This window comes from Armatimonadota bacterium, assembly GCA_013314775.1.
In the GTDB taxonomy this organism is placed as follows: domain Bacteria; phylum Armatimonadota; class Zipacnadia; order Zipacnadales; family JABUFB01; genus JABUFB01.
Genome location: JABUFB010000008.1, coordinates 519,042 through 576,712, shown reverse-complemented (window position 1 = coordinate 576,712; position 57,671 = coordinate 519,042). Strand labels below are relative to the sequence as shown.

The window sequence follows — 57,671 nt, the reverse complement described above, 5'->3', positions numbered from 1 at the left end:
ACACCGCCGGCGAGTGATAGCCAGGTCATTGCCCTCAACTCCTCGGGCGTCGGGTACCGCCAGTGGCTGTCCCCCGGCACCCCGAAAGCCTGGAGCACAACCCAGCGCGGGTTATCGCCGGATGCCTGGGTGAAGGTGCGCATCCCGCTCTCGAACCCGCCCAGGGTGTTGAGGGGCGTCCCTTTGTGGTGCGGGTAGATGTCAAAGACGGCTTCACTGAGCACGGTCTCCCGCGAGACCCGGGCCAAGGAGTCGGGGTGGCAGAAACACGAGAATGCCGGACGTTTCGGGTCAAGAGCCGCCAGGGCGCGCTGGACCAAGATCCAGTTGCCGATCAGTTCCCGGGGTGGCTCATCCCGGATCTGGTAGCGCAGGAGCGAGTCATACTTGCCGATCTTGCCGACGACTGCTGATACCGCGTCAAATACCTCGGCTTCACTCACCGGCGTGGTCTGGCTGACCAGGCGCACCAGCGGCCCGACCTCGAGGACGATTCGTATCCCAGCCTGATCGGCAGCTTGCAGGAGCGTTTCCCAGAGCGCCTCCGGACAGTTGGGGACAGCCGCGCAGTTGAAGCCGTGAGTGGCCATATCCCTGAAGCAGCGTAGGAAGTAGGCGTGTGCACCGGCGGGGTCATCCGGATACCCGGCCATCGCTGGTGAACCCTCGAACCATACTCCCACCGGGAAGAATGGCTCCACTTGGTAGCTGACAGGCGGCCACCGGTACTCAGTGTTCACCGCCACCGCCGCGGTGAATTCGCGCTCGTGGTCGCCGCTGAAACGGACGCGTACCGTGTAGTCGCCGTCCGGCGCAATCTTCCCCTGGACTTTGCCGCTCCAGGTGAGGTCAACTTCGTGCTTCTCAGTGGGCCAGGCATTGGTGAGAACCGCCAGCACATTGCCCTTCGCGTCGAGGATATCCACGGTCATCTCGCTGTCCCGCAGGGCGCCGACGTTGATCATCACCTCGTCGTTCACTCCGTCGCCATTGGGGCTGATCACCGCCGGGCTCACACTCAGCCACGCTTCGGCGTCGCCGGTTCCACGCAGGTTGTCGATCCATACTGTTCCCTTGCGCTTGCCGACCTGGTTGAGCATGAAGCCGATGCGGCGGATTCTGGACAGGTCCGCGCCGCCGCCCTGCACGGATGAGTCAGTCCGGAATGCCATACTGACCGTAGTCCACTCCGGGTGCCCGGTGTGAAAGTCCAGGTTCGTGCCGTGGGGGCCGTAGTTCACAAATCGGCCATCGGCGTCCCACAGGAACAGGAAGACACTCACCGGGTCTCCGGTCCCGCGCAGGTCGAAGCACAGGCCGCGGGTCCACGAGAGGTCGAGTTCCACCGGGCGAGCGTAGATGATGTGATTTGTGCCCGAATCGGCGAAGACGTAGTCGATCTGCAGGCTCTGTCCGCCGCCGTTGCCTGGCCCCGGCTTTACTGCGCAGCCGCTGACCTCACCATACTGCATTTCCGGTTGCCACGCGCTTACATCGCCCGAGAAGTCGTCGAGAAGCTGCGCGTGAAGATTCGCCGCGGCCACCAGGGCCATTCCGATGATAATGAGTCTGCGCACGTTGTGGACCTCCTGACGACTGTCGGATCAGATTTCGGCTGTCACGCAGGTCAAGCTCTCTGCGCCGCTTCGAACATCGCCACGACGTTCTCCGGCGGCACGTCATTCAGTACATTATGCACCTGGTTGAACACGTAGCCGCCACCTTCTCCGAAGACGCGCACGCGCTGGGTTACTTCCCTCTCCACTGCGTCGGGCGATCCGTAGATGAGGGTGCTTTGCGTCTCGGCGCCGCCGCCCCAAAAAGTGAGGTCTTTGCCAAACTCCCGCTTCAGGCGTTCGGGCTCCATGCCCCGCGCTGCCGTCTGGACAGGGTTGATGATCTCCACACCCGCCTCGATGAGAGAAGGTAGCAACTCATACAGCCCGCCGCAACTGTGCAGAAAGACCTTCATGCCGGAACGCTCCCGCACCCTCCGGTAGATGGCCTGGTGCCTGGGCAGGAAGAACTCGCGGTACATGGCCGGCGAAATCTGCGGCCCGTGCTGGGTGCCGAGATCGTCTCCGAGCTGGATGATGTCGATAACGTCGCCCACTGCCTCGATGAACTTGTCCAGGTTGCGCAAGTGATGCTCGGTGATGGCGTCCAGCAGCATGTGCACGTCCGAGGGGCGTTCGGCGAGATCCTGCAGAAAGCGCCCGAATCCCCGCAGGAACTGAGACCATTCCAGCAGATTCCCTCCGAAAGCGCACATGATGGCGCGATCTGTCTGCGCCCGGAAGGCCAATGCGGTCTTGCGGATCTCCGCCCAGCGGCTCTCATCGAACCCAGGATGCCACGGCGCACAGCCCAGACAGCTCCAGGTTACCTGCCGCATGTGGGTAGGCAGCTCGGCCAGGGATGCCGCGCTCAGCCCGGCGCAGTCGTCGGCCATGGGCCAGTAGCACTGGCTGATGTACGGTTGCCCGGCAGGCATGACGCCCACGACCTGCTCGAAGTCGCCCCTCCAGAGCCAGCCGCCCGCACCGTCGGGTTCAGGCTGGAACCACGCGGGGACCTTCGCCAACGAACCGTCCACGAGGGTCCAGTCATGCCAGTCATCGGGGCGGGTGAACCAGGCGCGGGTGAGGTCCACCACGTCCACACCGAACAGGTCGAGTATCGTCTCATGGGGCAGGGCAAGCCCCTGCACCACGTCATATTGAAGGGTGTCGTGCTCCAGCCCGAGGTGGTCCTTGAGGCGGTTGTAGGCTACGGACATGATCCCCGTAGACCTCATTCCACCGAAGTCGATGGGCACGCGGTCGGTGGGCTGGTGGGCAATAGCAGCAAGCACGCGCTCACGGGATGTCATGGCTGCTCCTCCTGGGCGCCGACGCGCACCGGGGTATCGTCGCTCGCGTTGACTTCCGGGTACTTCGTCGAAACGATGCGCAGGCGCAGTATGCGTGTTCCCTGCTCAGCATCGCGCGGGATGGCCAGATGCACGCCTACCCAGGCGGTTTCGCCGGGTCGGATCGTGACCGTCTCGGCAACGGGCTTCGCCCACTCTGCCGCCGGGCCCTCAAGGTGCACGCGGAAAGTGTGGGGGGCATTTCCGTGGTTGGTGATCTTGAAGGGGTGGATGCGGAACCCTCCGGGCGGCGTGACGAGGCTCTGAGCCGGCGTCCACTTGCCCACCTGCTTGCCCTCAGCATCCGCCTGGATTGGCCACTGGGCGGCCATGCTGATGTCCACCGACTCGCCCTCGTTGATCAGATCGAGGGTGAAGGGCATGAGACACGCAGGGCCCCGCGGTGCTCGGGCCACCATAACGCAGGGCATTTTGCGTGCCACGGCGTAGACCGGCGGCTCTGTGTGCAGTTCGAGAGTGGTCTCGGCTCCCGGCCGGAGCGTCTCGTCGGCCACGTGCACCGATGCCCAGGGCGCCGGCGCATAGAAGAAGCCCTCGATCGCCAGCGGCTGATCCGACTGGTTCCTCACAAGGAACTGGGCGATGTTCGGCTGCCCGGCCTTGACGGAGACACTCTCAGGCCCGCGGATGGTGAGCCGGTTGTCCTGCGCTGCGCCGGAGCCCTCGCGGAACCGGTGGAAGGCCTCGTTGAGCACGATACCCCCATCTTTCGGACGGATGAGACCGTACATGTCGCCGGCTTCGCTGTCCACGTACCAGCAGGTGACTTCGGCCAGGGGTTCGAGGCGCGGGTAGATTTCGGCGAGATATGCGGCCTTCGTGGCCTCGCTGTCAACCACGCCCGGGCCGCCCTTCCAGCCGCCCGATTGCCACCCAACTTCGGTGATCCAGATGGGCTTGCGGACGCCGAAATGGTTGAGCACCCGCCAGGCCGCACGCACGCGATCTTCGGCCAGTCTTGGGTTGCCTGCATAAGGGTGGAAGCCCACCAGGTCGCAGAACTCGAAGGCTCCGGTACGCGCCATTTCCATCAGGTAGCGCTCGCCGTGACCGTCCAGCCCCGCTGTCATCACTAAACAGTCAGGATTGCCCCGTTTCGCTCCCCGGTAAGCGGCGGCCAGCAGGGCTGTATAGTCTTCCACGGTGCCCGTCCAGAACTGGCTGATGTCCGGCTCGTTCCAGATCTCCCAGACATGCACCCGGCCGGCGTAGCGCCGGGCCACGGTCTCAACATACCGCTCCCAGGCGGCAAGGTCTTTCGGAGGCGATATGGTTGCGCCGTCCACCGTGGCCCAGGGAGGATTGCTGAGAAACAAGCCGATCAACTGGATGCCGGCCTGCTCGGCCGCTACTACGGTGGCGTCCATGGCGCTGAAATCATACGTGTTCTGCTCGCGCTCCCCAGCGGCCCAGCCGAAGCCTTTGCGTGCCCACCTGACCCCAGCAGCCTGCCACAGAGGCATATACTCCGGCCCTGCATGGCCGCAGATGCCCCAGGGAGTCGTGGTTTCGAGAACCGGGGTCTTGGGCAGGTCATCTGGAGGCGTGTCTCGCACCATCAGAGGGCTCACAGCGGTCCATTCGCTGAGGGACGCCCAGTCGGGTTGCACTTGTTCCGGCGGCTCCGTACCCGCAGGAAGCAGCCACCACAGTCCCTGCGCTGTGCCTGACTGCCCCGGCGCAATGTCGCCAATCCGAAGGTTGTGGGTGACCCGGAACATGTAGCTTTCGCCGATGATGGCGAACTCACCGGGGCCGAAGCGAGGAATGACCTCGGTGTCGCCGACCGCAAGATGCACGGCGGGGAAGGTGACGCGAGTTGCCGTGTCCACAAGCCCTGGGGCATCCAGCGACTTGTCACCACGCAGGACGTTCTCCGGCCGGTTGTAAAAGTGTGGAGCAATGGTATATCCCGCGCCAGGCAGGACGCGGTCACCCTCGTTGTGAACCGTCACTCTCAGAAAAACGGCGGGCAAGCCGCGAGCAACCGCAAGCTCCCTGGTGACCCGAACCGGCAGGCCCTTGATCTGCGCGGAGTGCTCCCATCGGATTGCCGCCGTCTGGTCTGCAGCCGTAGCCGTCCACGCCTGCGCCTGGCCTCCAGATAGTCCCGCGGAGCCTTCGGAACTCCAGACGCTCTCCTTCGTCTGGCGCCAGTCGGCTTCGAAGGTGATGACCGGCTGTCCCTGAGACCGTTGCAGGCGCATGAGCCGGCCCCCGAGCTGGGGCGCGACTGCCGCCTGAACGAGGCCATTGTCGATGACCACTACCCGGCCGTCCAGTGGGCAGTCCTCGAAGCGGATCTCGACATGTTGGGCCGAGACCGCAGCTGTGATTGCGACCATCATTGCCACGGCGGTCTTCACACGCGCTTCCTCCAGACGCGGCGGGGTACGTCAGGCTCCATCTTGCAGGTCACGCCAGGCTCCGAGCGACTCGCGGAAGGGTGGCCGAGCGATCCCAGCTTCCGTGATAATTCCTGTGATGAGCTCCGCGGGAGTCACGTCGAATGCAGGACTATAAATGTGAACATCTTCGGGCGTTGCCGATCTGCAGGCCAGCCCGGCGAGATGCGACACTTCTTTAGGATCGCGCTCTTCGATGGGTATCCCGGCACCATCCGGCAGGTCGTAATCCACCGTCGACAGCGGGGCGGCCACGTAGAAGGGAATGCCGTGGTAATGCGCCAGAACCGCCACGGAGTAAGTGCCTATCTTGTTTGCGGCGTCCCCGTTGGCCGCGATCCGGTCGGCCCCCACAACGCAAACGTCAACCCGCCCCTGCTGCATGACATAGCCTGCCATGTTGTCGCAAATGACCGTGCAGGGGATGCCATCCTGGTGCAGTTCCCAGCTCGTCAGGCGTGCGCCCTGCAGCAGCGGCCGGGTCTCATCGGCCCAGACATGGAGGTCTCCGTGGGCCTCCCATGCCGCGCGGATGACCCCCAGCGCGGTTCCGTAACCCGCCGTGGCGAGGGCACCCGCATTGCAGTGGGTGAGCACGTTCGCGCTCGGTGGGATTACCTCGGCGCCATTGCGCCCGATGGCCTTGCAGCGCTCCAGGTCATCGCGGGCAATGCGCACGGCCTCAGCGGGCAGGACTTCGCGCATCTCAGCTACGGTGCTCGCGCCTGCACTGGCCTGAGCCATGCGCTCCAGCGCCCAGAAGAGATTGACCGCCGTGGGGCGAGTAGCTGCCAGGGCCGTGCGCGCAGCACCCAGTTCCGCCCGGAGTTCCTCAATGCAGGAAGCGGTTGAGCGGCAGGCGACAAGCGCCATGCCCATCGCCGCCGCGCAGCCGATTGCCGGCGCGCCTCGCACTCGCAGGTTCCGGATTGCCTCGCAGACCTGGCCCAGTTCCGTGCAATCGATGATCTTCTCTTCGCCGGGCAGCAAGGTCTGGTCGATCATGCGCACGGCCGGGCCGCCGGGTAATTCCACCCACTCAATGGTTGGGATCATCGCGGATCACCGGCCCCGTTCGGCAAGCAGTTCGTCCCGCAACGGGGGCTCGAGATTCCGCAGGGCCTTGTCTACGATGTCGAACCCCGCGATCTCGCTCCAGCCGTCCAGAAGCGCCTTCGCGATCGGCCCGACCTTGCCATCGCCCACTGGCAGACCATTGAACCGGGTGGCGGGCATGATGCAATATGGCGTGCTGGTGAAGAACGCTTCATCAGCCACGTACACATCATAAGGCTGCAAAGGGCAGACTTCGACGGGAATGCCTTTGCTGCGGGCGATGTCGATAGTGGTGCGCCGGGTGATGCCGTCCAGGGCGTTCCACGGCGGCGGAGTGCGCACAATACCGTCCTTGGCGACGAAGAAGTTCCCCCCCTTGTTCTCGCAGAGGAACCCGTCCACGTCCAGAATGATGCCCTGAGCTCTTGGGTCCACCAGTTTGACTTCGAGTTCGGCCAGAGTATACGGCAGGCGGCTGCGGTTCTTGATCTTGGGGTCCAGAGACTGGGCGGGGGTCATGCGAGACATCGGCGTGACTGCGTGGCACCCCCGCACGAAGAACTCGGCCCAGTAGTCCAAGTTCATGGGAGCGGTGTGTATGATGATAGTCGCCGTGCGCCTGGCAGATGGGTCACCCGATGGGAAGTACCCGCCCCGCGAGACGTTATGGACAATCCAGATGTCCTCGTCGGGACCGTATGCGGGGAAATTCCGCTCGGCGACCTCAAGGGTAACCCGGACCATTTCGTCCGCTGTCATGCCCGGGTCGATTCGCATGATCTTCAGTGAATCATAGAGCCGCGTCACGTGCTCCTCGAGCTTGAAAGGCTTCTGCAGGAAGGTGCGCGTTGACTCGGTGGCGGTGTCGCCCAATTGCACGGCGGAGTCGAAGATAGAGATCTTCGCGTCGGGCTCGGCGAAGTATTCGCCGTTGATGTAGACCAGGCGCTCAGACATGGTTCCTCACCCTGCGGAGTGGCGAATGAGTGTGCGGACAGAGCAATTCGCCGGGGATGGGACGGAGACCTTGCATGGGCCGCCCCGCGCTTGCGCGTAGGTCGAGCGTCCCGCTCGATGCCGTCCTCGCCCCCGGTCTCTCGGCAGGTGCTCTTCCCTTTGACGTCGAACAGAGCGCCCAATCATTGCGTTGGAGGTAGTCGCCATGTCCGCGCGGTCCCTGGTCATCCTGCTGGTCAGCCTCTGGTGTGCAGCGGCCCTTGCTGAGCCCGTCTCGCGCTGGGACGGTGAAAGCTGGGTCCTCGAGAACGGTGCCCTGCAGGTTCGCGTCGATGCGGACGCCGGTCGATTCTCGGTGCTGGACAAGGTCTCCGGCTATCTCTGGCGCGGGCCGGATGCGGGTGCGGTGCAGACCGTGGCGCCGAGCATACCCAGGCTGCCCTCCGCGCCCGTCATCGATGGTGATCCCTCGGACTGGGGCGATCGCGGGGCCGCTATTCCTTTCACTCCGGACATGCTTGCCGATGCCCGCACTGTGGACGGCCCGGCGGACTTGTCCGGCACGTGGAGAATTGGCTGGACGCCGCAGGGGCTCTTCCTGTGCGGCACGATGCGTGACGACCGGCTCATGCCCCCATCGGCGGATGAGAACGAATGGTGGTACCGCGACAGCGTGGAGTTCTGGATCGGTGCGGAGCAGTACGCCGTGCGCTTCGGCTCATGGGGATCCAACTTCTGGTCCCGGGGAGCCATGCCGCACGGCCAAAGAGCGGCCTTCAAAGCGTCGCCGACCGGGTACACTCTGGAGTTCGTACTTCCAGCAGAGCTGCTTGGAGACGCCATCGCGAAGGGCCCTGGAGCCGCATTCCGATTCGCCATTGGCGTCAACGACTGCGACGGCGAGGACGGCCGGCAGGGCCAGTTGTACTACCCCCGTGGTTGGGCGCACTCGAACCCCGACACTTTCGCGCGGTTCACCCTGGCCGACGAGAGCGGGAAAGAGCCGGTGGCCGCTCCGAGCCGTGAGCCCGTGCTGACCTACCGAGACGACTCGCCTACGCAGGGCAACCGCCTCGTCTTTCAGGGCACGGCGGGTGAGGGCAGCAGTCGATTCCCGGTAAGCATCACCTTCCGGCTGGAGGGTGATGCTCCCAACCTGTGGATCGACCTTGACACTGACGACCGTTCACGCACAGTGGGACGCTTCTCGGTGTTGCACCCGCTGGTTCTCGACAAGCCCGGCGGCCGTATTCTGGCGGCCGCCTACTGCAACGGTATAGGCGTGCCCACGGATGACATGTCCTGGCGCGGCAGGCAGTGGTACACCTGGAGCATCGATATGCCCTGGGTCGGGGTTACTGACGGCGACATCGGTTACATGCTTCTCTGGGAGCTTCCGGTATCCTGCGATAACGGATCGGCAATCCTGGAACGCGCTCCGGTTGGCGGGAAAGACTTGCTCGCGCCCTCCGCTAATCACTACCCCATCAAGGGCATCTTCGCGGAGCCCCGCAGTATCCGGTATTCCTTCTGCTCCGCCGGCGGGCACGTGGCAATCTGCAAGCGGTATCGAGATTACGCAAGGGAGAACGGGTTCTTGGTCACCCAGTATGAGAAGATGAAGGCCAAGCCCCATCTGGAACGCCTCCTCGGGGCGCCGGATATCTGGGGACGCAGCGATCTGAAGTTTTGCCGCGAGGCGAAAGCTGCCGGAATCGACCGGATGCTGGTGAACTCGCCCCAGCCATGGGATGACATGAAGAAAACTGAGGCCCTCGGCTATCTCATGGGCGTCTACGATAACTACGAGGATGCCTTCGAAGGCGACCCCGGCAAGTACGGAGATTTCGTGGAAGCGGACGACGTGGTGATCAACGCAGACGGGTCACGCATGAAGGCCTGGCTGACCAAGGGCGACAAGCCAAAGCAGTTCATGAAGCGTTGCTCGGCGTTACACGAGGCGGTGTCGCGTCGCTGGGTTCCCAAGGAGCTTGAGCAGTATCCGTATAACGCGCGGTTCATCGACGTCACCACCGCAACCGGCCTGCGCGAATGCTTCCATGAAAAGCATCCGCTCACCCGCAGTGATGACCGCCGGGTGAAGCGCGCGCTGGCTGCCTACCAAGGAAACGAGTTGAACCTGGTGCTCGGAGGCGAGCATGGACGATGGTGGGGGGCCGACATCTACAACTACTGGGAGGGCATGCAGAGCGGCGGCTTTTACTCTTGGCCCGCTGGATACGTGGGACTGGACATTCCGCAGACAAGAGAAGAGATCGGTCGCCAGTATCTCGAGTGGGGGCTGGGAGAGGCCAACCGCTATCCCCTGTGGGAGCTTGTGTTTCACGACTGCGTCGTATCTACGTGGTACTGGGGTGACAGCACCGGGCACCTGCGCCGTGCCGCGCCGGAGTTGGGCTACAAGAAAGACGCCTTCAACATTCTCTACGGTACCGTACCGCTTTACTGGGTCGCCCAGGACTACAGCTATAGGTGGGATGTGCCCGAGACCCGCGAACGCCTTCTGGAGAGCTACCGCAACACCTGCAAGCTCCATGAAGTCATCGGGTTCGAGGAACTGGTGAGCCACGAGTTCGTCACCAAAGACCGTGCAGTGCAGCACACTGTCTTCGGGGACGGCACCAATGTGTGGGTGAACTTCGGTGAGAAGCCCTGGACTTTGGAGTCAGGCGGCCAGAGCTGGGAGATTCCGCAGTTCGGCTTCTATGTAAAGGGCCCGAAGATCGAGCAGTATCGGGTCAACCGCGTCTGGGCGGCTGCGGACTACAAAGGACTGGATGAAGAAGCTGGGCACATTGGCGGAGTTGCAACTGCCAATCGAGTGACCTGTATCCGAAAGGATGGATATCTCTTTGTGGAGGGCGACGTGCCCGGGCTGGTGGAGTCCTTCCTCGGGTCTCCGGTGACTGCCCGGCGCGATGGTCCAGCGCGAATCAGGATCAGCGCGCCGATGTCGAAGTGGGTCCGGGTGAACTGGCGGGCGCTCTGTCCGGATGCGGGAGAAGGAGCCTGGCGCATCGTTGCGCTGGATGACGCCGGGGACCCGGTGAAAATCGGCGATACCGTGAAGACCCAGAATGACATGCTCATGCTGCCCACCGGGATGCTGGTCGGATCGGTAATGCTCATCGGACCGGCGGAGCTCGCGCAGATGACCGAACTGTCCATCACGGGCACTCGCAAGTCGCCGGATGACCCGGAGCGTCCGAAGCAGGGCGATCCGCTCACGGTGGCGTTGACGGTGGAAAACCAGGGGGGAAAGGATTCCGGCGAAGTCTCGATTGCTGCTTATCTCGGCAGGATCGGCGAAACGACCCGGCTCGGTGCTAAGAGCGTTTCAGTGCCCGCGGGCCGCGCTGCCGTGGTGGAGTTCACCTTCCCGAGCGAGCGTTACGACGGCCCCACGACATTCTGGTTCCAGGTGGACGACGGCAATGCAGTGCCCGAGCTGTGCGAGCGGGATAACACCGCCGAGTGTGGATTCAAGATTGAGCCCGACCTCGCACTGTGGGACGGCAAACTGAGCGTGACCGTGGACATGGGCGACCTGCCCAGGTGGCTGCCCATCGCGAAAATGCCCTTCGACCTGGAAGCGGAATGGAAGGCCCTCGGCAAAGAGGGCAGAGCTGATCCGGGCGCGATACGGGTCATGAAGGAAGGCGAGGAGTCACCTTACCTGCGACTGTTCCCGTGCCAGTATGACGCGCAGGCGAAGGAACTGTCCTTCGAGATGCTGGGCCGTTTTGAGCCGGGCCAGAAGGTGCGTTGCGAGATCCTGCTCGACGATGCGGGCAAGGCTCGGCACCAGCCGCTCTCGGCGAGCTGGTGGAAGCCACAAGAAGATGTGTTCCATAGCCCGCGTATGGTGGTGCGGTTCAAGGAAGGCTACATCCGCGGCGTGGAGAGCCAGTACCCCTTCGTGAAAATCATCGGCAATCTCGGTGTCTCTTCGGCGGACACGGGCTGGGTAGATGAGGTGGGGGAGGTGGAGAGCTTCGAAGTGGTGCAGGACGGCCCGGTATTCACACAGATCCGCGTGAAGAAGAAACTGCGTGGGAACCACTCGTACGACAAGCTCTACACATTGTACCGAAGTCATTTCACGGTGACTATGCTGTCGGCGGAACGTTTCGGCATTCCGAGTCGGGCCTACTACGTGACCCGCTGTCTTTTCGAGGACGACAAGGGTAACAAGTCAATCATCGACGGCAAAGGGGACGCGGAGGACGTGGCCGGAAAGAATCCGAACCCGCGGTGGTACGCGACCTGGCCTGAGCCGGAACAGGGGAAGGAGGGTGAACCGGCGGAGTGGGCGCTGTCCTGCGTCGCGGTCACGCCGCACGAGAGCCTGACCTACTGGGATGCAGGCAGTTGGGCGGGAGTGGGGTTCAACCCGCGGCAGCAAGCGGGGGCAACGGTTGCGTACATCCTGCACAATGCTGAGGACAAGGTGACGGGGGTGCCGGGTTTTGCAGAACTTGATTACCAGCGTATGCAAAGGCCGGTAGTGGTGATGCGGAAATGAACGGCGGAGGGTAATGGCAAGAGCGATGCGAACGGACCGAGCATGCGCCGAGGTCGGGCTGTCGGGGGGCAAAAAGAACCCCCGGCTTCGGCGCCGGGGGGCCGTAACAGACGGCGGGGTCAATTGACGTACTTACGCGCCGATGACCCTGACCTTGTCGGCCCGCGGCCCCTTTGCGTCAGTCACAACCTCGAACTCCACAAGCGCGCCTTCCTCGAGGGACCTGTAGCCTTCGGCATCGATGCCGGAGTAATGGACGAAAACGTCCTCTCCACCAGCATCACGCTCAATGAATCCGTAACCCTTCTGATCATTGAACCACTTGACCTTGCCGGTTTCCACCCGTCTCTTACCTCCTTTCTTTTAGACCAGCGCCTGTCTCTTTCCGGCAAGACCAACGTGCCATTGCCATCAGAGCCCGTGGGGATCGTCCCGACATTTCAAGGCGCACGAATAAGCAATCCCGGCACCCCGAGCAGTTCTTACTGGGGATACTGTTCATGCTACATACACCATAACACCGACAGTCCCCGGCTGTCAAGTGCCCTCGAAACACTACCTATGGTAGTGAGAAGCGCACTGACGACCTTTTTCTTGCGTTCTGGTGTTATTCGATGAGCCACTCGGTCACGTCGGCCGAAGGCGTCAGCTCCACGTCGGCCTCATGTAGCGCGATTCCTGGTGTCTGATCTCCCTCTTCATCGCGAGTCCTCAAAGTGATACCTTCGGTCCTGTTCAAAAGACCCGGAAGGTTCAGTCGAAGCTGCTTCACACCCCGATCAACCGGCGGCCCGGCAAGAACTTGGTCGTTGAAGATCGGGTACTCCTCACTCTTCAGCGCCCTCCAACTGCCAAGATCGCCACAGGGGATGACCCGCAGGGGACGTCCTTTGCGGATGAGCACCGCACCGTCCACTGTGACGGGACCTTCGGTGACGGGACCGACGCCGGAATTGAGGTAGGTGTACTCCGGGCAGTCAACGTAGTCCACGCGACGTCCGTCCACCAGGGCGCTGTAGGCGAGGATCTCCCCGGGCTTGTGCATGACCCAGCCGAAGGGCGGCAGGACGTGTTCACGACCCCCGACGCTCAGTTTCCAGGGCTGCTCGCGATTATAGTTCACGTAGACCGTAAGGCCCCTTGAGTAGGTTACGCGCAATCTGCCCTGGTCGCGAACGCCGCTTCGTAGCGCCTCGCTGGTGCTGACGTACGAGGAGGCCGCCTCCGAGTACCACTGGATGCCGGCCACGGTGTCCGGCAGGTACTCTCGTTGCGGCCCGGACAGCAGGCTATAGTAGTGTATGGTTCGGGCTAACGATGGGAAGTACCCGTACCCGATCATCGCCGAATGTCCGTGGGCGATGGTCGCCGCAAGCCAGTGATAGAACGGCTGATGGTCCGTACCCTTTCCCGGGTCCTTGTTGAACTCGGCAAGGGCTTCCGTGCCGAAGAAGCAGGTGGGCAGGTAACCCATAGCCGTCCCGATCTGCTTTGGGTGGATGCGCAGGAGGTCGAAGTCAGGCAGCAGCGGCTTGACATCCGGTTTGGTGACACCAGCCCATTGCGCATAGTCCATGTCCGCAAGACCAGCGTACATCCAGCGGCAGATGCCCTCGCTGCACAGGGAGCCCTGCTGGACGTGGACTTCGCGGATGCATTCGGCGTTCCCGAGAACCGTGGCCCGTGCCGTCCCCGCACCCTCGACGCCTGCCTCGAAATCCTGGGCATCAGGGCCGATGTTGGTGTGGACATCCAGATATACGCAGTCTGTTGGGTAATGCTCTCTGATCCGCCGGCCGACTTCGCGGGCGATGCCGGCCATTGCGTTGTTCTTGGTCCAGTAGTGACCGAACCAGCCGTCCGCCAGGCTCCCGTCACTATTCAGGCAGACCTTGCCCTCGTCCCAGAACTCGTTGATCGGCAAGTAGCAGTCATAGTTGACGATCATCCCCCACTTGTATCCCAGACTCTTGATCTGCTCCCGATAGCGGGCGACCTGATCTATGCTGAGATCGGGTCTCGGCCGCCAGCGCATTGCAAAGCCTTCGCCAACGCGCTGCCACCAGATCTGGGCGAAGGTCACGCTGATGATATGGTCCAGCCCGTACCGTTTCAGGGTCTGGTAGTAGCCGGGAGTGAACACGGAACTCATCACGTACATGTCCGGCGCGAGTTCCTCAAGCTTTGGCGAGCGGGGCGTGGCTATTGAGGGGAGCACGTCATGGATGTCATCCGAAACCGTAACGAGTATGCGCTCGTGCAAGTCATTGAGCGTGCCGTCGGTCAGTTTCATGTACCGCGTGTGTCCGGCGATCCGCAATCCGTCGTCGTCCGGCTCGGTGCGGGCCCCGGTGCTGTCTAGCCTGCTGCTGGCGGAATGATACCAGTCCGGCAGTACCGACGTGAACGCTCCAGCGCCCATTGCGACACAGGGCCCGGGAGCGCTGCGGAACATGAGGTAGGGGATCTCTATGCCGCGAAGATCACCGGGCCCACGCACCTTGCCCAGGTCCAGAGCGGTCGCAACCCCGCCGGGGCAGTCGACCTCAACCATCAGGGCCCGTCCGCGCAGTTCGTGGCTCACCGTGTACCGGACCGTGGATTCGCCGGCCTCAATGCGCCAGCGCTGGGTCATTCCAGTCCCCTCAAGCTCCCAGCCCTCGCAGGTGAGTTGTGCGTGTTTCGCCGATACGGGGCCCTTTGGCGTGATCAACTCAATGGCCGCATCGGCCATGGGCTGGAACTCAGCGCCGTCGTTGAGCCTGGCCGTGATTCCACCGAAGCCACCTTCGACCGGTCGGACGATGTAGGTTACGTTCGAGGAACCGGTGCGCGACACGAAACGCACGCCGGAGCCGTCGTCCAGTCGTTGGACCGAGACCTCGCAGCCCGCCGGTGGCGGCGGGAGCATGTTGTCCTCGCTGGTCGGGAAAGGCGGATCGGTGAGCCTCCCCAGTGCGGCGTATGGCTTGCGTTCGCGCTTGTGGAAAGCCAGAGACTCCAGGTACATGGTGATCGGCTTGTCCACGCGGCTGCACGAGAGAGTGATGCTGTGGAAGCTCAGCGGAGGCTCCAGGTCGCTGCGCAGCTGCTCCTCGATCAGGCCCTGGCGAAGCTCCCAGTAGTCACCACGCAGCGACCCGCAGTCCAGTTCGGTCGAGTTGCCATTTTTGTCGGTGACTGCCACCGTGACTTGCACCGGCGCACCTGTCGCACTGTGGCCGTGGTTGCTGTGGAGCCAGAAATTGACGGCATTGGTGTCCGCGGGGACCTGGATAGGTTCGGGCGGGGTGATCACCACTGAAGTCCCGCGCCCTTGGCCGAACCGGACCCGCAGCGTCTGGTCCCGCCAGATGCGCTGAGCCCGGGATGCTGCGAGGGTTACCTCCGCATCCCCGCGAGCTTCGGCGGTCCAGCCATCGAGATGCTCGAAGGTCACCTGGGGTGTTGGCTTCTCGGGCCGTTTCGCCCATGCGATCTCGTATGGAGGCTCGCCCGGTTGCTCGTCAGAATCGGGCGCAGACTGGATCTGAATGATGCGTCGGTTTTTCACGTCTGCAATCGCGGCGTCACGCATGGCGGCGACTGTCTCCGGGGCCAGGAGCCCCACGCCCACATTGCGTACTGCCAGCGGCGCCTGCTGTTTCAGGGCCGCCGGCAGATTGGGCTGAGCGTAGGCGACTCGGAGCTGGAAAGTCTGGCCGGGTCGGACGAAGCTGCTGAGGTCCAGCAGGTAGCGGGAATCTTGCCCCGTGCCCGCGGTATTGAAATCGTAGCTGTCGGCGAACATGACCATCCAGGCGTCGTGGTCGCGATTGTACCAGGTGAAATGGTACTGGCCGCCGGAGAAGTCAAAGGAGGCAGGCTTGTTCAGCAGCCTGGGACGTGCCTGAGAGTCACGGACCACGCGATCGTTCACCCAGAGCCTCAGCACCCAGTTGCACCCGCCGCCTTTGCTGCCCGGAACGTGCAGGCGAGCATCAAGGCCAAGCACAACCACCCCTTCGCCTTCGGGGGCAGTGACGGTTGTGACCCAGTCCTGGGCGGGGAGAGCCAGGACCTCTTCCACCTGCACAGGCTGGAGCTGCAGTTGGTCGCTCTGTGCGAGGGCGAAGCCACAGACCAGGATGATAGCTGCGAGTACGGTCGCTCTTGGCATGCCGACACCTCACGCGAGAAGGATTCCGCGTCACTCCCGTGGCAATAGGCGCCGGAAGGAGTGTGTGTATGATTACTGACCTCAACATTCCCCGCGCGGTGCAGCTTGTCCTTGATGATGTCGGCTGGCGTGAAGGCTGGTCCCTGGATGCGGAGGGAGGGCCATGGCGCGCCGGGGTGGATCGCCTGATGGAGCCCGGCGACTACGCTGCCATCGCCAACATCGGGGCGGAGCTGAACATGCGTCCTCAGGCGGTCATGGTGCTCTGCGAGTGGGACCGGGAGAACCTGTGCGCGCGGTGCCCATCCTGCACCCAGTCCGGCGCGAACTGGGATAACCGGGGTACGATCGGGCCCTGGGCCGACGAAGCGGCGGACATATTTCGAACACGCGCGGCCCATCTCGAGCTGGCGATGCACGGCGTGGGTCACGAGTACTGGCTGAACGGACGGCGGGTGCGCGCCGAATGGTACGGAGCGCAGGAGGGCCTCCGCTGGCCCTGGGAAGACTTGCTGGAACATCTGCACGTGTTCCGGGAGATCCTGGATCAGCATGGCCTGGGCCCGGCAGACGGACATAGCCTGCCGCTGAGCGGGGTCCCGTGCGCCTTCAACTACTACCTCGACGACGCTGACCCGCATTCCACCGGAGCCCTGTTCCGGGAAGCACAGGTTCGGTACTGCTCCACGCCTTTCGGGGGCGGCTTCCACGCCCACAGCCCACTCATCGCAGTTGACGGCGCGCTGGACCACGGCCTGCTGGTGATTGATCGAATGGGCAATGGGGTCCCGTACAATGTCTTCGACACGGTGCCCGTGGAACTCACGCGCAACAGCATCTGTGGTATTCACTGGCCCAACATCCTGTCGCCTGATCCGGATGAGAACGCGGCCGCGGTCAGTCGCTGGGTTGAGTTCCTGCGCGCGGTGGGCACCCAGTCCGACATGATGCTCGCGGCCAGCTCGGCGGAGTGCTTCTCGCAATGGGTCTGGCATACATTCGCGCGGGTTGATCAATCAGACGGGGAAGTCGTGCTGGATACCAGCGGTGTTCCGAGTGAGTTGCTGCACATTGCCTGCGACGGGCCGCTTTGGCTCAAGCTCAGACTGAAGCCCGGCGAGCACGTGTCGCGGGTGATCACCGACGGGCCCGTTCCAGCCCAGTACGGGGCAACAGGTCACCACGCACTGCTGGGCCTTTGCGGCGTAACCCCGGGCACTCACCGGCTGCGCATCGAGACCGGTCCGCAACCGCTTTCCCCTGTGGTTGTCCGGGATGGGACCTGCGGCGTGCTGGGCCTCACAATGCACCGGGACTGCATGCTGGTGAACATGCGGGTGTATGGAGCGCAACCGGTGCGGATCAGGCTTGCCTCCGAACCGGTCGCTGTAGAGACGGACAACCCCGGTGTGCGTGCGGAGGCCACCGACTGGCAGCCAGAGGCTGGGCTGCTCACAATCAGACTGGACGCTCACGACATACAGGGCGAGATCGTGGCGCTGAGGCTGCGGAACTGGACGCGAGTTGAGGAGGCGGGCCCGGGTTATCTGATGGGGCCACTGTAGATTACATCGTCCCAGTCCTTTATGCCCACCACGCTCTTGTATTGCTCGAAGACCTCGTCTTCGCGCGGCGTGCCCATCGCCTCGAAAACATACCAGATCGGCTTGCGTCCCCAGGGGTCGCCGGGTTCGTCCCTGAATTTCCGCAGGCCGATGCGCAGTCCGAACTCCTGCCGGTTGTCCAGCCACGCGTGGTACTGGAATGCCTCGATGCTGTCCAGCCGCTTCAACTTCTTCCAGGTGTATGCCAGGCCTGCCGCCTGGTCGCGCAGAGACTTCTCCGAGTAGTCCGGGGAATTGAGCCCCTGTTCCGTGCAATGCACGGTGCGCTGGGTTTCGCCACGGAACCAGTTGGACTTCAGCTTCGCCCAGGCTTCGAGTACCTCGAGATTGCGGAAGGTGATCTTCGGCGTATCCAGGGAGAATGTGACGTGTTTGTCCTCCCACGTGCGCGGGTTGAAGAGCGAATCGGGGTACGGGTGAAATGCCAGCGCCCAGTCGAAATCGCCCTCGGCAGCGCAGTACTGATTGAGCAGGTCCAGCAGGCCCGCTCCTGTGTAGAAGTGCGGGTCTCCCTTCATGTTCCAGTGGTGTTCCAGGGAGATGAAGGCCTTCCCGTTGGCATCGCGCTGTCGCAGGATGAGATGGGCCAGGCGCATGGACCGATGGTATAGATCCATATACAAGACATCGGTCTTCTCGCCCGCATTGGTCCACACCCAGCCCGCGTTGATCTCGTTGTGAAGTATGAAGTGGTGGATGCGGCCGTACTTGTTATCCTCCCGGCTGTAGCGCTTGACCAGGTAATCAAGGGCAGCCGCGTAAGCGAGCACGCCCTCCTCGCTGTCCATGTTGGGCATCACGAAAATGCCTGCCGGGTCCGCGTCCGGGTGTGCGACGATGCGGGACCAGTCGCCTTCCGGGGCATTGTGGCCCTGCGCCAGGAGGATGATGGCCGAGACGATGATGCCCCGCTTGCTGGTCTCCGCGAACGTCCGGTCGAGGTGGGCCACCGTGCCCTCATTGATGTACCACGTCCGCCCGCCGAACTCGAAGGCCGCGCGTCCATCACCGGGGACGGTGGCGATCAGCCCGTTGAGCAGGATATTGACGGTGACCGCCGAGATGTCCAGGTCATCGAGGTCGCTGACGATGTCGCCCCACGGACCGAAGCCCCCCAGTCCCTTCTTCCCCCGAGGCTTTTCGAAAGGCATATTCTGTTCGGGCACAATCTCATCCGGGTAGCGCCCGGTCGAAAGGAGAGTAAGCTGTCGGCGGCCGCGCTTGACGATCGCCCAGCGTGAGTAGATCCTGTCCCGCGCGCCCTCCATCCGTGGCAGGGTGATTCGAAACTTCCCGCGTTTCTCGATCGCAGTGAGTGTCGGGACTTCACGCAGCCGCGTGATGTCCGCCCAGATTGGCACTTCGGCGAGAAGCAGGCGTCCATCGGACTCGCAGGTGTCGCCCGCGACGGTGACCTCATCCGCAGTCACACGCACCTCGCTGACGCGCGCAGGGAATTTGCCCTGCAGATACTCGCGCAGGCGCGCGTCCCGGTCCACCGCTTCCCGCTTGCGGGCCTCCGCGCGGGCCTTGAGTTCCAGTTCCCGCTCCGTGGGTGGGCGCAGGACAATGTTACGAATGCGCACGGTTCGGCCCGCGTGATTTCCGGGGTCCAGACGCAGGCCCTCCCACTTGCCTTGCAGGGCGTCCAGCACAGGCTCCAGGTCGATGGCGTACGAGGTCCAGCCTTCGGCCAGCGTGAGGCCGGGGCCCTTGACGCTGTTGGCCTCGGAGAGGGGCGGGAAGATGTAGACCTGCACACTGTCGGTGCCCTGGGGGCAGGCATATTCGAAAGCCAGAACAGTGTCTTCCGGGCCTGGTTGGCCGGAGACCCGCTCCAGGAACACGTATGGGTCGTGTTCGGTGGTGACGATCTCCCACGAGCCGTCGCCGGGGTCTCGGAAGTCGACGCTGTGGCTGTTGGTGGCGACGGGACGGTACATGACAGACTGCGCTTGAGCACTCATAATGCCTCCCAGAATCAGCATCGTGGCGAGCGGGACCGCAGTGTGACTACGCATGGGATCGCTCCTTCATCATCAGGGCGCTGGTTGATTGGCTCGGGATTGTCCGGTCCCGTGCCTCCACGGGCGCAGGCCGAAGACGCTGAAAGTAACTGTGCCGCGCAGAATCTCAGGGCCATTCGGGCCGGGATTCGCCCGGTCATCGACGCCCACCCAGGCGGAGAACCGTACGGCGTCGGCCGGCACCTTGTAGATGATTTCGGCCTCAGAGAAGCAGCAGAGGCCTTTCTCAAACCTGCGGCCGTTGATGCGGATCGATCCGCTGCCGGGTGGGTTGCCGTCAACGGTCATCTCGTGATACGTCTGCTTCGCTGCGACAGGCTTGAGTTCAGACAGGTAGAGTTTCGACCCGTCCGCACGTGCGAAGGCCGCGTCCGCCCAGCCCGCCCAGTCGCTCCAGCAACTGTTGCCGCCATCGCCAACCACCAGTCGCAGCTGATCCAGTCCGGCCACCGGTACATCTACCCGCAGGGCATCGTCGCCACCCCTGAGCAGGGGGGAACCAAAGAGCCGCACCGACGATCTCAGTGCGCGGGTGACAGTCTGCCCCAGAGCCTGCGAGCCGGCGAACAGGCGAGCTTTGACAACGGCGCTGCCTTCCAGTGCGAAAGGCTCGGCGTAGGCTGGAGATTCCGGCGTGGGCTCGGAGTTGTCCAGTGTGTAGCGGATGGTTCCGTTCTCAGCGGCGACGGAAAGCATCACCAGGTCCCCGTCAGGGAGCGTCTCGGCTGCCGGGTAGAGCGTGACGACGGTGGGGTCCGGGTCAAGCACCAGCGCGAAGAAGCGGGTATCTGGAGCGGCGTCGATCCGGATCTCGTCGCCCGCGGAGCCGGTCTGGAGCACTCGGCGATCGGCGCTTACCGGATCAAGTTCTACCAACGCGCAAGGGCTTGCCGCATCCCAGCCGGTCAGGTCGCTGGTGCGGAAGCGGTACTGCTTGCCTGCTTCCAGTGATAGTTGCCAGCGCTTCGGGCTCACCCGGAAGCCCACGAAGCGTCCATCGAGTTCCACTGGGCCGACCTTCCGCCGGTCTGGCGCTTCCCCAACGAAGTAGCCCTCCGCCTGGATGCTCTTCACCACCGCGCCGTCCAGCCAGAGTTTCGTCTGACGGAAGGCCGGTCCGGTGACCAGATATCCGCCGGGAGCAAGGGTCACCGTCTCGCCGGAATCGGATGTATACTCGCGGGGATCGTCGCCGAAGTTCACCACTGCAGTATGTCCCGTATCGAACCGGGTCCGCTGGAGGGCCATGTCCGGGCTCAGGAACTCGTGGTCGACCAGCCTGGCGAAGGCCACCTCGCGGTGGAAAATGCAGGTGTCGCGATAGGACTGCATCAGGCGTTCACGGTTGCGTTCCCAGCCGTAGCCTTCGTCGCTGCGCCACAGAATCGGAACACCGCCATACAGGAGGGTCTGGAGGTCCTTTTGGTCCGAGACTTCCGGCGCGGCGTCGTGGTGGAAATCCGGGCCGTCCCCCCAGTACCAGGTGGATACCGCGCAGTCATGGTAGACCAGTTGCCAGAACGGCACGCGGGTGTCGTACCCGTGGCCGATGCGCAGGTATTTGTCGGTGTAGTCTTCGCGCGAGACGGCGCGTCTCAAGCGCCCCGGGTCCCAGCCCCCGTCCCGCGCACGGTCCCACCAAAACGGGCCGCCAAGGGAGCCTTCGGTCCAGTCAATGAACTCAATGCCCCAGTCATTGCCATGCTCGGCGCCGACAACAAGCCCCTTATCGTTGAGCCAGCGGAAGCACTCGCGCCGGTAGGCCATGTCCTGCCGGCGATCGAATGTGTGCTGGGGGTGCCAGTCCTCCAGGAGATGGATGGCGAGAGCGACGTCCATGAACCAGGCGTTATAGCCGTAATGCTCGAGTTCCGCGGGGGCGTAGGTTGTGAGCGCCCTCATCGCGAAGGCTGTGGAACGCATGAAGTGCTTGTTGAGTTCGTCCTCCCAGCCGCCCTGGGGGCCGGAATCCGGCCTGGAGTGAAAGGCCGTCTCCTTCAGCGGATCGCGCTGAGGGCCCGTCGGACCATCGAGGGCGTCGGTGACGTTGTCATAGGGAGCGGTCAAGTAGCCCAACTCGTTGAGCTTGCGCAGGGAACCATGGTCCCACAGGCCGTGGTGGGCGTTCGCGAGTACGCCGGCGACCATTCCTTCGGTCCTGGCTTCCTGGATGAACCGCCAGGCATCTCGGGCGCCCCAGAGGATCGGCGCCCCCCTGAGCCCCGCGACCTGCGGGCGCTGCTTGAGCTTCCGTGAGAAGGGGAGCACATGCCCCTGCTCTGTGGCGTACTTCCTGTACAGGTTCGCCAGCGCGACATAGCCGCCCGAAGGCACAAAGCGGTATGACAAACGGCGCGGATAGCCGAAGGTGTCCAACGATTCCTGCCAGATAATCTGCGGCCAGCAGCGCTTTTCGGCATCAGGGGCGAGGTGGAACAGGGCGTCGCAGGGCGTTTCGACCAGCGCCATCATAGCATCGCCACGGGGCGAACTGACCACGCCCACCAGCGGCATGTTAGTGGTGGCGGTGTTCCCATAGACCGTGAGTAGCTTGCCGGCGTAAGCCTCCTCTTTCTGATCCACGTAGACTCCCGCGGAACGGTCGCAGAAGACAAGCTTCGCCGCGGCAAGATCGCTGGTAAGCATGGGCGGGTAGTCCACCAGCGCCTGGAAACGTGACCGCGGGTGCTCGGTGCTCAGCTCGAAGGAGACCGTTCCCTGTTCAGGCAGGGACACGGTACTGGTGTAGTCCGTGCGGGTACTGTGGTCGTACAGGTCGAGCACCATCGTCCGGGAATCGGCACGCCGCGCTCCAGTGAGGAGCGCCTTGCAGCCGGAACCGTTGGCGGTCCATCGTCTCCCCGTGCGGCGGTCAACCACACTGTAGCGGTGGTCACGGGTGCGCAGGGTTACCCGCAGGGCATCGTTCTGTATGGTGAGATGGTCGGGAAGGGAATCACGCGCAGCCAGGATTTCCGCAGGGTACGGATCGCTTTCGAAGCGGATCCAGTCGATCTCGAAGGTGCCCGGTCTGTGCCCCACGGCGAGGCGGACCTGGAGGATCGTGCCAACTGCGGGGAGCGGAATCGCGATTTCGTGCCATTGATTGTCATGAGGCACCGGGAAGCGCACCACGCCATGCATGCCGATGTCGGGGCGCTCCCGGGTTCTGATGTACGCTTCGCCCTGGCCCACCATGGTGTCGCTGGTTCGGATGCGCATGACCAGCTTCGCGGGAGCGGGAGTCTCGGCCTGGGGCAGCCAGAGCCATACCCCGGAGCTTTTTCCGGTGATCTCGCACCTGAGCATGCCGTCTTCGACATTCGAGGTGCATCCGTGGGGCCAGAGCGCCGATGCGTCAGGGTCGTCAAAGGTCCACTCGTGCAGGACCTGCCCCGAGGCGGCTGCGCCCCAGAGCGCGACGGCACAGCAGCAGATCGTGGCGCGCAGCACGTTATCTCGCCTCCGTTGGCGCGTCAGTACCGACCAAACACCTGCGCCGCTTCATACATGGCCCTCACGTGCTCCACGGGTGTGCACGGGGCCATATTGTTGGCGGCGATGAGCACGAACTTCCCGCCGTCCATGATGCCCGACTCGCAGATCTCCTGGACCTTAGCGCGGATTGCCGACTCCGGGCCATCTCTTAGCAGCATGACCGTTGGGCCGCCGAAAATCTGGACATCCGGCCCAAGCTCTCGTCGCACTTGCCCATGATCCACGGGGAAGCCGGTGTCGAAGCTGGTAACGTTCATCTCATCCCGCAGAATGGGGAAGAAGCGTGTGGCGTCGCCGCAGAGGTGGACGCTCTTGGCGCCGCCGTCACTAAACTCCTCCGCCAGGCGTTTGTGATACGGCAGCACGAACTCCCGGTACTGCTCCACCGAAAGCAGGACGATGGCATCGTCCGCGAACCCGTAACCGGGGCGCTTGAACTGGCCCCTGTCCGGCGAGTCCGGATGCCTCTCCCATCTCCACTGGCGGATGGCTTTCATACGCCGAATGAAGCAGTCAGTGATGAAGGTCATCAGGTCGTGGTAGTAGTCCGGATCCGCGATCATATCCATACAGACTTCAGCGGCCCCGCGCAGCTTGTAGGCGGCGTCGAGCGGGCCGTCATTGCTCTCGCCGGGGATGGTGACTGGAGGGTTCACTGGAAGGCCCTGGAACTCCAGGTTGCGGCAGCGGTCGTGCATGTACTCGTAGAACTCCATAGCGCGCCCCAGAAGACCGCCCCGCAGGGGGTCCGGGCACTCCATCTCGTACAGCCTGTGCTTGTCGTGCTTCAGGATTTCCACCGTGTCGGGGACTGCATTGCCGTCGTAGTGCAAGGGGCAGCCGAACCAGCCTGCATCGTAGGAGTTCTGGAAGTCGACGTTCAACGTCCAGCCGCCGGCGGGCGGGCCCATCTCCCGGTCGCAGATCACGTGATTGCGGTACCATGCCTGGTAGGCAAGCTGACACTGGATTTGCGCTTCGGGGTCGGTGAAGAAGTCTTCGAAGGTGTATCCGGTGTCGTTGATGGCCGAGTTCTGGATGAGATTGCGGATGCTCCCGTGAATGGACACCGGCACGCGCGTGGGCTTGCCATCATAGTAGGCCTTCCACACTGCGGCGACTTCTTCGTTGTGTCTCGCGAAATCGGGTGGATCCTGAAGGTACCAGGACATGGGATTTCCTCTCTCCGGCGCGAGACCCCGCTGAGCCCGGCGCCCAGTCACTTTGCCACAACGTCGCACTCTGCGACGGGTTTGGCCGCCACAGCCACCGGGTTCAGCGCCATATAGATGCAAGAGCCGATGATCAAGGCGGAACCGATCAGGAACTCGCCGGTGTATGGCTCGTGGAAATACAGTACGCCGATGGTCGCGCTCATCACCGGGGCAATGAGACTGATGAGGCTGCCCTGCGATGCCCCGGTGTGCTTGTAGGCGTAAGTCATGGAGAGCTGCCCCGCTGAAGCGAACACACCGATAAGCAGCAGCCAGAGCCACTCGGTGGGCGTGGGCATGACCCAAGCTCGGGTTGCCGGGATGGCGACGATCGCCAGCCCGAAAACTGCCTGGGACCAGAAGATATTGGTGGACGTGTCTGTGGCGCGGCACCGGGCTACGCAGATAACCGCGACGCCGCTCAGGAACCCGGAGAGTAGCGCGATCCAGTCCGCAGGCCTGAAAGTAAGGCTCTGCACGCCGCAGAGTATCACCGCCCCGAGCATTGCCGCGAGAACCGCCGCCCACTGCAGGGGCCTCAGGCGCTCGCCAAGCACTGGGACGGCCATGATCGCGGCGAAAACAACGTAGGTATAGCTGAGCATCTGGGCCTTCGCGAGGCCCACGTTCTGGATCGACCAATACAGCAGGATAACCGCAATCCCGCCGATGACGCCGCGGCCAAGAAGCCAGGGCCAGGCAGTCCAGCGGGGCCTGTCGCGGCCGGTTGCGAAGATGGCGAGACACACCAGTATGCCGATGGCGAACCGGGCCGCCACCATGATCAGTGGATTGACCGATGCCACCCCACGCACCATGGCCGCCATCAGCGAGAAGATGACTGCCGAGGCCAACATGAAGATGATTCCGCGTTGCCTGTCAGACACCGGTGCGAGCCTCGTTTGGATTGCGCGCGGGTCACGTCAGGGACGCGTGACCGATGTAGTGCCAGCTATGCGCCGGATTGCACCCTTGCACCTGCTGACAGGACGAGATGGCGATATCTCCCATGGCGCCTGTCACGGGCGAAGCGGCGGCCACGCGACCCGGTCAACAAGAAGTGCCCCGAAGTCTCCGTATAGCCCGGTGGCCCAGGCGATGCTTGCTGGTTGCAGTTGCTCGAGCAACGCGGGATCGATCAGCGCTTCCCCAATGATTTCGCCATCCTGCAGGACCCGGAGCCTGTCGCGCAGCAGCACGCATTGCAGGACCGTGGGGCCGGGCTTCCACGAGACCCGCGCCGACAGGTGTCCGGGCCGCGTGCATCGCCACACGCGACCGTATTCCGCGTACACGTCGTCGGTCAGGAACGCGAGGTTCGGGTCTCGCCTGCTGGGGCCTTTCGCGGATGTTGCCACCATCAGTGAGTCACGCCATGGGGTCATGCTGCAGATCCGGTGGCCCCACTCATTGATCACCATCTTCGCCCCTGTGGCCTCGTTATAGTCGCGGATCTCTTGCTCCCATGGGTGCGCGACCTTGTCGGTGAGCTCAGGCTGCGTGAACATCCGCCGGGCGAGTAACCATTCGCCTGAATCACGGTCCAGCCGCCAAAGCTCGGCCCAGGGCCAGACGCCGGCATACAGCTCCCCGCCGTAGATCATGGTGGTCTGGGCCTCACGCGCCGAATCCGAGACACCGGGCATCACCGGGGGGAAGTTGGGCAGCTCTGTGATTTGCTGGCCGTCGTATTTCAGGAGACGCCCTGTGGGGTAATGCCCGAGATACAGGTCACCGCGGTAGTTGACCATGGAATAAACCTGGTAACTGGTGCCCGGGACATGCTCCCGCAGGATACGCCATTTGCCATCGCTGAAGATCGCCACCGTGCCCCAGTTGGACACCGTGAGCACCTGGTGGTTGAGTTGGCCCCAGACGAATGTCGTCTCCGACTTCATCGATGGGGAGACTGCTTTCATGGCGCTCACGTCGGCCTCGGACTGGCCGGGTCTCCAGGGACAGGCGCAGATGTTCGTAAATGCGCTTTCTCCCGTTCCGCCACGGTGGTAGAAGAACAGGTGCCCGTGGGCGTAGTAGAAGTTTGAGTACGCACCTGTTTCGGGCCGTCCGAGGATGCGGGCGCCGTCGTACCACGCCTGGCCGTCCTGGAACACAAGGAGCTTCCCGGCCACCCGCATGAAGCCATCTCCAAAAACATGCCGCTCCGGGTCGAGAAGGTCATCATCCACCCAGGCCCCTGAGGAATCGTCCCACCGCCGAAGCCGTTTGTCGTGGGCGTAGGTGTAGGCGTACAGGTGACCATCCAGGTCCTGGATTGAAGTGTGGGCAATTTCGGTTGAGCGCGGCAGCAGTTCCCAGTGCGGCTCGACTGGCTTTTCGGGTCGCACATAGAACTGCAGGCCGTACCGGTCGGTGCGGACGCAAGTGTTGTAGATGTCAGGGAAGCCCGCACCGATGATTGGCCGCCCATCAGCATTGCGCACCTCAAACAGGGTGCCAAAGCTCTGCCCCGTGTCGCCGCTGAAATCCACAGTTGCCGTGGCGGAGAACAGCGTATTGGGCGCCTGGGCTGAGCCGGCACATGACCAACCCAGCATGAACATCACCATCCAGAGCTTCGTAAAGGTCGAGAGCGGTCGCGGGGACATGGCGATCACCCATTCGGTCGCGCTTGAGATTGCATTGCCCGCCGGCTACTGCCCAGCTGGAAGGATGAATAGCCTTCCGTCGCCAGCATCCAGTGAGATCTGCAAGCCGTCCATCGCCGGGCTGTCGTCGATGACCGGGGCGATCTGTCCGGTCATCGGGTCGACCTCGAGTACCTCCGCAGCCGGTGCATCGAACTCCACGGTGGGCCAGGACGTGTAGCGGTACTCGTAGTTGTTCAGCAGCACGGCGCGTCGCCCGTCCTCATGGCGGAATACACCCACCAGAAAGTCGCCCTTGTGGCTGGGGGTGATATTCCGAATGGGCGTTCCTGCCAGAAGCTGCGCCGCGTTGCTGTCGGGTGGAATCCGGACCACTTTCTCGCTGGTTAGGGCCATGAGGGTCGGGCCCAGTCTCTTCAGGCCTGCGTTGATGCGCTGGGCCTGATAGTAGTGCCGGCCGCGACGACCGTCCCTGTGGATAATGGCCCCACCCTTGGGGAATTCGCCCCCGGCGGGCGTGTAGTAGCAGAAGTACAGGACGCCCTTCGCCCCGTAGGCCAATGATGTAAAGATCTGCCAGCGTAGGCCGCCCTCGGTCAGGTCCATGTGGGGGCCGTAGGGCATGGTGTTGAAGAAGTTCCAGAAAGGCACGCCGTGCTGGAGCGCATACTTGCGCATGACCTCGAGATTCGCGCAGTAAGACGACCGGGTGTCGCCGTCGGGGTGCAGAATCGGGTAATGATCCATGCTCAGCACGTCAGGGCTCACGATCTGCATGAAGGACGCAACGTGCTCATCATACGTGTCATTGCCAAGCTGCGCGGCATTGGCGTAGTTGGGCAAAAGGTTGATGTATCCAAAGCGCCCGGGACGCGCAGCGCGGATCGCGGCCACGCGCTCGGCCAGTTCGGGGAAAAGCCGGGAGTTGGGCTCATCCACTATCTGATAGCCCCAGCAGGCCGGGGATTCGGGCAAAGCGTCCGGCGCCACGCCATGGCTCCAGACTACCGCGCGCAGGTCGTACTTCTCGCAGAGCTCGAGTTGCCGCTTCACCTGCTCGGGCGTGCGGGCGCCGAATCCGCCGATGACAAGGGTGAAGTTGGCCTCGGCAATTTCGGCGTATCGTTCATCCGCGCGGTCATCCATCGGCGGGTCTACCCAGAATCCGATGGCAAAGCGGTCCTGCTGGAAGCGTTCCTGGGCTGCAGCGGGGACGGTCATGGTGAGACCTCCGGCGATGATGGCGCAGCAGGTGAGCGCGGCGCAGGTTTGTGCCTTCAGATGCATGGTGGTTCCTCGAGGTTCGCCGGTCAGCGACCGGCTCGGTGGTACGCTGGCATCGCAAGTTTCGACAGGGACAGTGGATTGACCTGTGTGCTTCGCGGGAAGACGTTTATATGGGGCCATTGCGCAGAGCCTGACCGCGGTCACGGATAACTATGTTTGACGCGGCTGATAAACGATATATAATCAGTTTAGATAGAAGTCGAGATGGAGGGATTGGCCATGGTAACCACACTCTTTAGACATTCCTCAGGGTCGACTCTGGTAGCGCTCTTGCTCGTGCTCGTGTCGCCAAGTCTCTCGCTCGCTGATGAACAGGTCCCGCCAGAGGCTGCGTCTGCCGAGGGCGCCGTCGTTGCGGCTACCGAGAACGCGCCGGAGCCTGAAAGGCCGGTTGCGCCGCCGGTGGTACTGGCCGAGGGGGAGCCGCCCTTGACGGATGTCATGGTCTCGCATTTCGGGAACTTCCTGGAATGGACGCTGGATGCTACGCTGACCCAGCAGCAGCGGCTGGAAGTCCGGCAATCCCTACTTGCGGCCTGGCAGGACAAAGATGCGGAAACGATCACGAGTACCGGTGATATCGTGTCGCTTATGGAGCAGTTGCCGACGCTTTCAGAAGCAGACCGGAAGCTGCTGCGTGAATCGTTGAGCCATGAGTTACTTAGCGGCGCCCGGGCAGCGCCCCAGGACCCCGGTAATCAATGGCTCCTCGGCATCTACGACGCGGCCCACGTTCCTCTCGCGCAGGGCAACCCGCCGCTGACCCGCCAGGTGACCGATGCCCTGGTGGAGATGGTCGTGTTCATGGTCGCTGAGGCAACCGGCACAGAAGGGCTCGCCGCGACTCCGGAGATGAGGGATGAGTTTGCCGCAGACCTGGCTGCTCAGTGGCCTGCGCTCGCACCCGAGGAGCAGGCCGAAGCGTCCAAGCTGCCTATCCAATGGGCTGCGCTCCGAGTTGTGTGGCCGACTCTGGACGAAGAGCAGAAGACGCAGTTGCGAGCCTCGTGGGCTGAGCAGTTCAAGCTCTCTGCGCCCCAGGAGCCTGCTCAGGACGAACAGGCCGAGGCCCCAGCCGACACGGCAAACGACAGCGCAACGCGAATGGAAGACCTGATGAAGCAGCAGGCGCTGCTCGAAGCCCAACGGCAGAGCTTCCAGGTGATGAGTAACGTGCTGAAGATGAGTGCAAATACGAGCACGATCATCAGCAACAACATCGCCGGGAATAGTTGGGAATGGCGCTACTGACGCCTAAAAGAACCAGTGACTGAACGCAATCTGCACCATTGTGGCAACTGGCCTCCAGTTGCCACAATGGTTTCCAGGCCTGCGAGGTCCTGACAGCAGCGACAGAGAAACAGGCGCACAAGATTACGCGCGTAGAGCCGGCCTAGCCGCAGGCGCCCGCTATGAATCAGACTGCTCGGAGAGTCACGCATGAGGTTCAGCCGATATGTGGGAATTGATTACAGCGGGGCAAGAGCGCCGACATCGCGCCTCAGAACCCTGCAGGTGTATTGCGCTTCGGACGGCCTGCCCGAGAAGGTCTTCGCGCCCTTCAGATCGGCGGACCAGCGCCGAAACTGGTCGCGGCAGGAGATCGCCGATTGGCTGACTGATCTCGCATTGAGCGGCGAATCATTCATCGCGGGACTGGATCACGGCTTCGGCTTCCCGGTGAGCTACCTCAGGCGCTACAAGCTGAGCAGTTGGGGACATTTCCTGGACGACTTCGTGGAGAACTGGCCTACGGACGAACCACACATGTACGTTGATCACGTCCGCCGCAACCATCCGCCGCGAACGGGACCCAGCAATGAGCTGCGTCTGTGCGAGAAGTGGACGAGCTCGGCCAAGTCTGTTTTCCGGTTCGATGTGCAGGGGCAAGTCGCCAAGTCGACGCACGCGGGCATTCCCTGGCTCCGGCGCATGCGCGTGGCAGCAGGGGATCGGCTGCACTTCTGGCCCTTCGACGGGTGGGGGGTCCCGGAGGGAAAGTCGGTGATCGCCGAAATGTACCCGTCGATCCTGCGGAACCGCTACCCCAGGGAGAAGCGCAGCACGGACGAGCAGGACGCCTACTCCATCGCGCGGTGGCTGAAGGAGACGTGCCAGCGTGGGTTCATGGGCAGGTACCTCGATCCGCCGCTGACTGATGAGGAGCGGAAGATCGCGAGTCTTGAGGGCTGGATACTGGGGATTGCGTGACGCCTCTGCGGGTGAACCTGCCTGCGCGCGAGTGCGTCTGCCGAGTGGAATCTAGCGGGGCGTCTCCCCGATTTCTAACGTCCGGGAAAGGACTCTCGCCATGGATCGCCGAGACTTCCTCAAGGTGGCAGGGATCGGTGCTGCCGGCATCGGGGCAGCAGCGCTGGGGCTGCGAGGCATAGGCTGGTCGCAAGCAGGCCGCAAGCCCAACATCATTGTTATCCTGGCCGACGACCTGGGCTACGGCGAACTCAGCGTCCAGGGCTGCCAGGACATTCCCACTCCGAACATCGACACCATCGCGGCGGCCGGAGTGCGGTTCACGGACGGGTATGTGTCCTGCCCCGTCTGCGCGCCGACCAGGGCCGGGCTGCTCACCGGGCGCTACCAGCAGCGATTCGGGCTGGAACTCAACCCTGGTCCCCAGCAGCAGGCGGACCCGGATTACGGACTGCCCCTTGATCAGCCCACCATCGCGGAGCGCCTCAAGGGTCTGGGCTATGTCACCGGGATGGTGGGGAAGTGGCATCTGGGCTACAAAGCGGGGTTTCAGCCGCCGCAGCGCGGCTTCGACGAGTTCTTCGGCTTCCTGGGCGGCGCGAACGGGTACCTAGCCGACAAGAGGCCCGCGGACTCGATCCTGCGGGGGACTGAGGTGGTCCCTGAGCCCGAGTACCTCACAGACGCCTTCGGACGTGAAGCAGTGGCCTTCATCGAAGCCCATGCCAACGACCCGTTCTTCCTCTACCTGCCTTTCAACGCAGTCCACGGTCCCCTGCAGGCCCCGGACAAGTACCTGGAACGCTTCGCGCACATTCAGGACGAAAAGCGTCGGACCTTCGCCGGCATGATGGCCTCGATGGACGACAACGTCGGGCGCGTCCTTGACACGGTGCGCCGGCTTGGCCTGGAGCAAGACACACTCATCTTCTTCCTGGGGGACAACGGCGGCCCGACCCCACAGACCACTTCCGGCAACGGGCCGCTGCGGGGAACCAAGGGGCAGACATATGAAGGCGGTATCCGGGTTCCGTTTCTCATGCAGTGGAAAGGGCACATCCCGGCAGGCCAGGTGTTCAGCCACCCCGCGATCTCGCTGGACATCCTCCCGACCGCTGTTGCCGCCGCCGGGGGAACCCTGGCGGCCGACTGGAAACTGGACGGGGTTGATCTCATGCCGGCCCTCACGGGCGCTAATGCCGCTCAGCCCCACGAGAGCCTCTACTGGCGTTTCTCCCAGCAGCGCGCGATCCGGCAGGGCGACTGGAAACTTGTGCGGGGTCCCCAGAGCCAGGCGTGGGAGCTGTACAATCTCGCAGATGACATCGGCGAGACCACTGATCTGGCCGCGGCGCAACCCGAAAAGGCGGCGGAACTGCTGGCGGCTTTCGAAGCGTGGGACGCCGAGAACATCGAGCCTCGCTGGAAAGGACGGACTCCCGCTGCCAATCGGGGAGGGCAGAGGCAGAACGCTGCCGCCCAGCGATTCCGGCAACTGGACAAGAACGGCGACGGGAAGGTCACTGAGGATGAAGTGGGACGACCGAGACTGTTCAGGCAGATGGATGCGGATGGCGACGGCAGTGTGACGCGCGCCGAAGTGCGGGAGTTCCTGGCGAAGCGTCCGGCCGAACAGGCAGGCCAGCCTGAGTAGCAGGTCACAGTCAACACGCCGCACGCAGCCGGAGGTGGAACATGCCCGATCCCCGTGATATCGAGCAGATCAAGGCCGACGCCGTGCGGTACGTGATTCCGCATTTCGCGGACTATGATTCTGTCGCACGTGACCCCAAGGTCTTCGTCCGGGGTGAGGGCTGCTACCTGTTTGACATCGAAGGGAATCGGTACCTGGACACCTTCGCGTCGTTGCTGACCACCATTTGCGGGCACCGGAATCCGGATGTGGACGAAGCGATCCGGCGGCAGTTGGAGGACCTCGAGTTCTTCCCGAACTACGTGGACACGTTCACGGTGCCTTTAGTGCGCCTGGCCAGGCGACTGGCGGAGGTGCTGCCCGGCGACCTGGAAATCAGCTTCTTCGTCAATAGCGGCTCGGAAGCCAATGAGACCGCGATGAAGTTGGCGCGGCAGTACCAGTGGGAGATCGGGGAGAAAAACCGGCACAAGATACTATTCCGGCGCTGGTCATATCATGCAACCACGCTTGGAGCCGGCGCGGCAACCGGTCTGCCCTGGTTCCGCGAGTACTTCGAACCCCTCCTGAGCGAGGCATGCCGCCCCACGTACTCAGCCCGCTGCTATGCCTGTGAACTTGGGCTTGCGTCGGAGACCTGCAATCTCGCTTGCCTGGGGATGATGGAGGACCAGATCAAATGGGAGGGCCCCGACAGCATCGCAGCGCTGATCATGGACCCTTTGCCGGGCTCGAACACCGGGTTTCCGGTGCCTCCTGACGGCTATCTCCAGGGCGTCCGTGATCTGTGCGACAAGTATGGCATCCTGCTGATCTTCGACGAAGTCCAGTCGGGGTTCGGCAAGACAGGGAAGATGTTCGTTTGTGAGCACTGGGGCGTCACGCCGGATATTATGACGCTCGGCAAAGGGTTCAGTGGCGGGTATGTGCCGTTGGGGGCTACCGTGACCACGGAGAAGATATACTCGGTCTTCCGCAGGCCCGGGCACGAGTTCCGCAGTGGCAGCACCTATGGCGGGCATACCCTGGCCTGCGCCGCTACCCTCGCGAACCTGGAGTACATTCTGCGTGAGGGCCTGGTGGAGAAGGCAAGAGAGCTTGGCGAGTACCTGTCAGAGCGCCTCGCCGATCTGCGGGAAGGGCACACGTGTGTGGGGATGATTAGTGGCATCGGATTGCTGAAGGCGCTGTTCCTTGAAGGGAACGCATATGATGGGCGGGGCCTGGGAGCCTTTGTGCGCGACTACTGCTGGGACCACGGGATGATCATGCGCGCGAACGGCAACATTCTCGTGTTTGCCCCGGCACTGGTCATCACCCGGGAGCAGATCGATGAGATGGTAGCTCTGATCGACGAGGCTTTGACGGCGGCGGAAGGGACCATCCGCTCCCCTGCGCGATGAGACCGCTCGGGATCAGGTGGGCCGGCAAAGACCTAGGGGCTGCCGGTGCAGGCCGGCGTGCACCGGCACAAACGGGAGGGTAACCGATGTTCCGACTGTTGCGTGAGCAGGACGTAGAGGTTCTCGCCAAAGGCACGCTGCATGTCCTGGAGCGGGTCGGGCTGCATGTGGAGAACCGTGAGATACTCACCGCCCTGCATGTTGCGGGAGCGAAGGTGGACTTCGACGCTCAGCGCGCGCGCTTTCCGCAGTCGATGACGCAGGCTTTCGTTGATCAGATCCGCGCAGAGGACAAGGCGGCGTGGACGCGATGGATGGCATCGACCGGGGAGAACCTGAAGACGGGCATGTCCGGCTGGACGCCGTATGAGAAGGGGCCTGAGCTGCGGGCTCCCTTCCTTCCTCACCTGTTCCATCAGCTCGCGACCTTCTACTATGACGATGAAATCGAGCAGTCGCGCAAGGGCAACCGAAGAGACTACATTCGACTCATACAGTTCGGGGACATGCTGCACCCCGACGAGGGCAGCGGACACTCACTGATCCTGACCGAAGTCCCCCCGCAGGTGGAACCGTTGGAAGCGGCGCTGTGTCAGCTTGAGTACTCCCACAACCCCCGGGGTGTGTATGTGCAGGATGCCCGGCAGGTCGAGTATCTCCAGGAGATCGAGAGGATCTTCGGGATAGATGACCCCTACTGGCATTGGATGGCGAATATCTGCCCGAACTCTCCTCTGAAGCTCGATCGCGGGGTGGCGCAGCGCGTGGTGCAGATGGTGAAGTCCGGGCTCTACCCGGCGAAGCTCGCGTGCATGCCTGCCGCCGGGGTGAACATGCCTATCACAACGGGCGGCGGTGTGGTGATCATGGCGGCCGAGTTCATCGCTGTCTGGATGGCCGCTCGCGCTCTGGTGTCGGATGTGCCCCTTGCTGGGCTGGTTGTCTGCGGCACCATGGACATGCGCGGCGGCGACGTGTCTTTCAGCGCCTTCGACGCTCTCCGGCGCAGACTGGCGGCGGCCGAGTTCATGCGGGTCTGGACAGGGGTGGAAGTGAGCCCCTCAATCGGCGAGTGGTCCAGCGCCTGCAGGACGGGCATGTTCACGGCGCTTGAGAAAGCCTACGTGGCGATGACGGTAGCCGCGTTTACCGGCTACCACCCGGAGATCGGCATGGGGCACCTGGATTCGGGGCTCGCAATCAGCCCGGTTCAAGTTCTAATCGACCGCGAGATCACCGAAGCAGTCCGGCAGCTCGAGCCCGGCGGGATAGACGAAGAGAGTCTGGGGCTGGAGACCATCGAGGAGATCGGGTTCGGCTTCGACCGGAACTACCTGGGCGAAGAGCATACCTGCCGGTACTTGCGGTCGGAATCATGGCTGCCGGAGTTCTACGGCCGGAGTGGGTGGACGCCTGATGAGGACGCGGCGATCCGGGACCGGGCTTTGCGGAAGGTCCACGAACTCGTGGCCGCGCATGAGAAGCCCAGCGGCCGTGGGGACCAACTGGCCGCGGCCCGAGAGGTCGTCGACCGGGCGCGGCGCGAGCTTTGCGGATAGAAACTGGGGCCGCGGAATACCAGATACCAGCGCCGATGCCGGCTCCGCGGCCCCGTTCTGCTTGCGGGGAAGCTTCGTGCTTCCCCGCGGTCATCTTCCTTGCGGGACGCCGGCGGGTTGTCCGGCGGCGCCGCCCTGGGCCGCGCCGCCCTGCATACCCTGCATCATCTCAGGCGGCGGCTGCTGTGCAGGCATCTTCTTGGGCGCCAGCGACTTGAAGCCGATGAAACCTACGATCAGAACTGCGATGACGATGACGACGATCACGACGGGCTTGCTGACTTCCACGGTCACATCCCTCCCGTATGGGTTGACAGATACGCGGCCTTTCGCCGCGCAGGACCAGCACTGAACCGGGGCTCGCGGCATAGACGCCCGCGCCTAATGGGCCGCGCGATGGGTTACCTGCCTGGCGGCACACCCATTGGCTGCGTGGGCGCACCTCCCGGCGTGCCGCCTCCCGGCGTGTTCTGCATCAGCTGCTGGGGCGCCATGATCTGCTCGGTTGCGTTTGGCTTCTTGGGCGCAAGCGTCTTGAAGCCGATGAACCCAACGACCAGAACTGCGACGACGATGACGGCAATCATGACCGGCTTACTGACTTCCATTATGGGGAACCTCCCGTTCTTGCCTGAGAGATATCCGGACAGCCGCCACGCGCACCTTACAGACGCTGCAAATTTCGACGCCTGCCCCGCGTCCTCCTTCCTGCCCTCCGCTGATGTTTCGCTGGTCTCTCCCGACCACTCGTCACGGGAGAGGTGGTGTGTCATGGACGGCGAACATCGCGGGCAGCAGGCGCAGTTCCATGTGCTGCATTCTTCCGAGGTGTTCGGATTCTGCCGACACTCCGGCAGCCTGGCCTGGAGGGTGAACCATGGGCCAACTCATGGCCGTCCTCGGACTGATTCTGTTGGGAGTGAGCGCGTCGATGGGTGATTCTGTAAAGGCACCGGACTGGGTGCTGGTGAATCGAAAAGCGGATTGGCAGGCTCGGGACTCGCAGGGCGAGTTTGTGTTCGACGATCACCTCTGGATACTCGGCGGTTGGTTTGCGCCGCAGACACCCAATCCCCGGGATGTCTGGAAATCGCCTGATGGCATCAACTGGGTCCGTACCGTGGAGGTGGCCCCTTGGGAACACAGTGATCTGTCGGTAGCCCTGGTTTACAAGGGGAAGATGTGGTTCATGGGTGGCCGGAAGCTGCCAGGAGCCGAAAACAGCAACAAGGTCTGGTCATCCACCGACGGCGCCGATTGGACGCTGGAGTGCGAAAGCGCCGGATGGTGCCCCCGGGTCTCGCCGTCGTTCGTCGTCTTCAAGGACCGCATGTGGGTCATGGGCGGCTCCGAGAACTTCTACGAGGACAATGATCAGACGCTCAAGAACGATGTGTGGTCCAGCACCGACGGGAAGAACTGGGAACTGGAGACCGCACATGCGGCTTGGTCGAAGCGTACCCACGCCCAGGCGGTAGTGTTCGACGGGAAGATCTGGCTCATGGGTGGGGGACGCTGGAGCCCGGAAACCGTGCCCCTGAACGATGTCTGGTGCTCCGAAGACGGCGTCAATTGGACCCAAGTGACGGAAAACGCGCCATGGGCGCCGCGCATGTGGTTCTCACTGGTGGTCTATCGAGGGTACATGTGGGTCCTCGGCGGATGGTCCAGGGCGAACGGCAACTTCGGCGATGTGTGGTGCTCGAAGGACGGAAAGAACTGGACTGAAGTGAAATCCGACGTGATCTGGGACAACCGCCACGAGCTGTCCGCGGTAGTTTTCAAGGACAAGATTTGGGTCTACGGGGGCTATGCGAATGTTCTAAACAGCGAGGTCTGGACGCTGGAGCTTCCCGAAGACTGGTCGCCACGCAGCTGAGGCCGCGCGCTGGGCCTGCGCGGCCCGGGAACAGCCGGTGAACAGGAGGCTGACGGAGATGCCGGATGTGGAACGGCCCGAGCTTCACAGGCTCATGGACGCGCTGGATGAGGCCATCGCCAGTGAGCGGAACCAAGCGCGGCTGAACAGGCCGCCCGGGCCTGCGGTTGTGGTGGAGATCGAAAACCCCATCGCATGGGTCCATCTCTTCCATTTCGATCCCCGGAGATACTTCAATGACCCTGTGTTCAATCTCTGCCAGCAGTTGCGGCAGAAGCTGTGGCGTTTCCGCAACATCGACGATGACTTGCCCATCGACAACTTCGTGCCCGCGTGGCTGGGCCATTACCCCGAGTACACCTTCTTCGGGATGCAAGTGGACGTGCGCTCACACGGCGGACCCGATATCCAGACTGACCACCCACTCACGAAGTCCCCGGATCTTGGGATGCTGCCGCCCGTCGACTTCCGCAACTCCGGATGGATGCCGCGGATGCTTCGCTGGTACGAGGACCTCCGGGAGTTGTCCCTGGACAGGCTGAACATCGGCTTCTTCGGGTGGTTTCGAGGCTGTCTGGACCTCGCGGTGCAGCTGCGCGGGTACGAAAACTTCATGCTGGATACCCTCGAGCGGCCCGAGTTCGTACACGAGCTGATGGCTCTGCTGGTCCGGGAGCGCTGCCGGTGGCATCAGGCGGCGGCCGAGTACCTGGGTGAGAAGATCGGCCCCAGCTTCGTCGCGGATGACTGGGTGGCGGTGCCGTACATTTCGCCCTCGGTGTTCCATGATTTTGTCCTCCCGCGTTACCTGGAAATCGAGGCATTCCACGGCGTGTTCGCGGGCTTCCACTCATGTGGCGACCAGGCACCTTTGCACCCGTACATGCTGCAGATCAAAACCCTCGGGTGCTTCGAGGTCAGTCCGTGGATGGACCTCGCGCAGTCTATGGCGAACTTGCCCTCTGACAAGCACCTGAACCTCGCGGCACACCCCAATGACGTGGTGGTGGACGCTCCGGAGCAAATGGCGTGCAAGCTACAGGCGAAGGCCGACTTGCTCAGGGGTTCGGGGCGGAGTTACACGGTGGCGACATCGGGTCTTACCCCACTTCAGAGTGAGGCGGAGTTTGTCACCCGGGTGAACCAGTGGGTATCTGCAGCCCGCAAAGCTTTCGATCTGTAAGGGGCGCATTGATGCACGAGTTCGCGCGATCTGAACCGTACTACCGACCACCGGGGCTGGGCCCGGATTGCAGCACTCCCAGGTCGTCGCGGCTTCGCCAACGCCGGTTCGAGATGGGCTACGAGAGCCGCACGCAGCCCCCGGAGTACGCACGGCTCGCGGCTGAAGCGCGGGATGTCTTTCTGGCGCGAGAACCAGATGGGCCCGCGATGGCCCGTGCTCTGGCGCTGCGGCATGTGGTGGAGAACTGCGAGATCACCCCCGAGCCGGACACGCTCTTCGCCGGCGGCGAAAATCCGTTCTTCTTCAACTTGCTCCTTCCGTCTTTGCAGGCTGACCGGCACAGCCGAGAAGGACAGATGGCTCCGAGCGAAGCAGCCGACCGCCTGCGCGCGGCCAGCATGTATTACGCCGCCTGCTTCGAGGGTCATATCACGCCTGGCCTCGAGTTCATCCTTGGGCAGGGGATCGTCGGTCTGCGGGCAAGGGTGGAGGAGGAATTGGCCAATCGCCGGGCTGCCGGGACACTTAGCGCCGACCAGGAGGACTTCTTCCAGGCGCTGCTGGTCTCGTGCCAGAGCGTCCTGACCTACGCCCAGCGCTATAGAGAGGCGGCGCTGGTTCTGGCGGAGGGCACTGATGATGACGCGCTGGCCGCCGAAATGCGTTCCGTTGCGGACCGGCTCAGTCGGGTTCCTGAGCACCCTGCACAGTCCTTTGCTGAAGCGCTCCAGTCATATTGGCTTGTCTACTGCCTTGTAACGCTGGAGATGGGCGGCTGCTGTCCCGGCGGGGGGCTGGGGCTGGGGAGGCTGGACCAGTTCCTCTTTCCATATTACCGCGGCGACATTGAGGCTGGGCTGCTCACACGCGAGGAAGCACTGGAACTCCTGGAACTGTTTTTGCTTGCCTTCCGCCACGTGGACTACTACACGGGTCACCAGCCTTACACTCCAGGCAGCCACGGCAGTCTCGGCGGCGTGACACCGCTGGGCCTGGACGCCCACAATGACCTGACTGAACTGATTATGGAAGCGTCGCTGCGCATCGCCATGCCGGCGCCTTACCTGTCGCTGCGTCTGCACAAGGGTGCACCCGAACGTGCCTGGCAGGCATATGCCAACTATGTGGCAGGCGGGCTAGGATTTCCGGTAGTCAATGACGAGGCGCTGATCCCGTGCTTCCTGCGGCACGGTCGGGCCCTGTACGACGCCCGGGATTACATCTGCTCGTGCTGCTACGAGAATACAATCCCGGGCCGGGAGGCCTTCAATCCAAACGGCGCGTATCTCAACCTCCCCTTCATCCTGGAACTTGCTCTCAATGAGGGCAGGTCGCTCATGACCGGTGAGACGCTGGGCATCCCGCCGGCCGGGGACGGAACGTTCCGTGGGTTCGAGGCTGTGCTTTCGGCCTTCTGTGAGCAACTGCATTTCGTGGCGAATGAGCTGGTCGCTCTGGTCAATGCAGTGGATGTGTCCCATTGCGAGAACCGGCGCTACCCTCTCATGTCGCTGCTCACGGAGGACTGCATCGCCCGGGCCAAGGACGTCTGTTCCGGTGGCGCGCGGTACAATCTTACCGGCTGCATCGTCGCCGGGTTGCCGAACGTGGTGAACTCGCTGGCCGCTATCCGCGAACTCGTATTCGTCCGGCGTGAACTATCCATGGATGAGCTGCTGGCCGCGCTGAGACGCGACTTCGCGGGTGACGACGCCCTGCAGCGGAAGCTTCTCGCGGCGCCGAAATGGGGCAATGGCGATCCTCGGGTTGATGACCTCGCGACATTCGTGACGGAAACCCTGTACGAGGAGTTCCGCCACAGGACCAATGCCCGCGGCGGCCGCTGGCAGCTTGCGCTATATTCTTTTGTGGCGAACCATACTCTCGGGCGGGTCGTGGGCGCCTCGGCCGACGGGCGCCCGGCAGGGACATCGCTGACCCGCAATCTCAACCCCACCTGGGGCACGGACCGGCACGGGCCCACGGCGGTGCTCACGTCTCTCAGTGCCATCGATTTCACGAAGTTCCCTGATGGGACCTCACTGGACCTGCGTTTCGACCCGGCACTCTTCAATACCGCCGAGGGCAGGCAGATGCTGGCTGGATTCCTGAAGTCCTTCGTCGATCTCGGGGTTATGCAGATGCAGGTCTCAATGGTGGATACCCAGACGCTTCTTGATGCCCGGGAGCACCCGGAACGCCACCCGAATCTAATGGTCAAGGTGGCCGGGTACAGCGCGCGGTTCGTCGATCTGTCCCCGGAAGAACAGGAAGAGATCATCGGACGAACCGCTCAGACGCTGGGGTGAGTTGCCGCATGGTGTCAGCCCATCCCGCGATGCATCCCGACGGAGGCAAGCGATGACGGGGCGCGATAAGATTCGGGCCGGCCTCAGCAGCGAGGGTACCAACTCCTTTGCCGCGGTGACCTGCTACCAGGGACTGTTTCTGCGGGACCACTGGGAGGAGGCTACGGATGCGCCCTGGTGGGCCCAGTTCGATGCCGATCCGGCACGCTCTGCCCGACCCTGGCTGGACATGATCAAGCGCACCGGCGAGGACTGGTTCCAGGTCCACTATGGGCACAGCCGGAAGCTGCAAGAGGACCTGGTCATTGAGGCTAACGGCGAAGAGGCGTGGCAGGTCAATCGGGCAACCGGGGACCGCAGGCGGCTTCATCGCCCTCCGATCGGCGGTAACCAACCCGCTCCCGGGAGCGACGCCACGCCTCCAGGCGCGAGTGTGTCCTCGCCTGACGAACTCGAGGCCGCCATGGACCGGGTCTACGGCGAACGTCCGACGGATTTCGTCGCTCCCGCGGACGGCTCGCTGGACCTGCCCCGCCTGCTGCTGGGGGAACTCGGCGCTGAGCGAATGCCCATCGCGCACGTGCCTTCTCCTTGGTGGTGGTTGCACGCCCTATGGGGGTTCGTTGGACTGATGGAGCGGATGATCCACACGCCGGAGCTCGTCTCCCTGGCCTGCGAGCGCCTGCTCCAGCACAGCATCCACAGCGTCAGGGGCTCCGCAGCGGCGGGCGCTGAGCTCATCTGGATTGAGGACTGCATGAGTGACATGATCAGCCCTGCGCAATGCCGGGACTTCAGCCTGAAGTATGTGCGGCCTCTGGTGGAGGCCATCCGCGAAGCTGGCCTGTGGTCCGTACATTACTACTGCGGGCGGCCCGATGATCGTTGGCAGTACTTGCTGGATACCGGGGCCGATGCTCTGGCGCTGGAGGAGAGCAAGAAGGGGTTCGAGGTGGATATCCTGCGGGTGGCGGAACTGGTGGATGGGCGCATGGCACTGCTGGGGAACATCGATGCCATCGCCGTCATGGAACACGGGTCATCCCAGGCCCTGCGGGCAGAAATCGAGCGGCAATGCGAGGCGGGACGGCGCAACAGGGGACGGTTCGTGGTGAGCATCGGCAGCCCGGTGACCCCCGGGACGCCGATCGAACGGGTGCGGGAGTACTGCAATATCGTGCATGAGATCAGCAGCTAAGCAGGGACGAACCTGGAGGCACGCCATGAAGCGAACAGGCGGGGCGACGTGGCCCCTCGTCGTGGCAATCCTGGCGTTGGGCGCTTCCCTGCCCCTGTGGGCAGCGGACACTGACGGCGATGGACTCGCGGACGAGATCGAGGAGGAACTCGGCACTGACCCTCAGTTCGCCGAAGTCCTGCAGACGGTGGCGACCGCCAGCCCCAGATCTGCCGACCACCCAGAACTGGACATTGTGCGGGTGGAGATGGGGAATGTCGCCCGGAACCGCTGGCTATGGGCGTTCCACGCGGCGGAACCGTATACGTTCACCAACAGCGGCTTCATCCTCTACTGGGACACCGACAACAACCCTCAGACCGGGCGGCAGGGGATGGGCTGCGAGTTCATGTTCTCGCAGACCGAGGGAGCCCCGGGCCTGACCGCTTTCGCGCCGGACGGTTCGCCCGGGCAGGGCAGGTCTCCCCGTGTGGCGCTGGCGGATGGCGTATTGTACATGTGCGTAGACACGCCGGTGGCCCAGGCAGACGGGAAGTCGAAGCTCCGGTTCACCGTGCTCTCCGAGACGCGGCAGCCCCATGCCTCGGTGAGAAGCACGGGCTGGGTGACGGCAGACGGTCCCGCGGACAGCGACCGACCCACGAGGGAGATGGCCATGGACCTGCAAGGCGACCGGAACTTCGGAGTCACAGAGGGCCTGGACCTGATCTGGAAGCTCCAGGCAGACCCGCGCAACGTCGCTCTGCAGAGCCCGCAGGCTGAACTCCAGGGCTTCCGCTACTATGACGCCGAGTACCGCTGGCCCGCGGTCATCGGCAATGGGCGGATCACTTTCACGGTGCCGAGAGCGGGACGGTTCTACCCCGCTATCGTGGTGTATGACAGTCGCGGTCGCGAAATCTACGAGATGAGGGTCAATGGCGAAGTTGTGGGCGCTTTCGTGGCGGCGGAGGATGACAACCGCCAGCGCATCCACTTCCTGCAGGAGCCGGTGGACTTCGCCGAGGGCGATACGGTGACGCTCCGTACTTTCGGGGACGGCTCCCACATCACCGAGGACCTGCTGCTCCTTGCCGAGAAGCCGCCGGTGCGCGGCCGGAAGTTCGAGCTGAGCAACCTGGAGGCCTCCGCGGTCACGAAAACAGGCGCTCCGGCATTGCGCGTGACGTGGATCACTACCTGGCCCTCGGCCTGCACGGTTGAGTACCGGGCGGGGGAGGGCGATGCCCGGACGGTCGCTGAGCCGAAGCCGCAGGCGAACCACCGGGTGTTCCTGGAAGGACTGACGGCAGGGGCAAGCGTGGAATACCGGGTGATCGCTCCGAAGCCCGATGGGAGCGAACTCGCGACGGAATGGGCGCGGGCAACGGTCTCCCCGCCGACTCCCTTCGACGGGACCGTGGAGCTTTCACGGGTGCCGGTTACCGTGGCCAACCCGTATGGGTGTGCGCTAAACGGCTTCCCGGTGAGCAACGGCATCCCCTTCGCGAAGGGCGAACTGGGCAATCCGGACCACGCGCGGCTGCTGGATTCCCGGGGCCGCGAGGTCCCCGTGCAGGCGCAGGCCACCATGCGCTGGCTGGACGGGAGCATCAAGTGGCTGTTGGTGACCTTCCTGGCGGACCTGCCGGCAAACGGGCAGAGCGAGTATTCGGTTGAGTACGGGACGAGGGTGCGGCGGATGGCCGTTCCCGCGCCGGTGGAGGTCAGCGAGGACGGGCCGCAGATCACCGTGGACACCGGAGTGCTCCGGGCGCAGTTCGATGGAACTCGCTCGGGCTGCCCAACGCGGCTCTGGCTCGATGCAGACGGCGACGGCCAGTTCGCGGATGCGGAGGAGATCGGCGCTGAAGCGATGGCCCTGAAACTCACGGACGCCGCGGGAGTAGACTTTGACACCCTCCACGCACCGGAGCTTGTGGAGATCGAGGAGGCCGGCCCGCTGCGGGTCGTGGTGAAGCTAAGTGGCCACCACCTGAACGCGGAAGGCAAAGGGTTCTTCACCTACCGAAACCGGTTCGTCTTCCACGCGGGGTCGCAGCTGATTCGGATGTACACCGCGTGGGGGAACGATGAACCGGGCGAGTTCGCAGAGATGCAGGGGCTGTCCCTGCAGTTGCCAGCCAACCCGGGCGAAGGCTCAACGTGGACGGTTGGCCTGGGTGATGGTCAGGTCGCGAGCGGGAAGGGCAACATGAAGCTGGAGCAATTGCGGGACGACCGTTTCACTCTCGAACCCGCGGGAGGCGACCTGCCGGCAAAGTCCCGGGCCGATGGCTGGGTGGATGTGAGCGGAGAGCGCTGGGGCGTCACGGCTATGGTGCGGGACTTCTGGCAGACATACCCGAAGGGCCTGCGGGTGACGCCCGAAGGCCTGAGCCTTGACCTGTGCCCGGACTTCCCCGAGGGGACGTACGACAGCGAGACGCTCCTGGATGATATCAAGCTCTACTTCTACCTCAAGGGCGGCAAGTACAAGCTGCGCCAGGGAATGACGAAGCAGCATGAGGTGCTGCTGTGGTTCCATCCGGGGAAGATGCCCGCCGATGCGCCGCAGTTCGCGCAGGCCCTCCAGGACCCGCCGCTGGTGCTGTGCAGTCCAGAGCGGTATTGCGGCACCGCGGTGTTCGGAGAGATCCTCCCGGCAACCACCGGGCGCTGGCCAGACTATGAGCAGGTCTGCGAGAAGGTCTACAACGGCTACGTGAACTACCGCGAGAGCAACCGGAACTACGGGATGCTCAACTTCGGCGACCAATTCGGCGAGCGAAAAGTAAACTGGGCTAACGGCGAGTACGACCACCACCACGCCTTCCTGATGCAGTTCGCGCGTTGTGCCGACCCCAGGTGGTACCGCCTCGGCGAACGCGCCGCAAGGCACGCCATCGACGTGGATACCGCGCACTACGGGCCGTACACGGGCGGCGAATGGATTCACTCTATGGGGCACACGGGGAGGTACTTCAGCCAGCAGTACGAGGGCAGCGGCATCCCCGGCAGCGGTTTCACGCCCAGCCACACATGGACAGAGGGCTTCTGCGACTGGTTCGCCCTGAGTGGAGACCCGACTGCTGCCGAAAACGCGGGTCTGGTTGCCGATCATTACGCCGGCGAGTACCTGTGTAACTATGACTTCAGCAACTGCCGGGACAATGGCTGGAATCTGCTGCTGCAGATGGCCGCATTCCGGGCCACCGGCGACCCGTTCTACCTGAATGCGTGCCGGATCATCGTGGAGCGCACGCTTGAGCGCCAGTCGCCGGATGGCGGCTGGCACCGGCAAATGGTTCCCGGGCACTGCCTGGACTTTCCGAGACACCGCGGGGAAGCCAATTTCATGCTGGGTGTGCTGGCCAACGGCCTGGAGGAGTTCTACAACGAGACCGGTGATGAACGCGTTGCCCGGTCGATCGTGGGCGGCGCGCGGCAGGCCGTTGCGGAGATGTGGGTCCCCGAAGTGGACGGGTTCCGGTACACCTCGTGTCCGAACATGACGGGGTACATCGCGAACAATGACATGGTGGCTGAGATCCTGTTCTTCGCGTACCGGCTGGCAGGCGACCCCGAGCACGGTGAGATTGCCATGCGCGCTATGCAGGCGGCCTTCAATGGAGGCATCGGGTCGATCGCGCACCTGCGCTGGACGCCCCACATTCTGTACAACATGGATCTGCTGTCTCGTGAAGGGCCGGCATTCAGCGGCGAGCAGTCCCACTCGCTGCTCATCCACCAGAAGGCAGCCGGGCCGCTGGACCTGTGGCTGGGAACGGTGGAGCCGCTGCCGGATGACATGGCGGTCTCGGAACTCGCGCATCTCGTGACCGCCTCCGGGCAGGTCGTGCCCTTCGATTCCGACGGCCGGCTGCGCATCGACAAGGCGGAGCCGGGATACCACGAAGTCAGGATTCCCGCGGGAGCCGGAGCGTGGCAGTTTCGGTCGAGCAACCGCGACTGGGTAGCGAAGGTCGGCGGCGATCTGGAATTGCGGCTGGGCAAGCTGCCGGCAGTTCTGCGACTGCATCCGGAGCCCGGCGCGACCGATCTGGGAGTGGTTGTTGCGCCCCAGGATAGCCCGATGACGGCGGCGCTGGAACTGGGGGGCGCGAAGGCCGAGGGCACGTGCGAGGCCGGGCAGCCCCGCGAACTGACGGTCGCCGTTGCAGGTGATGGGCCGGCAACCCTCAATGTCAGTGGTCCGGGTATGGTGACGCTGTCGTTGCGGGGAGCGGTCCCCTTCGTCGCGATTTCGCCGGGGCAGTTCGTCAACCCGGGCGCGCCGGTGGTGAGCATCGACGGGCCGCAGTCGCTGGCTCTCGGTCAGAGCCGGGTGAGGTACAAGGCACGGGTGAGCGACTTTGATGGGGACGTTGAGACCATCAGATGGGAGCTTCCCGACGGGATGAAAGCCGAGGGTTCAGATGTTGAGGTGGAATTCGCACACGCTGGCGCGCAGACGGTGAGCGTGCGAGTGACGGACCGGGCGGGCAACACCGCTGATGCGCGGATCATCGTGAGCGCCCCGCCGCAGGAGCTTGCGGGGATCGCTGCGGACCGCGTGGTGACGGTGCAGGCCGAGGATTTCGCGGGCCAGGGCGAGGGAACAGTGCAACTTTTCCAGCGCATCGGGTGCCAGGGCCGGATGCTGAGCTACTGGGATGAGAGCAAAGGGCACTGGCTCGAATGGGATGTGCCCATAGCCATTGCCGGCGATTACCGGGTGTATCTCAGGTACTGCTCGGGCAGTGCAACCGACCCCCGCCGGGCGCTTGTGATGGACGGCGCATCGCCCGGCAAAGCCTTCGAGCAGATGACGCTGCCGGTGACGGGTGGTTTCTGCACCCAGACCGACAACTGGGCGTATTACGCGGCCGGTGGGGGCCAGGCCATCGCCCTGACCGCAGGCACGCACCGCCTCCGCCTCACCAATCTCGGAGGCGGCGTGGGGCTGGACAGCATCGTCTTCGTGCGCCAGTGAGCGCCTGAGTCGGCGGATACTGCGGTCCTCATTCGCGCTGGGGATTCCGCTCCAACCAGTCCAGCAACTCCTCAACCGTTCCCGATTCTACCAGGCGTCTCGCCTCGCCCTCCGGTAGCTCGTCGAAACTCGCCGCTCCCATACGCTCGCGCACCATCATTGCGAGATTCGCATGCTGGATGCCTTCCCGGATCGCCTCCCAGGACCGCGTCGGCACCGGGCCCAGCCGCGAGGGCAGTACGGTCACCGCCACATCGGGAATGTGCTCGTATGCAGTGTCCCAGGGGTCGCGGAAGGGGTAGTGGAAGGCGAAGAAGGCTGTTCCGACGCACTGTCCGGGCTGGGCAGGTACTGAGCGAATCTGGGCGAGATGCTGTGACGGCAGCGCAGGGCTCTTGTCCCACAGGCACGGTGTGGTGTACCACATCCAGGGCTTGCGGGCGAAGATCGCTCTTTTCGCAGCAGCGTCGCGTGGCGGGTAGCTGCGATGGATTGTGTAGGGCAGCCAGAAGTCGCAGAGCGGGTCCAGGAGTTCGAAGGTTCTCAGGCTTCCGGCCTCGCCGGGGTTGAAGGACACACGGGCTCGCGGGTCGGCATCTTTCACTGCGCGGGCAACGTCCAGGTAAGGCTGCAGCTCTTCCGCGGTTTCGCCGGAGGGTTCATCGCGGATGGTGAAGAGGAAGTCTGAGTAGTCCAGACCTGCGGCGCGAAGACTTGCGACGCGTTGGCGCACGGCTTCGGGCGTCGCCTCCCACAAGGGCAATGCCAGCAACCGGATGCCCCGCCGGTCCATCTCCTTCTTCGTCATATCCCTGTAGCCGATGTTCATCCCGTGCGCCCGGTAGTCGTCCCAGTACTCCTCACCTTCGGGTGGCGCCGTCCAACCACCCACCAGGATGCCATTGCGGGGCTCGATGCGCACCGGCGAAACCCGCACATTCAAGCGCACTGTGCGTTCTGGCAGGCCGGAGGCGCGCAGGGCGACGTCGCAGGTGTACTGTCCGGGTTCCACCCCCGTACTGTCCACGGTGAGCCAGATGCCCGCCAGGTTCCAGGCAGGGACGGTAATCCAGGGACGGCGCAGGAGCGCGAAGGGACTCCACTGGTGACGCTCCGGGCCGAAGGGCACGAAGGCGATGGCGCGCCAGGAGACTTTGGCGGTGAAGCTCCTGTTTTCGCCCGCCAGGGGGCCGCACTTGACGGTAACATCTGCGGGTTCGGCCTGCAGGCTGCGCAGGTATACCGGGACGGCTCGCACGCTGTCCGCCGCCATGGACAGCCCGATCTCCAGCGTGTCTCGGGCTGTATGCCGCGACGAACCCTGAGCGAGGTCATCTGGCCACGAATCGTGGGCAGGCGGGGTGTAAGGATCAGGGGGCGTCCACAACAGGTAGCCGTCATCAGGTGATGCACCCAGTGCCGTGGCTCGTGACAGGTACTGGTTCACAGTAACTGCAGGTTTCGTGGGCCCGTGTGGGGTGTAATCGGGGTCGGTGGTGATGACAAACGCGTAGATGCCTCGATATGTGCCGGGCTGGCGGAATGGTCTTGGCACGATGCGCAGGCGCAAAACGTCGCCCGCAGATGCTCGCAACGTTCCCACTTTCTGCCACGTTGCGCGATCAGGCCCATCCTTGGGGTAGCTCTGCTGGTCGCGTTCGAAGGCAATCTCGGTCGCATCTGGCGCGGTGACCGTGACCCGCCAGGGCGCATGGTAGTCGATGTTGCGGAAGCGTACCCAGACCGTATAGTCTCCATTGCGGTCCACGCGCAGGGAGTGCTTCGCTTCTCCCTGAAAGTCCGAGTAGGTCGCCGCGAGTTCGGTGCCTTTGCGTTCCCAGCCCCCGGTGACCTCGTCGAACTCCCCTGCGTTGATCCAGTAATACAGGTGCGGGGACTCGCTGCGGATGTCACTCCGAAGCGCCTCGATCTGCCGTTTGATGCGCACCGGGTTGCCCAGGAGATTCCATTGGTCGTCGAAAATCACCTGGCGGCGGTCGTCCCGGTAGTCTGGCAGGTCGGCCTCATCGTAGCCCTGGGCAGCGAGCGTGTCCACCTGTTGACGCCAGAAGCGCCGGCTCAGCTCGAACAACGCCGGGTCAGCTTCGCACTGGTCCCACGAGACGGGGCGCATCTGCCACTGTCGCCACTTCTCAGCAGCTTCAGCATCCAACGGCCGCTCGCGTTGCCACTGAATACCGGTCCGACTGGATGACCTGCGGAACTCGTCGCGCGCGGCCTCATCCGGCGGCTGCTCCCACGGGCGCTGTGTGAGGTACAGGCAGTCGATCTGCCGCACCTTGTAGCCCCGGGGGCCTTTGCCGGCGTGCCACCAGCGGGTGACGTGGCCCAAGCTGACCTGGTACTCCCCGGCTTCCAGGTCCACCAGCATGTCCTTCCAATGCAGCCCGTCTTCGGGCACAGCATAGTCGTATATCTCGTCATCCACTATCGGCGCGAATTCTTCGCGTCCCTTGGGGTAGATGCGAATCCGTGTGACGCCGGTGCCGTCCTCCCAGCCCCTGTACTGAACCCACAGCCGCCAAAATCCGGAGCGTGGTACCGACATCGGGAATGCAACCGTGGGGCCGGCGTCGGTAGCGCCGCTGGTGATGAACTGCCCCTGGACATTCCAGCCCGAGCGTTCGGCTTCGGGGATCAGTTCCGGCTCGAGAAGTACGTCAGCAGTGGTCTGCGGGATAGACTGCTCCGCCGGTGCCGGAGCCGATTCGGATGGAACCCCATGGGTGCGACAGAACTCGTGAAAGGCCTGGATCATGTCGGCGCGATGGCCCAGGTGCCAAAGGGTGAGGCCCAGGGAGTAACGTGCTCCCGCCGGTTCATCTACAGGCTCAGCCGCCATGGCCACGGAAACCGACACGGCGACGATCAGCAGCACTGCCCGGAAGACTCTCATTGCCCGTCCTCCTGTGCATTGCGGACCATGATGCAATCGGTCAGGCCCAGCGGCATCGTAACGCACCAGACATTCCCGTCCTGCTCGGGCTTGAGTCTGCCCTGCTCGAGCGAGGATACTATTGCGCCGCCTAGTTGCCCGCGAACCGTAATGCGCAGGTCGCGCACCGGCTGTCCGGTCCAGTTGATGAGCATGAGCGCTGTACCCGCAGGTGAGTCAATGGCGGTCCATTCCACCAGCGGCGCGGAGAGGGTCACGTCCGGGACAATACCCGCCTGTCTTGCGGCCCAGAGGATGACCTCTCGCGCATGCGGGTCGAAGTCCGTGGGCAGGAAGTGAGCCATCGCTGCGTCCGTAGTGCCGCGATCCCAGGGCCGGGCAGGGATTGCGGGGGACACGTACGCCGCACCGGGGAACCCACCGATGAGGAGCGCCTGCCCTTTGCCCAACCGATTGAGCACCGCCGCCGGAGAACCGTTGTGGAACATGCCCACCGACCGGGCCCCCCCTGCCGGCTCCAGCGTCTGTGTGGTTGCCAATGCGGGCAGCGCAACAGGTTCCAGGCCGGGTAGGCTGAGACGCATACCGTCAGCCGGGCGCAAGCGTGGCAGCGTGTGTTTCGTGTCGGGGAGACGGTCGTGCTCTGTGATCTCCCCGCTGGACAACCCGAAAAGGGCGAGCATCGCGTCATTGGGTCTGTTGTACTCATCGAGCAGCCCGCCGCCGGCTGAGGACCACACGACGCCGCCGCGGCTGACCCACTCGGTGAGCGCCTTCGCGGCACCGGAATGCAGGTGGCTTGCGCTTATGTAAAGGGCTTTGTAGCCGTCCAGACGCCCTTCGGCAATGTCATCTTCCGTCAGGAAGTCCACCGGGACTCCAGCCTGTCGCAGGGCGTAGTAAAGGCACTTGCGCTCGTGGTTGTAGTTGGGGGAAGGGTCCCACAGGTCGGTGACACCGGAGATCAGCATCGCGACCTGTGCGGGCCGGACGCGGCCCTCTATTAGCAGGTCCTCGAACACGCCCAGTTCCCGCGCGATATCGTGGATTTCGCGGTACATGGGCAGGAATTCGGACGACACGTAGTTCTCGGTGTAGGCCGTTACGACCGGGGTCACGCAGAAGTGGTGTATTAGCTTCGCGCCGTGTGCAAGTGCGGAGTAATAGCTGAGCCGGAAGCTACGCGGTGTGTTTCCGGGTTCGTGGGGCATCACGTAGAAGACGATGGGCAGATCGCGGTATTTCGCGGCGCAGCGGAAGACGTCCGTGAGATACCCGGTGACCTGCGGGCTGACTTCTGGGATGCCCCAGACGTAGTCTTCACTCCAGGGCATCGTGAGCGCCCCGAGTTTGAAAGGTCTCACCCACTGCTGCTCGCGCGGCCAGTAGACCGGGTGGGGCGAGTAGTTCGCCCCCGTATACACGCGGCCCCCGCTCTTTGCCTGGATTGCCTCGGTGCGCTCCTTCAGTTCGAGAAGGCTCCCGTTTTCATAGCCGAAAACCTGAGAGTGGTACCACAGGCGCGGGTTCGTCTCGCGATCCTCATACTCCAGTTCGACCAGCGACCATGGGTCCTGCGCATCCGCGAGAGCTTCGGGGGACAGCACATCGGAGGGCTGCAGTCCCAGTCCCTTCAGGTACTCGCGGAATGCCGCGTCGCTCTCGGGTGACTTCGCGGCGAGTTTCAGGCCGATTTCGTCCCCGAGGCTCTCCACCTCCAGGCCGACCTCATTGGCATCGCCGATCATCTCGCGCCGAATCCGGTCGGAGAGTGTCCGGGCTCGGTCCGACAGTTCCGACGCCATGAAGTGAGTTGTGAAAACACCCCGAATGCCGATGCGCTCGGGGGTGCGGCCCTCTTTGGGCAGGGACCGGACGTACGCAAGAATGCGCTCCAGTTCTTCTTCGGCGGTGCGTATGTCGCCGTTCTTCGGGACATTTCCAGGTACTGCGAAACGCACTGGCCGGCTGCCGGGGTCCCGATACCGGATACGGCGCACCAGGCGTTTGCCGTCTTCTGCGTCCGGCGTCGCGAACTCGAATATGATGTCGATTCCCGGAGCCTTCGCGTCCTGATACTGCACCTGCGCTTTGAGGGTCGATTCGTTCAAACGGTCCAATCGGCTACCTATCTCGACCCACGGGCTTGTCGCGCCGACAGGCAGGAAGTCGCCGGGCTGCGGCTTGCCCTCGACATATCCTTGAGCGCCAAGGGTCTTCGGGGTGCGCCAGTCACGGCCATGCACCCAGTATGGGCTGTGTTCCGTGGTGGTCAGGTCAACGACCACCGGTCCCGGGGCATTCGCCGGGTTCGTGATGCGCAGGAACACGTCGCCAGATTGGGTCAGAAGTCCGTCCAGTGGCAGGTAGGAATACCTGGAAGAAATCTTCGCATGCCCCTGGTCGTAGTCCATGAGAAGGAGCGCGTCCACCTGGCGTTCCGCGGCGGGTTCATCCTGTGGACCGGCGATGAGCAGGGCCCTCGCGGGGCCTGCGCGAAGGCGGAAGGCGTCCGTTCCACCCTCGTATACCATGTTGTCGCCCCCGCCCCAGTCGTAGGTGGCCATGGGCTGGATGCCGCCACCAAAGGGCCAGATCTTCGGCTCCTGGATGCGCCCGAATCGGTCAAAGTACACAGTGCGGCCGCCCTGCTGGATTACGACCTCGAACGCCACATTGTGCATGTAGGGACAAGCATAGCGCGCGAAAAGCGCGTACTTTCCGTCGGCGGGCACGGCAAATGCGATCTGGGCCACGGATTGGTCGCATTGCGCGGGAGCGCCAAGGAATGCCTGCCGGGACAGGAAATCACTGGCGAAGGAGGCGCAGAAGTACGATTCCGTCCAGGGACGCGCCTTCCAGGCTCCGGCGCGCGCGAAGTCTTCGCCCTCAAGAATGACTGGCTCCTGCGCCCATACATGCCCCACGCAGAGAAGCATTGCGGCAGAGATGATGGCCGTCCGGTTGGTCAATGCTGGCATTGTATCGTTCCCCCGATGGAGTGTCTTAGCTCGCGCTCCTGCCGGCGGCGGGTTGAAGTTTCGCCGAACAAACCGGGCTCTCCTGCGGAGCACTCGGGCGGCGGAGCGGAGGTGCAGGCACCGCCGGGGTAGAACTGCCGAAACGATGGCGCTTCATGATGGAAAGGGTGGTTCGGTGTGCGACAGAATTCGGTGTTGTCACTCGTTGTGGTCGGAGTTCTCGTGCTCATGGGCATCTCGTGCGCCCAGGATGCCACTCAGGCGGTCTCTGAGCCGCCCGGGCCCAATGTGGCCCTGGGTGCGCCGTACACCATGACAGCGCCGAACTACGCCCTCTGCGCCGATGCGGACGACGCCACGCAGCTCACTGACGGCGAGTACTCGCAGGGGCACTTCTGGACCCGGAAGACCACCGTGGGATGGTCCGGATCGCGCAATGTGTTCGTCACCATCGACCTGGGACAGGTGCAGCCGATTGCCGGGCTGTCCTTCAATACTGCGGCAGGGGTCGCGGATGTGCGCTGGCCAAGCCATATCGTGATTTTCGTGAGCGACGACGGTAATACCTGGCACGGTCTGGGCGACCTGATGGAGCTGTACGGCCGCGAGAATCTGCCCGAGTACGGCACCTACACGGTGCTGCGCATCTTCACCCACAATATCCGCGCGCACGGGCGGTTCGTACAGCTTGCGATGCAACCCGGCGAGGTGTACCTTTTCGCGGATGAGATCGAGGTCTACCGCGGCCCGGACGAGCTTCTTACCGCTGAACTGCCCGGCCCCGCAGTGACCGACGTTCCGGCGCACCTGAACGTGGAGTTCTTTGGCCTGATGATCCGCGAGCAGCTGCGGCGGGATCTCGAGGCGGTTCGCGACAGCATCGCCGCTCCCGGTCTGAGCAGTGAACAGCGCGCCGCGTTCGAGACGCACATCCACAGACTGACGCAGGCGATCAAGGAGATGCCCGTGCCGCCCATCGAGACATTCCGCGCGGTGTTGCCGATGAACGATCTGGAGCGTGAGATTTTCCGGCTGCAGGCCGAGGTGTGGCGTGCCCAGGGCAAGCCGGAACTGCGCGTCTGGCAGACTCATCGCTGGGAGCACCTCGTCCCGTGGATGGAGCCGGCGGCCGATGGTCCCGCCGCGGCGATCGATGTGCGCATGATGAACGGCGAAGTCCGCGCGGAAGTGGTGAACTTCACCAATGCCGGCGAGGAAGACGGGACGTTACGGCTGCGCATCGATGGGCTTCCGGGCGGCGACGCGGCGGACTACATCACGGTGTACGAGGTCCTGCACGTAGGCACGCGGCGTTTCGAGTCCGTCGCCGCCGCGCTCCCGCAGGCTGAACAAGACGGCGCGGACTGGCTGATCAATGCTCCCGCCGGGATGACCGTGCAGGCGTGGGTTCAATTTCGCCCCGAGAACCTGGATGCGGGGAAGTACTCGGGAACGCTCACGGTCAGCGGCATTGGAGGGATGCAGGCGAAGGTCCCGACAACGCTGGTGATCTCCTCGGTGCGGTTTCCAGAAAGAACCTCGCTCCTCGTGGGCGGTTGGGACTACACCGAGCGCGACAGCCAGTACGGGGTGACGCCGCAGAACCGGGACGCGGTCATCGAGTACCTGCAGGACATGCGAGTCAACGTTACCTGGGGCACGGCCGCAGTCACCCCTTCAGGGACATTCGGCGAGGACAACCAGCTTGTTGAGCCGCCCGATACCACGCAGTTCGACCGCTGGGTGCGTGACTGGCCCACTGCCGAGCGTTACATGGTCTTCCTGGCGAAAACCGACAGCTTCGCAGGGGCCGCCATGGGGAGTGCGGATTTCGAAATGCGTCTCGGCAACTGGGCGCGTTTCTGGTCCCGGCACATGCGGGACCTCGGGCTGGAACCAGGACAGCTCGGAATCCTGATCTATGATGAGCCCCACGATGAGCGCGGGTACGCCATCAACGAGCAGTGGGCCCGGGCCATCAACGCTGCCGCGCCGGAACTGCTCATGTTCGTCGATCCCCAGCCGGGAGACCCGGAGAAGCCCCTGGCCATGTTCGAGCAAATGGATGTGCTCTGCCCTCACAGGCCGCAGTGGCTGGGCACCAAGTGGTTCCCTGGATTCTTCGCGGCCCAGCGCGAAAAGGGCAAAGAACTGTGGTTCTATTCCGCAGACGGTCCCGCGCGGCGTTTCGACCCCTACGCCTACTACCTTGCGCAGGCGTGGCACATCTTCGCGGAGGGCGGCAGGGGTTCGAGCTTCTGGGCCTTCACCGACACAGGGCGCGTGTCAGTCTGGAACGAGTACGCGACGGCCGGGCGCGGACCCTATTGCCCTTACTACCTGGACGACACTTCGGTGACTTCCGGCAAGTGGATGGAAGCCGTGCGCGAAAGCGCCCAGGACTTCGAATACCTGACGATGTTGCGCGATCGGGTAGCGGCCCTTGACGCGGCAGGGCGTGGGGAAGAGGAGGCCGTGCGACACGCGAGACAGCTCCTGGAAGACGGTCCTTCGGAAGTGCTTGCAGGCGATGACGGGCGCAACTACACCTGGGACCAGCCTAGGGACCGCGCTGCGGCTGACCGTGTCCGCGAAAGGATCTTGGATGCACTCGAGACGCTGTGAGGGCGCTGGGGTGCTCGATATACCCGGTGCCGCGAGGTGAGCGGCCATCGCGCCTCCCTGGCGCTCCAGGCCTGCTCGACAGCGCCGGCAAGACAAGGGATGGACCGCGGCGGCGGGGAACTGAACCGCGATATGTGTGGACTGCGGCAGCCAAGGGAGCGCCAGACATGAACCTGAGAGCGATGCTGTTCGTGGTGTTCGCGGGCTTGACGCAGGCGATGCTTCCGGCAGACGATCTCGGCCCCGATCTCGTGACCAATGGGTCTTTCGAGCGGGGCGACGGGAAATTGGATGTCTGGCACTGGGGCTCCTCTGACGGCGAGAAGCAGACGCTCGCCATTGATGATGCGGTCGCCCATTCGGGTAGGCGCAGCGTGCGCCTACACAGCGAGCTTCCGCTGAAGCCCCACGTCTACGGAGGAATCTCGCAGGTCATCAGCGGCCTGGCGCCCGGGTCCCAGTACGTGCTCCGTCTTTGGGTGAAAGGCCGAGGCGTTGGGACCTGCTGGTTCGGCGGCGGCCCAGAATGGGCATCGCGCAGGACCCTCCCCTCGGGTGACTTCGACTGGACCCAGGTGGAACTGCGCTGGACGGCGCCCGAGACGGCGAGCCAGTACGAACTGCGGGTGAACGTTGACAGCGAAACCGAGGCGCTCTGGGTGGATGATGTGAGCTTCCAGGAGGTCGACCCTCTCGGGCTGAAGCCACGGGTTCGTCCTCTGACGCCGGGTGCGGCTGCGAGGGCCGGCTACTTGCTCTTGCCGCGCATGGAGCAGCCGCTGGAGATCGACGGTAACCTCGCAGACTGGCCTGCGGATGCACCAGAGACACGAATGCCCGCCGATGCCGGAGTGGTGATGATCAACCGCAGGGGCGACGACGACCTGAGTGCAAGCCTGCGGGCGGTCACAGACGCTAAGCATCTCTACCTGTCCGTTGCGGTGCGCGACGATCTCCACTGGGCGCCTCCGGAAGCGGTTGCTTGGACCAATGACGGGCTCCAGGTAGCCTTCGACCCGCGCCATGAGAAGACCCCCAGCGGTTACGGCCCACACGACAGCGAGTACAGTCTGGTGCTGGGCAACGACGGCGTGGCGCGCGTGCAGTGCTGGCAGGCGGCGCAGGGTCTCGGAGATCAGAGCAAGGCCATCAGACTCGCGGTGCGGCGCGAAGGCGCGGTCACGGTCTATGAAGTCGCGTTCCTCTGGAGAGCCATCGGGGTGACCGTGGGTGCCGGCGGCCCGGTGCTGGGTCTGAATGTGCTCGTGAACGATAACGACGGCAGCGGTCGCCGCGGGTACATTGAGCTCACCCAGGGCATCGGGAAGATCAAGGACCCGGCGTCCTACGTGACGGCCATGAGCAGCGGCGCGCGGAGTGTTGCGGTTCTGCCGGCCGGCACTGTGGCTTATGTAGATGAGCCCCTGGACCTAAAGGTCGTCGTGGTGCCGGGCGCTGCGTTTGAAAAGAACGCAACGGTGGAGATCGCGGCCGTCGACAAGCGGGGCAGGGAGACCACCCTGACCTCCGCCGAGCTTGCCGCGGAAACGTCGGGCATGGTGCAGTTGCACTCGCGTCTGCCAGCGGGAGCGCTGCCCGTATCCACAGTTATGTTGCGGGCGAGAGTCTCCGACGCAGCGGGTGTGATCGCCCAGGGTACTGCGCCCGTGACAGTGAGCGATCTGAAAGCCCGCCTCGTGAAGGACGCAGCGCGGCTGCGTGACCGAACAGCCCAGGTGGCGGAACTCGCTGCGCAGGCGGAGACAAAGGGCATTGCCACGGACTACGAGCGGGTGGCCATCGCCACCGCGCAGGACTTCGTGGACTACGCGCTGGATGACATCACACACGGTCGCCCGGCGCGGGCAGAGCATGTGCTGGCAGTGTTGGATCAGGCGCTGACAGAAGCGGAACGGGCATTGAAGGCGTACCTCAGCGGCACAGCGAGGCCCCTGCTGGTTCCGCGGTTCGTGACAAGTCCGGTGGAGGCGAAAGACGGCGCATTCTGGGCCGATACCGTGATACCGAGCACGGGGAAACGTGAGCGAAGGCCCGTGTTCTTCACGGGGTACGGACACTTTAGCTCAGCTGTCAGGGACCTGCCTAAGTTCACGCACCTGGGCGCAAACATCATCCAGATCGAGTGCGGACCAAACTCCACGCAGCCGGCGGAGAATGTGGTGACGGATGAACCGGTCCGCAACTTCATCGGCCGGGCCCTGAACACTGCTGCACAGAACAATGTGATGATCTGCTGGCTGGCCTCGCCACACTACTTCCCGGGTTGGGCACTGCAGAAATGGCCGGAGCTGCAGAAAGGTGACGGCGGGTTCTTTGGGCTGGCAGTGGATGCTCCGCAGGCACGGGAGATTTTCCGGACTCACCTGCACACTTCGCTCAACGCCATCAAGGACAGTCCGGCGCTGCACAGTGTCTGCCTGAGTAACGAACCCACCTTC

At 63.7% G+C, this 57,671-nt stretch carries 30 protein-coding genes and 1 pseudogene (2 of these 31 cut by a window edge); 14 read left to right on the top strand and 17 right to left on the bottom strand.

Features of this window, described 5'->3' with window-relative positions; all coding sequences use genetic code 11:
* The 5 genes in view from HPY44_09525 to HPY44_09505 are tightly spaced (at most 50 nt apart) and all read right to left on the bottom strand, a layout consistent with a single transcriptional unit that may run on beyond the window.
* Positions 1–1,577 carry the 5' portion of a hypothetical protein gene (locus tag HPY44_09525; GenBank protein NSW56243.1) on the bottom strand. The gene continues 385 nt to the left of window position 1, outside the view, so the window shows 1,577 of its 1,962 coding nt (coding positions 1–1,577); the start codon lies at positions 1,575–1,577; its stop codon lies beyond the left edge, outside the window.
* Positions 1,578–1,627: 50 nt separating this feature from the next.
* Positions 1,628–2,872 (bottom strand): methyltransferase, encoded by a 1,245-nt coding sequence (locus HPY44_09520; GenBank protein NSW56242.1) that lies wholly within the window; start codon positions 2,870–2,872, stop codon positions 1,628–1,630.
* Complete coding sequence (locus HPY44_09515) at positions 2,869–5,298, bottom strand: hypothetical protein (protein ID NSW56241.1); 2,430 nt, start codon at positions 5,296–5,298, stop codon at positions 2,869–2,871. Before HPY44_09515 ends, HPY44_09520 begins: the two co-directional genes overlap by 4 nt.
* Before the next feature lie 30 nt (positions 5,299–5,328).
* Positions 5,329–6,393 (bottom strand): S-methyl-5-thioribose-1-phosphate isomerase, encoded by a 1,065-nt coding sequence (mtnA, locus tag HPY44_09510; GenBank protein ID NSW56240.1) that lies wholly within the window; start codon positions 6,391–6,393, stop codon positions 5,329–5,331.
* Positions 6,394–6,399: 6 nt separating this feature from the next.
* On the bottom strand, positions 6,400–7,350 hold the full coding sequence (locus HPY44_09505) for an aminotransferase class IV (GenBank protein ID NSW56239.1): 951 nt from the start codon (positions 7,348–7,350) through the stop codon (positions 6,400–6,402).
* 205 nt (positions 7,351–7,555) lie between these two features.
* Here HPY44_09505 and HPY44_09500 point away from each other — a divergent pair, with 205 nt between their 5' ends.
* A complete protein-coding gene (locus HPY44_09500; protein NSW56238.1) occupies positions 7,556–11,896 on the top strand; it encodes a hypothetical protein in 4,341 nt (1,446 codons plus the stop codon).
* 132 nt (positions 11,897–12,028) lie between these two features.
* On the opposite strand, the gene HPY44_09495 is transcribed toward HPY44_09500, so the two are convergent.
* Both HPY44_09495 and HPY44_09490 read right to left on the bottom strand, forming a co-directional pair.
* On the bottom strand, positions 12,029–12,238 hold the full coding sequence (locus HPY44_09495; GenBank protein ID NSW56237.1) for a cold-shock protein: 210 nt from the start codon (positions 12,236–12,238) through the stop codon (positions 12,029–12,031).
* Positions 12,239–12,503: 265 nt separating this feature from the next.
* Positions 12,504–16,055: a hypothetical protein gene (locus HPY44_09490; GenBank protein NSW56236.1), complete on the bottom strand. Its 3,552-nt coding sequence runs from the start codon at positions 16,053–16,055 to the stop codon at positions 12,504–12,506.
* A 68-nt stretch (positions 16,056–16,123) separates the two neighbouring features.
* Here HPY44_09490 and HPY44_09485 point away from each other — a divergent pair, with 68 nt between their 5' ends.
* Entirely contained in the window at positions 16,124–17,620 is a 1,497-nt protein-coding gene (locus tag HPY44_09485; protein NSW56235.1) for a hypothetical protein, read from the top strand.
* On the opposite strand, the gene HPY44_09480 is transcribed toward HPY44_09485, so the two are convergent.
* The 6 genes from HPY44_09480 to HPY44_09455 form a co-directional block, all read right to left on the bottom strand.
* Positions 17,599–19,701 carry a hypothetical protein gene (locus HPY44_09480; protein ID NSW56234.1) on the bottom strand — a complete coding sequence of 701 codons (2,103 nt, stop codon included), beginning with the start codon at positions 19,699–19,701 and terminating at the stop codon, positions 17,599–17,601. The genes HPY44_09485 and HPY44_09480 overlap by 22 nt on opposite strands.
* Positions 19,702–19,719: 18 nt before the next feature.
* Positions 19,720–23,160 carry an NPCBM/NEW2 domain-containing protein gene (locus HPY44_09475; GenBank protein NSW56233.1) on the bottom strand — a complete coding sequence of 1,147 codons (3,441 nt, stop codon included), beginning with the start codon at positions 23,158–23,160 and terminating at the stop codon, positions 19,720–19,722.
* 23 nt (positions 23,161–23,183) lie between these two features.
* On the bottom strand, positions 23,184–24,377 hold the full coding sequence (locus HPY44_09470) for a hypothetical protein (GenBank protein NSW56232.1): 1,194 nt from the start codon (positions 24,375–24,377) through the stop codon (positions 23,184–23,186).
* 47 nt (positions 24,378–24,424) lie between these two features.
* Complete coding sequence (locus HPY44_09465) at positions 24,425–25,306, bottom strand: DMT family transporter (GenBank protein ID NSW56231.1); 882 nt, start codon at positions 25,304–25,306, stop codon at positions 24,425–24,427.
* Between the two features lie 132 nt (positions 25,307–25,438).
* Positions 25,439–27,028, bottom strand: a complete 1,590-nt coding sequence (locus HPY44_09460) for a hypothetical protein (GenBank protein ID NSW56230.1) — start codon at positions 27,026–27,028, stop codon at positions 25,439–25,441.
* Positions 27,029–27,073: 45 nt separating this feature from the next.
* Positions 27,074–28,315 carry a hypothetical protein gene (locus tag HPY44_09455; protein ID NSW56229.1) on the bottom strand — a complete coding sequence of 414 codons (1,242 nt, stop codon included), beginning with the start codon at positions 28,313–28,315 and terminating at the stop codon, positions 27,074–27,076.
* Positions 28,316–28,534: 219 nt separating this feature from the next.
* Between HPY44_09455 and HPY44_09450 the strand changes: the two genes are divergently transcribed.
* From HPY44_09450 to HPY44_09430, 5 genes and pseudogenes are all read left to right on the top strand, one after another.
* A complete protein-coding gene (locus HPY44_09450; GenBank protein NSW56228.1) occupies positions 28,535–29,566 on the top strand; it encodes a hypothetical protein in 1,032 nt (343 codons plus the stop codon).
* A 189-nt stretch (positions 29,567–29,755) separates the two neighbouring features.
* On the top strand, positions 29,756–30,526 hold the full coding sequence (locus HPY44_09445; GenBank protein ID NSW56227.1) for a hypothetical protein: 771 nt from the start codon (positions 29,756–29,758) through the stop codon (positions 30,524–30,526).
* Positions 30,527–30,626: 100 nt separating this feature from the next.
* Positions 30,627–31,952 (top strand): annotated as a pseudogene (locus HPY44_09440) (sulfatase).
* 269 nt (positions 31,953–32,221) lie between these two features.
* A complete protein-coding gene (locus HPY44_09435) occupies positions 32,222–33,583 on the top strand; it encodes an aspartate aminotransferase family protein (GenBank protein ID NSW56226.1) in 1,362 nt (453 codons plus the stop codon).
* An 86-nt stretch (positions 33,584–33,669) separates the two neighbouring features.
* Entirely contained in the window at positions 33,670–35,142 is a 1,473-nt protein-coding gene (locus HPY44_09430; GenBank protein NSW56225.1) for a trimethylamine methyltransferase family protein, read from the top strand.
* Positions 35,143–35,232: 90 nt separating this feature from the next.
* Here HPY44_09430 and HPY44_09425 read toward each other — a convergent pair whose 3' ends face one another.
* Positions 35,233–35,430, bottom strand: a complete 198-nt coding sequence (locus HPY44_09425; protein ID NSW56224.1) for a hypothetical protein — start codon at positions 35,428–35,430, stop codon at positions 35,233–35,235.
* Positions 35,431–35,543: 113 nt separating this feature from the next.
* A complete protein-coding gene (locus tag HPY44_09420; protein ID NSW56223.1) occupies positions 35,544–35,915 on the bottom strand; it encodes a hypothetical protein in 372 nt (123 codons plus the stop codon).
* A gap of 104 nt (positions 35,916–36,019) precedes the next feature.
* Here HPY44_09420 and HPY44_09415 point away from each other — a divergent pair, with 104 nt between their 5' ends.
* The 5 genes from HPY44_09415 to HPY44_09395 are packed head-to-tail and all read left to right on the top strand — an operon-like array spanning position 36,020 to position 46,689.
* Positions 36,020–37,021: a galactose oxidase gene (locus HPY44_09415; GenBank protein ID NSW56222.1), complete on the top strand. Its 1,002-nt coding sequence runs from the start codon at positions 36,020–36,022 to the stop codon at positions 37,019–37,021.
* 58 nt (positions 37,022–37,079) lie between these two features.
* Positions 37,080–38,204, top strand: a complete 1,125-nt coding sequence (locus HPY44_09410; protein ID NSW56221.1) for a hypothetical protein — start codon at positions 37,080–37,082, stop codon at positions 38,202–38,204.
* Between the two features lie 11 nt (positions 38,205–38,215).
* A complete protein-coding gene (locus HPY44_09405; GenBank protein ID NSW56220.1) occupies positions 38,216–40,516 on the top strand; it encodes a hypothetical protein in 2,301 nt (766 codons plus the stop codon).
* Between the two features lie 52 nt (positions 40,517–40,568).
* On the top strand, positions 40,569–41,714 hold the full coding sequence (locus tag HPY44_09400) for a hypothetical protein (protein ID NSW56219.1): 1,146 nt from the start codon (positions 40,569–40,571) through the stop codon (positions 41,712–41,714).
* Positions 41,715–41,739: 25 nt separating this feature from the next.
* Positions 41,740–46,689, top strand: a complete 4,950-nt coding sequence (locus tag HPY44_09395; GenBank protein NSW56218.1) for a hypothetical protein — start codon at positions 41,740–41,742, stop codon at positions 46,687–46,689.
* A 28-nt stretch (positions 46,690–46,717) separates the two neighbouring features.
* Here HPY44_09395 and HPY44_09390 read toward each other — a convergent pair whose 3' ends face one another.
* Both HPY44_09390 and HPY44_09385 read right to left on the bottom strand, forming a co-directional pair.
* Positions 46,718–49,606 (bottom strand): hypothetical protein, encoded by a 2,889-nt coding sequence (locus HPY44_09390; GenBank protein NSW56217.1) that lies wholly within the window; start codon positions 49,604–49,606, stop codon positions 46,718–46,720.
* Positions 49,603–52,587: a beta-galactosidase trimerization domain-containing protein gene (locus HPY44_09385; GenBank protein ID NSW56216.1), complete on the bottom strand. Its 2,985-nt coding sequence runs from the start codon at positions 52,585–52,587 to the stop codon at positions 49,603–49,605. The genes HPY44_09390 and HPY44_09385 overlap by 4 nt, the downstream gene beginning before the upstream one ends.
* A 177-nt stretch (positions 52,588–52,764) precedes the next feature.
* On the opposite strand from HPY44_09385, the gene HPY44_09380 reads away from it, so the two are divergent.
* Positions 52,765–55,212: a discoidin domain-containing protein gene (locus HPY44_09380; GenBank protein NSW56215.1), complete on the top strand. Its 2,448-nt coding sequence runs from the start codon at positions 52,765–52,767 to the stop codon at positions 55,210–55,212.
* Positions 55,213–55,379: 167 nt separating this feature from the next.
* Positions 55,380–57,671, top strand: the 5' portion of a protein-coding gene (locus HPY44_09375) for a beta-galactosidase (GenBank protein ID NSW56214.1). It continues 1,374 nt past the right edge of the window; only the first 2,292 of its 3,666 coding nucleotides appear in the window; the start codon lies at positions 55,380–55,382; its stop codon lies beyond the right edge, outside the window.

Bases quoted from the DNA above. Each gene is read 5' to 3' on its own strand.
- HPY44_09520 (NSW56242.1), bottom strand. From the start codon at position 2,872: ATGACATCCCGTGAGCGCGTGCTTGCTGCTATTGCCCACCAGCCCACC.
- mtnA (NSW56240.1), bottom strand. From the start codon at position 6,393: ATGATCCCAACCATTGAGTGGGTGGAATTACCCGGCGGCCCGGCCGTG.
- HPY44_09505 (NSW56239.1), bottom strand. From the start codon at position 7,350: ATGTCTGAGCGCCTGGTCTACATCAACGGCGAATACTTCGCCGAGCCC.
- HPY44_09500 (NSW56238.1), top strand. From the start codon at position 7,556: ATGTCCGCGCGGTCCCTGGTCATCCTGCTGGTCAGCCTCTGGTGTGCA.
- HPY44_09490 (NSW56236.1), bottom strand. From the start codon at position 16,055: ATGCCAAGAGCGACCGTACTCGCAGCTATCATCCTGGTCTGTGGCTTC.
- HPY44_09485 (NSW56235.1), top strand. From the start codon at position 16,124: ATGATTACTGACCTCAACATTCCCCGCGCGGTGCAGCTTGTCCTTGAT.
- HPY44_09480 (NSW56234.1), bottom strand. From the start codon at position 19,701: ATGCGTAGTCACACTGCGGTCCCGCTCGCCACGATGCTGATTCTGGGA.
- HPY44_09470 (NSW56232.1), bottom strand. From the start codon at position 24,377: ATGTCCTGGTACCTTCAGGATCCACCCGATTTCGCGAGACACAACGAA.
- HPY44_09460 (NSW56230.1), bottom strand. From the start codon at position 27,028: ATGTCCCCGCGACCGCTCTCGACCTTTACGAAGCTCTGGATGGTGATG.
- HPY44_09455 (NSW56229.1), bottom strand. From the start codon at position 28,315: ATGCATCTGAAGGCACAAACCTGCGCCGCGCTCACCTGCTGCGCCATC.
- HPY44_09450 (NSW56228.1), top strand. From the start codon at position 28,535: ATGGTAACCACACTCTTTAGACATTCCTCAGGGTCGACTCTGGTAGCG.
- HPY44_09445 (NSW56227.1), top strand. From the start codon at position 29,756: ATGAGGTTCAGCCGATATGTGGGAATTGATTACAGCGGGGCAAGAGCG.
- HPY44_09435 (NSW56226.1), top strand. From the start codon at position 32,222: ATGCCCGATCCCCGTGATATCGAGCAGATCAAGGCCGACGCCGTGCGG.
- HPY44_09430 (NSW56225.1), top strand. From the start codon at position 33,670: ATGTTCCGACTGTTGCGTGAGCAGGACGTAGAGGTTCTCGCCAAAGGC.
- HPY44_09420 (NSW56223.1), bottom strand. From the start codon at position 35,915: ATGACACACCACCTCTCCCGTGACGAGTGGTCGGGAGAGACCAGCGAA.
- HPY44_09415 (NSW56222.1), top strand. From the start codon at position 36,020: ATGGGCCAACTCATGGCCGTCCTCGGACTGATTCTGTTGGGAGTGAGC.
- HPY44_09410 (NSW56221.1), top strand. From the start codon at position 37,080: ATGCCGGATGTGGAACGGCCCGAGCTTCACAGGCTCATGGACGCGCTG.
- HPY44_09405 (NSW56220.1), top strand. From the start codon at position 38,216: ATGCACGAGTTCGCGCGATCTGAACCGTACTACCGACCACCGGGGCTG.
- HPY44_09400 (NSW56219.1), top strand. From the start codon at position 40,569: ATGACGGGGCGCGATAAGATTCGGGCCGGCCTCAGCAGCGAGGGTACC.
- HPY44_09395 (NSW56218.1), top strand. From the start codon at position 41,740: ATGAAGCGAACAGGCGGGGCGACGTGGCCCCTCGTCGTGGCAATCCTG.
- HPY44_09390 (NSW56217.1), bottom strand. From the start codon at position 49,606: ATGAGAGTCTTCCGGGCAGTGCTGCTGATCGTCGCCGTGTCGGTTTCC.
- HPY44_09385 (NSW56216.1), bottom strand. From the start codon at position 52,587: ATGCCAGCATTGACCAACCGGACGGCCATCATCTCTGCCGCAATGCTT.